General features: G+C 65.4%; 54 protein-coding genes and 1 pseudogene (2 of these 55 only partly in view). 21 read left to right on the top strand and 34 right to left on the bottom strand.

The annotated features are described in order from the left end of the window. A protein-coding gene (locus tag H7A76_RS21855) for a PqiB family protein (protein WP_185700421.1) crosses the window boundary here: on the top strand, positions 1–1446 show its 3' portion. The gene continues 885 nt to the left of window position 1, outside the view; the window shows 1446 of its 2331 coding nt (coding positions 886–2331); the start codon falls outside the window, past its left edge; it ends in the stop codon at positions 1444–1446. 64 nt (positions 1447–1510) lie between these two features. Here H7A76_RS21855 and mksF read toward each other — a convergent pair whose 3' ends face one another. From mksF to mksB, 3 genes are read right to left on the bottom strand one after another with little or no spacing between them, the layout of a single operon-like run. Then, positions 1511–4360 (bottom strand): Mks condensin complex protein MksF, encoded by a 2850-nt coding sequence (gene mksF, locus H7A76_RS21850; protein WP_185700420.1) that lies wholly within the window; start codon positions 4358–4360, stop codon positions 1511–1513. After that, positions 4357–5064, bottom strand: coding sequence for an Mks condensin complex protein MksE (gene mksE, locus H7A76_RS21845; protein WP_053132143.1), 708 nt, complete (start codon positions 5062–5064; stop codon positions 4357–4359). The genes mksF and mksE overlap by 4 nt, the downstream gene beginning before the upstream one ends. Further along, entirely contained in the window at positions 5054–6331 is a 1278-nt protein-coding gene (gene mksB, locus H7A76_RS21840) for an Mks condensin complex protein MksB (RefSeq protein ID WP_053132175.1), read from the bottom strand. Before mksB ends, mksE begins: the two co-directional genes overlap by 11 nt. A 219-nt stretch (positions 6332–6550) precedes the next feature. Here mksB and H7A76_RS21835 point away from each other — a divergent pair, with 219 nt between their 5' ends. Together H7A76_RS21835 and rimI are read left to right on the top strand one after the other, a co-directional pair. Further along, the gene (locus tag H7A76_RS21835) at positions 6551–7297 is read left to right on the top strand and encodes an energy transducer TonB (protein WP_185700428.1); all 747 of its coding nucleotides are present in this window, start codon (positions 6551–6553) and stop codon (positions 7295–7297) included. 8 nt (positions 7298–7305) lie between these two features. Next, on the top strand, positions 7306–7758 hold the full coding sequence (rimI, locus tag H7A76_RS21830) for a ribosomal protein S18-alanine N-acetyltransferase (RefSeq protein WP_185700419.1): 453 nt from the start codon (positions 7306–7308) through the stop codon (positions 7756–7758). 23 nt (positions 7759–7781) lie between these two features. Here the strand turns inward: rimI and H7A76_RS21825 are convergent, their stop codons facing one another. Beyond that, positions 7782–8114, bottom strand: a complete 333-nt coding sequence (locus tag H7A76_RS21825; RefSeq protein WP_185700418.1) for a serine kinase/phosphatase — start codon at positions 8112–8114, stop codon at positions 7782–7784. Between the two features lie 153 nt (positions 8115–8267). On the opposite strand from H7A76_RS21825, the gene can reads away from it, so the two are divergent. Then, entirely contained in the window at positions 8268–8912 is a 645-nt protein-coding gene (gene can, locus H7A76_RS21820; protein ID WP_185700417.1) for a carbonate dehydratase, read from the top strand. A gap of 51 nt (positions 8913–8963) precedes the next feature. Here the strand turns inward: can and H7A76_RS21815 are convergent, their stop codons facing one another. The 5 genes from H7A76_RS21815 to H7A76_RS21795 all read right to left on the bottom strand — a co-directional run bounded on the left by H7A76_RS21815 (position 8964) and on the right by H7A76_RS21795 (position 17071). After that, a complete protein-coding gene (locus H7A76_RS21815; RefSeq protein WP_185700416.1) occupies positions 8964–10136 on the bottom strand; it encodes a hypothetical protein in 1173 nt (390 codons plus the stop codon). Between the two features lie 117 nt (positions 10137–10253). Beyond that, positions 10254–11849, bottom strand: a complete 1596-nt coding sequence (locus H7A76_RS21810) for a J domain-containing protein (RefSeq protein WP_185700415.1) — start codon at positions 11847–11849, stop codon at positions 10254–10256. Positions 11850–11859: 10 nt separating this feature from the next. Further along, positions 11860–13557, bottom strand: a complete 1698-nt coding sequence (locus H7A76_RS21805) for a molecular chaperone HscC (RefSeq protein WP_185700414.1) — start codon at positions 13555–13557, stop codon at positions 11860–11862. Positions 13558–13764: 207 nt separating this feature from the next. Continuing rightward, positions 13765–15465 (bottom strand): acid phosphatase, encoded by a 1701-nt coding sequence (acpA, locus tag H7A76_RS21800; protein ID WP_185700413.1) that lies wholly within the window; start codon positions 15463–15465, stop codon positions 13765–13767. A gap of 187 nt (positions 15466–15652) precedes the next feature. Further along, on the bottom strand, positions 15653–17071 hold the full coding sequence (locus H7A76_RS21795) for a short-chain fatty acid transporter (RefSeq protein WP_185700412.1): 1419 nt from the start codon (positions 17069–17071) through the stop codon (positions 15653–15655). Positions 17072–17186: 115 nt separating this feature from the next. Between H7A76_RS21795 and H7A76_RS21790 the strand changes: the two genes are divergently transcribed. Beyond that, the gene (locus H7A76_RS21790) at positions 17187–17420 is read left to right on the top strand and encodes a helix-hairpin-helix domain-containing protein (protein WP_185700411.1); all 234 of its coding nucleotides are present in this window, start codon (positions 17187–17189) and stop codon (positions 17418–17420) included. Positions 17421–17508: 88 nt separating this feature from the next. Next, a complete protein-coding gene (locus tag H7A76_RS21785; RefSeq protein WP_185700410.1) occupies positions 17509–18825 on the top strand; it encodes an MFS transporter in 1317 nt (438 codons plus the stop codon). Positions 18826–18840: 15 nt separating this feature from the next. Here H7A76_RS21785 and H7A76_RS21780 read toward each other — a convergent pair whose 3' ends face one another. Further along, entirely contained in the window at positions 18841–19260 is a 420-nt protein-coding gene (locus H7A76_RS21780) for a lysozyme inhibitor LprI family protein (RefSeq protein ID WP_185700409.1), read from the bottom strand. A 208-nt stretch (positions 19261–19468) separates the two neighbouring features. On the opposite strand from H7A76_RS21780, the gene H7A76_RS21775 reads away from it, so the two are divergent. Further along, positions 19469–20365 (top strand): cation diffusion facilitator family transporter, encoded by an 897-nt coding sequence (locus H7A76_RS21775; protein ID WP_185700408.1) that lies wholly within the window; start codon positions 19469–19471, stop codon positions 20363–20365. A 9-nt stretch (positions 20366–20374) separates the two neighbouring features. Here the strand turns inward: H7A76_RS21775 and H7A76_RS21770 are convergent, their stop codons facing one another. Beyond that, positions 20375–21049 carry a heavy metal response regulator transcription factor gene (locus H7A76_RS21770; protein ID WP_053132105.1) on the bottom strand — a complete coding sequence of 225 codons (675 nt, stop codon included), beginning with the start codon at positions 21047–21049 and terminating at the stop codon, positions 20375–20377. A gap of 382 nt (positions 21050–21431) precedes the next feature. Here H7A76_RS21770 and H7A76_RS21765 point away from each other — a divergent pair, with 382 nt between their 5' ends. The 3 genes from H7A76_RS21765 to H7A76_RS21755 all read left to right on the top strand — a co-directional run bounded on the left by H7A76_RS21765 (position 21432) and on the right by H7A76_RS21755 (position 27276). Then, complete coding sequence (locus H7A76_RS21765) at positions 21432–22700, top strand: TolC family protein (RefSeq protein ID WP_185700407.1); 1269 nt, start codon at positions 21432–21434, stop codon at positions 22698–22700. Positions 22701–22899: 199 nt separating this feature from the next. Continuing rightward, entirely contained in the window at positions 22900–24114 is a 1215-nt protein-coding gene (locus tag H7A76_RS21760; RefSeq protein WP_185700406.1) for an efflux RND transporter periplasmic adaptor subunit, read from the top strand. A 27-nt stretch (positions 24115–24141) separates the two neighbouring features. Then, positions 24142–27276: a CusA/CzcA family heavy metal efflux RND transporter gene (locus H7A76_RS21755; protein WP_185700405.1), complete on the top strand. Its 3135-nt coding sequence runs from the start codon at positions 24142–24144 to the stop codon at positions 27274–27276. 306 nt (positions 27277–27582) lie between these two features. On the opposite strand, the gene H7A76_RS21750 is transcribed toward H7A76_RS21755, so the two are convergent. Next, positions 27583–27789, bottom strand: a complete 207-nt coding sequence (locus tag H7A76_RS21750; RefSeq protein WP_185700404.1) for a hypothetical protein — start codon at positions 27787–27789, stop codon at positions 27583–27585. Between the two features lie 175 nt (positions 27790–27964). Continuing rightward, a complete protein-coding gene (locus tag H7A76_RS21745) occupies positions 27965–29293 on the bottom strand; it encodes an OprD family porin (protein ID WP_185700403.1) in 1329 nt (442 codons plus the stop codon). Positions 29294–29621: 328 nt separating this feature from the next. Here H7A76_RS21745 and H7A76_RS21740 point away from each other — a divergent pair, with 328 nt between their 5' ends. After that, positions 29622–29954 carry a DUF2790 domain-containing protein gene (locus tag H7A76_RS21740; protein WP_185700402.1) on the top strand — a complete coding sequence of 111 codons (333 nt, stop codon included), beginning with the start codon at positions 29622–29624 and terminating at the stop codon, positions 29952–29954. Between the two features lie 75 nt (positions 29955–30029). Here the strand turns inward: H7A76_RS21740 and H7A76_RS21735 are convergent, their stop codons facing one another. Further along, on the bottom strand, positions 30030–30524 hold the full coding sequence (locus H7A76_RS21735; protein WP_185700401.1) for a RidA family protein: 495 nt from the start codon (positions 30522–30524) through the stop codon (positions 30030–30032). Positions 30525–30691: 167 nt separating this feature from the next. Here H7A76_RS21735 and H7A76_RS32865 point away from each other — a divergent pair. Both H7A76_RS32865 and H7A76_RS32860 read left to right on the top strand, forming a co-directional pair. After that, positions 30692–31462, top strand: a pseudogene (locus H7A76_RS32865) (PAS domain-containing protein); the annotation flags it as partial. Continuing rightward, on the top strand, positions 31451–32056 hold the full coding sequence (locus H7A76_RS32860; RefSeq protein WP_409519201.1) for a methyl-accepting chemotaxis protein: 606 nt from the start codon (positions 31451–31453) through the stop codon (positions 32054–32056). The pseudogene H7A76_RS32865 and the gene H7A76_RS32860, both read left to right, overlap by 12 nt. A 48-nt stretch (positions 32057–32104) precedes the next feature. On the opposite strand, the gene H7A76_RS21725 is transcribed toward H7A76_RS32860, so the two are convergent. The 3 genes from H7A76_RS21725 to H7A76_RS21715 form a co-directional block, all read right to left on the bottom strand. After that, positions 32105–32632, bottom strand: a complete 528-nt coding sequence (locus H7A76_RS21725) for a GNAT family N-acetyltransferase (RefSeq protein ID WP_185700399.1) — start codon at positions 32630–32632, stop codon at positions 32105–32107. Positions 32633–32702: 70 nt separating this feature from the next. Further along, a complete protein-coding gene (locus H7A76_RS21720) occupies positions 32703–33608 on the bottom strand; it encodes a LysR family transcriptional regulator (RefSeq protein ID WP_185700398.1) in 906 nt (301 codons plus the stop codon). A 90-nt stretch (positions 33609–33698) separates the two neighbouring features. Continuing rightward, positions 33699–34472: an SDR family oxidoreductase gene (locus tag H7A76_RS21715; protein ID WP_185700397.1), complete on the bottom strand. Its 774-nt coding sequence runs from the start codon at positions 34470–34472 to the stop codon at positions 33699–33701. 162 nt (positions 34473–34634) lie between these two features. Here H7A76_RS21715 and H7A76_RS21710 point away from each other — a divergent pair, with 162 nt between their 5' ends. Continuing rightward, a complete protein-coding gene (locus H7A76_RS21710; protein WP_185700396.1) occupies positions 34635–35240 on the top strand; it encodes a flavin reductase family protein in 606 nt (201 codons plus the stop codon). 12 nt (positions 35241–35252) lie between these two features. Then, positions 35253–35747: a YbaK/prolyl-tRNA synthetase associated domain-containing protein gene (locus H7A76_RS21705; protein ID WP_185700395.1), complete on the top strand. Its 495-nt coding sequence runs from the start codon at positions 35253–35255 to the stop codon at positions 35745–35747. 6 nt (positions 35748–35753) lie between these two features. On the opposite strand, the gene H7A76_RS21700 is transcribed toward H7A76_RS21705, so the two are convergent. Next, positions 35754–36638 carry a LysR family transcriptional regulator gene (locus H7A76_RS21700; RefSeq protein ID WP_185700394.1) on the bottom strand — a complete coding sequence of 295 codons (885 nt, stop codon included), beginning with the start codon at positions 36636–36638 and terminating at the stop codon, positions 35754–35756. A gap of 95 nt (positions 36639–36733) precedes the next feature. Here H7A76_RS21700 and H7A76_RS21695 point away from each other — a divergent pair, with 95 nt between their 5' ends. Beyond that, positions 36734–38140: an MFS transporter gene (locus H7A76_RS21695; protein ID WP_185700393.1), complete on the top strand. Its 1407-nt coding sequence runs from the start codon at positions 36734–36736 to the stop codon at positions 38138–38140. A gap of 5 nt (positions 38141–38145) precedes the next feature. Here H7A76_RS21695 and H7A76_RS21690 read toward each other — a convergent pair whose 3' ends face one another. Then, entirely contained in the window at positions 38146–39075 is a 930-nt protein-coding gene (locus H7A76_RS21690; protein ID WP_185700392.1) for a DMT family transporter, read from the bottom strand. A gap of 102 nt (positions 39076–39177) precedes the next feature. Between H7A76_RS21690 and H7A76_RS21685 the strand changes: the two genes are divergently transcribed. Beyond that, positions 39178–40077 (top strand): LysR substrate-binding domain-containing protein, encoded by a 900-nt coding sequence (locus tag H7A76_RS21685; RefSeq protein ID WP_185700391.1) that lies wholly within the window; start codon positions 39178–39180, stop codon positions 40075–40077. Between the two features lie 3 nt (positions 40078–40080). Here the strand turns inward: H7A76_RS21685 and H7A76_RS21680 are convergent, their stop codons facing one another. The 5 genes from H7A76_RS21680 to H7A76_RS21660 form a co-directional block, all read right to left on the bottom strand. After that, complete coding sequence (locus H7A76_RS21680) at positions 40081–42315, bottom strand: ATP-binding protein (protein WP_185700390.1); 2235 nt, start codon at positions 42313–42315, stop codon at positions 40081–40083. Further along, on the bottom strand, positions 42312–42926 hold the full coding sequence (locus tag H7A76_RS21675; RefSeq protein ID WP_185700389.1) for a biliverdin-producing heme oxygenase: 615 nt from the start codon (positions 42924–42926) through the stop codon (positions 42312–42314). Before H7A76_RS21675 ends, H7A76_RS21680 begins: the two co-directional genes overlap by 4 nt. A 251-nt stretch (positions 42927–43177) precedes the next feature. Then, a complete protein-coding gene (locus H7A76_RS21670; protein WP_185700388.1) occupies positions 43178–43573 on the bottom strand; it encodes a cupin domain-containing protein in 396 nt (131 codons plus the stop codon). Between the two features lie 79 nt (positions 43574–43652). Next, positions 43653–44459 carry an AraC family transcriptional regulator gene (locus tag H7A76_RS21665; RefSeq protein WP_185700387.1) on the bottom strand — a complete coding sequence of 269 codons (807 nt, stop codon included), beginning with the start codon at positions 44457–44459 and terminating at the stop codon, positions 43653–43655. A 73-nt stretch (positions 44460–44532) separates the two neighbouring features. Then, entirely contained in the window at positions 44533–44868 is a 336-nt protein-coding gene (locus tag H7A76_RS21660; RefSeq protein ID WP_185700386.1) for a DUF190 domain-containing protein, read from the bottom strand. A gap of 179 nt (positions 44869–45047) precedes the next feature. Here H7A76_RS21660 and H7A76_RS21655 point away from each other — a divergent pair, with 179 nt between their 5' ends. Genes H7A76_RS21655 through H7A76_RS21645 form a run of 3 tightly spaced genes read left to right on the top strand, consistent with a single transcriptional unit; the run spans position 45048 to position 47033 of the window. Continuing rightward, positions 45048–45527: a GNAT family N-acetyltransferase gene (locus H7A76_RS21655; RefSeq protein WP_185700385.1), complete on the top strand. Its 480-nt coding sequence runs from the start codon at positions 45048–45050 to the stop codon at positions 45525–45527. Positions 45528–45561: 34 nt separating this feature from the next. Beyond that, a complete protein-coding gene (ddlA, locus tag H7A76_RS21650; RefSeq protein ID WP_185700384.1) occupies positions 45562–46656 on the top strand; it encodes a D-alanine--D-alanine ligase in 1095 nt (364 codons plus the stop codon). Positions 46657–46688: 32 nt separating this feature from the next. Continuing rightward, on the top strand, positions 46689–47033 hold the full coding sequence (locus tag H7A76_RS21645; RefSeq protein ID WP_185700383.1) for a gamma-glutamylcyclotransferase family protein: 345 nt from the start codon (positions 46689–46691) through the stop codon (positions 47031–47033). Between the two features lie 2 nt (positions 47034–47035). Here the strand turns inward: H7A76_RS21645 and H7A76_RS21640 are convergent, their stop codons facing one another. The 8 genes from H7A76_RS21640 to ggt form a co-directional block, all read right to left on the bottom strand. Continuing rightward, positions 47036–47617, bottom strand: a complete 582-nt coding sequence (locus H7A76_RS21640) for a hypothetical protein (protein ID WP_185700382.1) — start codon at positions 47615–47617, stop codon at positions 47036–47038. 79 nt (positions 47618–47696) lie between these two features. Further along, on the bottom strand, positions 47697–48422 hold the full coding sequence (locus H7A76_RS21635; RefSeq protein WP_185700381.1) for a polyphenol oxidase family protein: 726 nt from the start codon (positions 48420–48422) through the stop codon (positions 47697–47699). A gap of 121 nt (positions 48423–48543) precedes the next feature. Next, the gene (locus tag H7A76_RS21630; RefSeq protein ID WP_185700380.1) at positions 48544–49356 is read right to left on the bottom strand and encodes a MerR family transcriptional regulator; all 813 of its coding nucleotides are present in this window, start codon (positions 49354–49356) and stop codon (positions 48544–48546) included. Positions 49357–49434: 78 nt separating this feature from the next. Further along, positions 49435–49806 (bottom strand): type II toxin-antitoxin system HigA family antitoxin, encoded by a 372-nt coding sequence (locus H7A76_RS21625; protein ID WP_185700379.1) that lies wholly within the window; start codon positions 49804–49806, stop codon positions 49435–49437. A 5-nt stretch (positions 49807–49811) separates the two neighbouring features. Next, on the bottom strand, positions 49812–50114 hold the full coding sequence (locus H7A76_RS21620) for a type II toxin-antitoxin system HigB family toxin (protein WP_185700378.1): 303 nt from the start codon (positions 50112–50114) through the stop codon (positions 49812–49814). 77 nt (positions 50115–50191) lie between these two features. Next, the gene (locus H7A76_RS21615; RefSeq protein ID WP_260498042.1) at positions 50192–50515 is read right to left on the bottom strand and encodes a DUF3077 domain-containing protein; all 324 of its coding nucleotides are present in this window, start codon (positions 50513–50515) and stop codon (positions 50192–50194) included. Then, positions 50427–50927: a GNAT family N-acetyltransferase gene (locus H7A76_RS21610; RefSeq protein WP_185700377.1), complete on the bottom strand. Its 501-nt coding sequence runs from the start codon at positions 50925–50927 to the stop codon at positions 50427–50429. Before H7A76_RS21610 ends, H7A76_RS21615 begins: the two co-directional genes overlap by 89 nt. Before the next feature lie 140 nt (positions 50928–51067). After that, positions 51068–52903, bottom strand: coding sequence for a gamma-glutamyltransferase (gene ggt, locus H7A76_RS21605; RefSeq protein WP_185700376.1), 1836 nt, complete (start codon positions 52901–52903; stop codon positions 51068–51070). 189 nt (positions 52904–53092) lie between these two features. Between ggt and H7A76_RS21600 the strand changes: the two genes are divergently transcribed. Then, positions 53093–54085: a cytochrome-c peroxidase gene (locus H7A76_RS21600; RefSeq protein ID WP_185700375.1), complete on the top strand. Its 993-nt coding sequence runs from the start codon at positions 53093–53095 to the stop codon at positions 54083–54085. A 64-nt stretch (positions 54086–54149) separates the two neighbouring features. On the opposite strand, the gene rimJ is transcribed toward H7A76_RS21600, so the two are convergent. Continuing rightward, on the bottom strand, positions 54150–54716 hold the full coding sequence (rimJ, locus tag H7A76_RS21595) for a ribosomal protein S5-alanine N-acetyltransferase (RefSeq protein WP_185700374.1): 567 nt from the start codon (positions 54714–54716) through the stop codon (positions 54150–54152). Between the two features lie 70 nt (positions 54717–54786). Then, positions 54787–55103 carry the 3' end of a 5'-nucleotidase, lipoprotein e(P4) family gene (locus H7A76_RS21590; protein WP_185700373.1) on the bottom strand. 532 nt of this gene lie beyond the right edge of the window, so 317 of the gene's 849 nt are visible here — the last part of the coding sequence; the start codon falls outside the window, past its right edge; the stop codon is at positions 54787–54789.

Genomic DNA, 55103 nt, shown 5'->3' with positions numbered 1-55103 from the left:
GCCGGACACACGCCAGTGATGTACAAGGGCATCCAGGTTGGCAGCCTGAAAGCCCTGAAAGTCGATGCCGACCTGACCAGTGCCACCGCCGAACTGACCCTCGACCCGCTGGCCGAAGACTACCTGGTGCAGGGCACCCAGTTCTGGACCGTCAAGCCATCCATCACCCTGGCGGGCATCACCGGCCTGGAGGCCCTGCTCAAGGGCAACTACATCGCCGTCCGCCCGGGCGACAAAGGCGCGGCGCCGCAGCGTGAATTCGAGGCACGGGCCAAGGCACCACCGCTGGACTTGCGCACACCGGGCCTGCATATGGTGCTGTTCACCGACAATCTCGGTTCCCTGGAGGTCGGCAGCCCCATCCTCTACAAACAGGTCAAGGTCGGAGCCGTGCAGAGCTACCAGTTCTCCCATACCCGTAAGCAGCTGGTGATCGGCGTTCACATCGAGAAGGAGTACGAGAAACTGGTCAACGGTTCGACCCGCTTCTGGAACGTCAGCGGCATCACCCTTACCGGAGGGCTGACCGGCGGTATCCAGATCAAGAGCGAATCGTTGCAAAGCTTGATGGCCGGCGGCATCGCCTTCGATACGCCAATACCCGACGTGCCGCTGAAAAAGCGCATCCCGCGGTTCCGCCTGTTCGCCAACCAGGAAGAGGCAGCGCAGCGCGGCATCGTGGTGCAGATCAAGGTCGATCGCGCCGATGGCCTGCGCGCCGGCACTCCGGTGCGCTTCAAGGGCCTGGATGTGGGCAAGCTCGAGCAAGTCACCCTCAGCCCCGATATGCAGTCTGTGATGCTCAAGGCGCGGATCACCGAGGTGCCCGAGCGTATCGCGCGGGTTGGCAGCCAGTTCTGGGTGGTCAAGCCCGAGTTGGGTTTGATGAAGACCTCGAACCTGGAGACCCTGGTCACCGGCCAGTACATCGAGGTCCAGCCGCCCGAGAAAAACCTCGGCGCGCAAACCAGCTTCGTGGCCCTGCCGCAGCCGCCACACGCCAGTGTCCAGGAGCCCGGCTTGAGCCTGGTGCTGAGCGCTGCCCGGCGTGGATCGCTGAAGATCGGCGTGCCAGTGACCTACCGCGAGATAACGGTGGGCAAGGTCACCGGCTACGAGCTGGGGCAAACGGCTGATCGAGTCCTGATTCATATCCTCATCGAGCCCAAGTACGCGCCATTAGTACGCGGTGGCACGCGCTTCTGGAACAGCAGCGGCTTTGGCGTGGATTTCGGCTTGTTCAAGGGCGCAACCGTGCGTACTGAATCCCTCGAGACCCTGATCCAGGGCGGCATCGCCTTCGCCACCCCGGAGGGCGAGCGCATGGGTAACCCGGCGCGACCCGAGCAGACTTTTCCGCTGTTCGACCAGTTCGAAGACGAATGGCTGACCTGGGCGCCGAAGATTCCCCTAGGCAAGCAACCCGCGGTCCCGGTGACGCGCTAGCGCCGAACCAACAAAAAAGGCCGCCCTCGCAAGAGGGCGGCCTTTGTGTTTCAGCGCAGGGAAATCAGGCTTCGTCCAATGCCGCCTGGGCTTCATCCAGGGCTTGTTCGTTCATCACCGCCTTGACCTGGTCGTGGCGCCGGATGAACTTCCAGTCCGCTTCATCGATATAGATGCCGTTCGGGCCGCTACCGCCTTCCAGGTCGATGGCCACCTGGGCCGAAACCTGCGGCTTGACACTGGCCAGGATCGGCACGAAGCCCAGTTGCAGGCTGGTCTCGAGCAGCGCCGCCTGGTTGCGCTCGTCGATGTCCGCCGCCTCGTCGAGGTAGTAGGGCAGGCGAATACGCCCGGCCTGGTCGCGGTCCATCAAGTGCAGCAACAGGTACATGTTGGTCAGCGCCTTGATGGTCATGGTGGTGCCGTTGGACGCCGCGCCATCGATGTCGGTATGGATCACCGGCTGGCCGTTGACCTTGGTGATTTCGAACGCCAGCTCGAACAGGTCCTTCAGGCCCAGCTGGTTGTGGTTGGCCGCCACCAGCCGCGCCAGGTACTCCTTGGCCTCTTCGTTCTTGTTGTCCTGCTCGGCGCTCTGGCTCAGGTCGAACACCGACAGGGTCTCGCCTTCCTCGTACTGGCCGGCGCTGTGGATGATCTGGTCGATGTGCTTGAGCGCTTCCTTGTTCGGCGCCAGGACGATGCGGAAGCTCTGCAGGTTGGAAACCTGGCGCTTGTTGATCTCGCGGTTGAACAGCGCCAGCTGGTGTTCCAGGCTGTCGTAGTCGCTGCGGATGTTGCGCAGGGTCCGGGCGATGTCGGTGACCGCCGCCCGGCGGGCCTTGCCCAGGGTCAGGGCTTCTTCGGTGCGGTGCGAATAGGCGTTGATCAGCAGTTGCAGGCGACGCTCGACATCATCCTCGCTGTCGAACTTGGCCACGCCCTTGAGGCGCACCTGGGCATACAGTGCTTCGATCTGGCCATCGACCCGCTGCAGGCCCTGCCAGCTGTCCTGATAGTCGTTGAGCAACGGCAGCAGGTTGTCCATGGAGTCGTCCACCGGGTCCATGAACGGTGTACCGAACGGCAGGTCCGCCGGCAGCAGCTGGCGACGGCGCAGGGCGTCGTCGAGGGTGCGCTGCTTGGCTTCCATGTCGCTGATCTGGCGACCCACCAGTTGCAGCTTGGCCGACAGTTGCTGGACGCGCTCGGTGAAGGCATCGCTGGAGCGCTTGAGTTCGTCCTGGGCAGCTTCCATCTGTGCCAGCTGCTCCAGCTTCTCGCCTTCCTCGGCGCTCAGGGTCTGGGTCCGGCGGAAGTCTTCCAGGGCTTTCTGCGCATCCAGTACCTGCTGGTACAGGGCTTCGGTCTGGGTCTTGCTCGCGGCGCGGTCGGCAGCCACGGCGGCCTGGGTCTTGAGCTGCTTGAGCTCCTTCTCCAGGCGCTCCTTCTGGTCGCGCAGGGCCGCGCGGTCGGCCAGGGCCTGCAGCGCCGGTGGTTCGATATGGGAGATGTCGATGGACAGCCCCGGCACTTCGAAACGCTCGCCCTTGAAGCCATCGAGGATCAGCTCCACGGACTTCACCCAGTCGCCATTGTCGTCCAGGGCGATGCCGTGCTCGCCCAGGGGCAGGCTGAACAGCGCGCTGTTGAACAGGCGCATCAGGCGTTCCACATCTTGCTGGGAGAACTCCTCGCGCAGGCGGGCGTAGCTGTTGTTATCGGCGTGGTCGAGCTGCTGCTTCACCGACTTCAGGCGTTTTTCCAGGTCGCGCAGGCGCTCTTCCAGGTCTTCGGCGGAGAACTGCCGGGACTGGGCCAAGGCGCCGGCCAGTTCGTCGTGGGCATCCTTGGCCGCCAGCAGTTGCTGCTCCAGGACCTTGACGTCATCCACCAGGGCGAAGCGGTGCTTGAGCACCGACAGCTCGCCCAGCCAGCGCTGGGTGCCGGTGATTTCCCGCTCCAGGCGCATCATTTCCTGGGTGCTGTTGCGCTGGTCGTTCTGCAGGGCGTCCTGCTCGTTGCGGTAGTGCTCGGCCTGGATGGTCAGCTCTTCCTTGCGCGCACTGGCGTAGTCCGACCAGGTGCCCAGCAGCGAGTCCAGCAGCGGCGACAGGCGATGCAGCTTGCCGCGCAGGATGTCCCGTTGCTTCACGCCGCTGGCCAGGGCCTCGACCAGCGGGCCGGCGGCCACCAGCGAGTTGTAGTCCTGCTCCATGCGCCGCACATCGCGGAACGCCTCGTCGCAGGCGGCGATGTAGTCGACACTGCCCGAGCGCAGGCTGTGCTCGAAGGCATCGAGGAACAGCTGCTTGAGCTTGGCCGCGGTGATCTCGCGCATGTGCAGCAGGTTGATGAACAGCGCGCGGAAGGTCTTCAGGCTCTGCTCGCTGGTGGAGCGCAGCGGGATCAGCGTCAGGTCCAGCGGGATCGAGGTGTGGCCACCGACCAGCAGGCGCCGCAGTTCATCGGGCTTGAGCTCGTAGGCCTTCAGGCCATGGCGCTCCAGGTTGGTGAACAGCTCTTTTTGCCGCAGGCAGGTGTCGTCCTTCTGGTAGTGGGCCAGGTCCAGTTGCCCGGCGTAGGCGAAGAACTGGTGGCCGAAGCCACCACCCGGGCCGCGTCCCGACACGCCGATGACGTGGGGGCCGTGGGGCAGCGAGACTTCCACCAGGATATAGCTGGTGTCGGAGGCGAAGTAGAAGCGCCGCGACTGCTCCAGGCTGTACTTGCCGAAGCTCATGTCCGACATGCGCGCCAGGATCGGGAATTGCAGGGCGTTGATCGACGCCGACTTGCCCAGGTTGTTCGCGCCGTAGACCGACAGCGGCTCTTCCAGGGGGAACAGGCCCAGGCTGTAGCCAGCGGTGTTCAAAAGGGCAAAGCGGCGGATGCCGTAGCGTTCCTTGCTCATGCGTCGAGCTCCTGTTCTTCGGCGATGGCCCGGGCCAGCGCGTCTTCTTCACTTTCCTCGGACTCGTCGAATTCGCTCAGGTCCAGCGGGTCATCGGTTTGCAGCAGTTTCTCGTCGCTGTCCTCGTCCACCAGCACCGGGGTCGGCAATGGCAGCACGCTGTGCAGGCTGGCCGCCAGGTCGCGGTCTTGCTGTACCGACAGGCAGACGTCGAGGAAGCGGTGCATCGGCGGCAGGAAGCGGTAGATCCCCGGTTCCTCCAGGGCGAAGCCCAGTTGGGTCATGCGGCGCATGATCTTCTCTTCCAGTTCTTCCTGGGTCTGGACCTCGGCCTGGATGAACAGGTCGCGGTACTTGTCCAGCAGCGAGGGCAGCTCGTCGCGGCCCAGGCTGCCGCCGTCGAGCACGGCGATCGGGTCGCGGCCCTGGTCGGCCAGGTGCTCCACCAGGATGAAGGTGAACAGCGCCAGGCGTTGGGCGGTCTTGTTCACCTGCGCCGCGGCGTTTTCCGGCACGAAGTAATAGAAGCCGCGGGTATCGCACACCAGCTCGAAGCCCAGGGCCTTGAACAGGGTGCGGTACTGGTCCTGGAAGTTCGACAGTTGCGCGTACAGCTCCGGATCGCGGCGGCTGACGTGGTAGCCCTTGAACAGCTCGCGGAAGATCGGCGCCAGCTGGGACAGTTCGGAAAGATCAAGATGCATTGGCATTACTCGCAGTTTGCTCGGGCTGGTCGTCGCGAGCCGAGAGCAGGGCGAAGGAGCGCAGGCTGACCTGGTGCTCCTGGGTGTGGTATTCGCGGCGTTCGAGACGCTCGCGCTTGAAGCGTTTTTCCCGGGACAGGCGGGAGAACCAGTACAGCAGCTCGTCGGTGGCGCCGTCCGGTTCCTGGTCCAGCAGCCAGCTCATCAGGTCCGGCATCGGCAGGGCGTTCTCGCAACGCTCAAGCATTTCCCGGACCGTGCGCGGCGCCTTTGGGGCCAGGCCCTTGTGGGTCTTGTGGGCCTTGGGGAAGCGCGCCGGCTTGGGCTCGAAGCGGGCCAGGGCGTAGACATAGGCCTCCACCTGGCCGGAGCTGCCGAGGAAGGTACTCTGCGGGCGGGTGAACATCGGCATCGCCGCCTGGGGCACCGCATCGATGCCCTTGCGGCGGATGACCGACAGGGCCAGGGCCGCGCCACGGGTCACGGCGTTGTGCCGGCGGGCCTCCTCGCGCAGCGGCAGCAGCAGTTCCCGGGCATGGCGCAGGGTCAGCTGGGCGCTGGTCTGCATCTCCAGGATCCGCGCGTGGGTGCGCAGCAGCATGTCGTCGTCCACCAGGTGGCCCAGGCGCTGCTGTTCGGTGAGCATGCGCAGCAGCACGTTCTCCACCTTGCGCACGCCCTGCTCGAAGGCGCCGTCGGCGTTCACCAGCTGGATCATCGGCTCGACGTATTCGTCCCAGGTGGCCAGCACCTCGGCGTAGCGCTGGCGCAGGGGGATCTGCCGGTCGCTGGTCTTGGCCCGTTCGGCCACCGCCACCAGGGCCTGTTCGTCGTTGGCGAGTTTCTTCAGGACATCGCGTACGCGCATGTCCAGCAGGCGCAGCTGGCGCGCCAGGTCGTGGCCGTCGCGGATCTCGAAGGCATCCTGGATGTAGCCTGCCAGGCGCTCCAGGTGGCGCAGGTAGGCTTCGATCTCCAGGCACAGGCCCAGGCGGTGTTCACGCCGCAGGTAGGCGAGGAAGTCGTGGATCTGCGCGTTGAGCTCGAAGCGGTTCGGGCTTTTCGCCACCGGGACCAGGATGTCCAGGCGTATCCATACGTCCAGCAGGTTGGTGATGTCCTGGGGCGTACTGTCCAGTTGCTGGGTGGCCAGTTGTGAACGCAGTTCGGCAAGACTCAGGGTGCCTTGGTCGAAGTGCTCGCACAGTGGCTCCAGAAGTGCCCAGTGTTCGGCGAGGGCGCGCAACACGCGCTTGGGTTCGATCATCGGAATGGCCGGCTGGTTGGCAAATGAAAAGCGGCGATTGTACTGCATCAGGGGGCTGGCGATTCACCCTGCATCCAGTTAAGGAGACGGACTGTCGCTTTTGCGCTGCATCAACTGCGGGCGATCTTCGGCGAAGGACGGTAGAATCCCCCACCTCAGTTATCCACAAGTGGCCGACCCTTGCTTATCGAGTCCCGTCGTCGCGCTTATCTGTCCGCCATGCAGGTGGTCAGCTGGTTGCCGCGCAGCGAATTGCCCTTTGCCGCCCCCTCGCGCCCCGAACTGCTGGTTTTGCCGGAGCCGGTGGTGGAGGCGCCGCCTGCGCCCGTCGTCGAGGCCCAAGTCGCGGCGGCCCCGGTGACGCGCAGTGTCGAACGGCCGAAAATCGAAGTGCCGCGCCCGGCTGCGGCCTCTGCCCGCCCGGCCGCCAAGCCTGTGGTCGAGGATGAGGAAGCCGCCCCCGTGGTCAAGGCGCCGGTGGTCCCACCGCCGCGCTTCGCCCTGCAACTGCTGCGGGCCGGCTGTTGCCTGTTGCTGGTGGAGCTGCCCACCGGCGAGGCGTTCCAGAGCCGCGACCCGGCCTACCTGTTGCTCAAGGACATGCTGCGCGCCGCCGGCCTGCCGGACAGCCCGCAGATCCTCGCCGAGCCGGTGCGCTGGCCGCGCCTGACCCGTGGCAACCTGGACCAGGGACCCGAGGCCGCACGGGATTTCGTCCAGGCCTTCGTCGGCATGCGGGTCGAAGAACAACCCTGTGCCTGCCTGTGGCTGGTGGGCCTGCCGGCCATACGTTTTGCCGGCGAGGCCGATGCCGAGGCCTACAATCGCGAACTGGAGGTCGAAGGCCTGGGTTCGGCCTGGGCCTTGCCCGGGCTGGAGTTGTTGATGGAAGAGCCACAGCGCAAGGCCGATGTCTGGCAAGCCATGCGCCGGTTGATGGCGCGCTGGAAAAGCAATGATGAGTAAGAGTAGCGATGAGTGACGCGTTGACCTTCCGCCTGGCCACCGAGGCGGACCTGGATGCCATCCTGAAGATCGAATATGCCGCGTTCAGCCACCCCTGGACCCGCGGCATCTTCATGGACGCTTTCAAATCCTATGAAGTCTGGCTGATGTTCGAAGGCAGCCAGCAAGTGGGGCACGGGGTGATCCAGGTGATCATCGACGAGGCCCACCTGTTGAACATCACGGTCAAGCCGGAAAACCAGGGCCGCGGTTTGGGCCTGCAGTTGCTGGAGGCGTTGATGAAACGCGCTTACCAGAAGGACGCCCGGGAATGCTTCCTGGAAGTGCGCTCCAGCAACCAGACCGCTTATCGGTTGTACGAGCGCTACGGCTTCAACGAGGTCGGGCGCCGCCGCGACTACTACCCGGCGGTGGGCGGGCGCGAAGACGCGCTGGTCATGGCCTGTACCCTGGTGGATTGAGCCGCGCCAGGCCAGCGCTTTCCTCAGCGCTGGCGATCCAGTGGCTTGCGCCTGGCCAACTCGGCTTCATCCTGGCCCGAGCCACCACCGATCTGAGCATCGTCGACGATGCTCAGGTCCCAATCGGCGGGGCGGCTGGCCCCTTTCTCCCGGACGGAGCGGGCGCCATCCTCCGGCGTCAGGATCTCCGGGCTCAAGTCGTTAGCAGTGGACCCGTCCTCGGTGGCCGGGCCGTCGCTGCCAGCCACCGGGGCCTGGTCATCGAAATGCAGTTCCTCCATGGAGCCCATGCGATCCTGGTCGTCGTCGATGGGCTCGGGTTGGGGCTCGTTGTAGGGGCGTCGTGGTTCAGTCATGGAAGGTCCTCGAACTTCAGGGGCTTGTAGGGGTGGACCGGCACCCTTGGCGAAGATTCCCCCGCATGGGATGACCGGTATCTGCCGCATCGGGCGTGACCCCGGCCGGAGGTCGTCTGTCAAACCTGCGCATCATTCCTGAGGCTTCACAGCATGAACGAACTACAAGACCTGATTGATAACAACGAGCGTTGGGCCGAAGCGATCAAGCAGCAGGATCCGGAGTTCTTCTCCAAGCTGGCCCGCCAGCAGACCCCGGAGTACCTGTGGATCGGCTGTTCGGATGCACGGGTGCCGGCCAACGAGATTGTCGGCATGTTGCCGGGCGACCTGTTCGTCCACCGTAACGTGGCCAATGTGGTGCTGCACACCGACCTCAACTGCCTGTCGGTGATCCAGTACGCGGTGGACGTACTCAAGGTCAAGCACATCCTGGTCACCGGCCACTATGGCTGCGGCGGTGTGCGGGCCTCGATGCAGGACCGCCAGCTGGGCTTGATCGACGGTTGGCTGCGTTCGATCCGCGACCTCTACTACGAGCACCGTGACGCGCTGGGGGCCCTGGCCACGGAAGAGGAACGGGTCGACCGCCTGTGCGAACTCAACGTGATCCAGCAAGTGGCCAACGTCGGTCACACCAGCATCGTGCAGAACGCCTGGCATCGCGGGCAGAGCCTGTCGATCCACGGCTGCATCTACGGGATCAAGGACGGCCGCTGGAAGAGCCTGAATACCACCATCAGCGGCCCCGAGCAGTTGCCGCCGCAGTACCGCCTGCGCCCGGTGGGCTCGCCCTGAGGCACCTCAAGCGCGAGCGCCGGCCCGGTTCGGGCCGACGCCGGCGCGACCTCACAGGTGTGGCACTTCGGTGCTGGGCGCCGGTGCGGGGGACTGGAGCTGCAGCAACTGGCTCTTGACCGCCGCGCTGGCGCACTTGGCCGCCGCCTGCTGCTGGTCCAGCTTGCGGATCGAGGTGTAGAACAGCTCGCAGGTCTTGGACTTTTGCGTCACCTGCCAGGTCTGGGTGCAACTGTTCAACTGCGCCTGCGCATCGCTACCCGGCTTGCTGCCCATTCCCGCCTGCCAGCAGGCCGCGCTCAAATCCTGCCCCATCACCTTCAAGCCCGCGGCATCGGCCTTGGTTTCATCGTCGTCGTAGTTGGCCGGGTCCGCCGCATACCAGATGTAGCTCGGGTGGTTGGAGCCCAGCACCGGCACCTTGAGCCCGGCACTGGGGCTGATCTGCGCCAGGCCCAGCACATTCACCGTCACCCCGTACTGCTGCTTGAGCCAGCTGCGCACCGGCGCGCCGAAGGCCACCATCGGCAAGGCGGCGCCGCTGCTGCCCCGGCTGACCTGCCTGACCATGGTGGTCTGGTAGTTGTTGAAGTAGCCGTAGACGCCTTCCAGGTCCTTGCCGGCATTGGACGGCGCGGCGATCGGCGCGATGTCGACGATGGTCTGGTAGGCCGGGGTCTGCGCGGCGGCGATGCCGTTGGCGGTGAGCAGGGTGGCCCAGCGATCGGTGGTAGCCGATTCGAGGTAGTCCTGGGCCTGGGTCAGGGAGTAGTCCGGCGGGAAGTGCAGGAGCTCGACGCTCTTGCGGTTTTCCAGGGCCATGCCCAACGGCAGGAACAGGTACCAGCTGTAGGCCCACTTGCCGTCGCTGTTGAGTTGGCTGGCGCCCTTGTAGGCCAGGTCGCCGGCATCCAGCAAGGCGCCCAGGGGCTTGCCGTAGCCCGCCGGAACCCCGCTGAACGAGGCCAGGACCTTGTCGCCAGCGGTCTTGACGCTGACCTTGGCGTTGGCATACCCATCGCGCTGCACGCTCTGGGTCAGGTAGTGCGCCACCGTCTGTTCCAGGGTCCAGTCGCGATAGCAGATGACGTTGCAGTTGTTGGGAAAGGCGAACAGCCGGGTTACCCGTTGCGGGCTGCCCAGGTCGACCTCGACATCGGCCATGGTGGTGGAGCTCAGCGTAATGGCGGCCAGCGCGAGGCTCAGTCCTGCGAGTTTCAACATGCTCAGATCCTTTTCAGCGTGAACCCCGTCAAGGGGGGCAATACATACTGGTACAGCGCCGGGCACAGCGACAGCCGGCGCTGAAAAAATACCTGCCATCCAGCCGGTCGTCGGCACCTAGCCCGGGATCAGGCGGGTCAGGGGAAAGCCCAGGCCATGGACCTGGCAGGCGCGCACGAGCACCACCATGAGCAGCAGGTACACCGGCTGCCATGGGCTGAAGTGATTCCAATGCAGCGCCCCCAGCCACGGATGCCGGGCATGGAACCGCGGGTTCGCCTGGCCGATGCGTCCCGAGTGCAGCCAGCCGATCAGGGTGAAGCCCAGGTAGCCGAGCATTCCGAGCAGACCGAGCCAGAAGCCGAACAGCGCCAGCATCACCAACTGCGGCACACCGTGGCGCAGGATGAGCCAGTAGCACCTTGGATTCAGGCGCTTGGGCACCAGGCGCTCGGTCAACCACAGGTCCGGTAATAGCAAATGGCCAATCAATTGCTGCCAATTGCTGAGCAGGAGGATCCCCAGGACCCCCAGCATGGCACTGCAGACAAGGCCCAGCATCAGCGCCAGCTCAGGGCTGTAGCCCGGCTTGGGCATGAAGTACAGGCCCAGGGCCAGGCCGCTGCCGAGACTGCAACGAATCCAGTTGTCCACACTGAGCAATCGTGGAACCAGGCTTCTCCAGAACAACAGGTCGTGGTGGGGCAGGCGCTCCACCAGGGCCGGGAAGCGCGAGGCCAAGGTATGCGACAGTTCCAGGCAGGCCTGCCAGTGTTCGCTCTCGAAGTGACGGGCCAGGGCAACCTGGTGGCGCCGGGACGGCGGGGTCAGGAACAGCCGCGCGGCTGCGGCCTGGGGCGTGGTGTCCGCGTTGTTGGCGGCGTCGGCCTCTAGCTTCTGGTAGAAGGCCTCCTGTTGGTAGCGCTCGGCCAGCGCTCGCCACATCCAGTCGGGTTCCGGGGTGACGCCGCGCTTTTCATCCCAGCCGAACAGCTGGCATACCCCTTCGAACACCGGCGCCTGCCAGGATTGCTGGTGCAACAGTTCCAGGACCTCGCCTTGCCAGGATTGGCGATGGTCGAAGATCTGCAACCAGGGCTGTGCGCAGTAGCCGCCCAGGCGTTCCAGGAACGGCCGTTCCCGGCCGGCGACCAGCAGTTCTTCCAGCACTCGGCGATATTGCTGCAACAGGCCTTGTACCAGTACCCCTTCCTGCAAGGCCGTCATGGACGGGCGCTGCCAGGGCGTCAGCCAGTCCAGGTTGGCCACGGCCCATTCGATCAGCGCCAGGTGTCGTCCGGGAGCGTCGCAACAGATTGCCAGCAGGTGCTTGAGGAAAGGTTCGGTGCAGTCCTGCTCTTGGGCCTGGCGCCAGCGCTGCGGCAGGTTGTCGGCATCCAGGCCGTACTGCAACGACCGCAGCACCGGCGCCAGCACGGGCATCGGCTCGTGGCTGGGCAGTGGCGAGGGGGCCAGCTCCACCAGGTCCGACCATTGCCGCAGGTTGTCGGCTGCTGGCTGCTGCACCTCGCCGACCGCCTCGGTGGTTCGCCAGCGGGCCAGCTGCAGGGCCCGTTCGTAGGCCTCGCGCAAGCGCTGGAAAGCCTCCGCGTCGGCGTCGGGCCGCACGCGCTTCAACTGCCGGGCGTAGCTGCGCTTGATCTCTCGTTCATCGGCATCTTGTGGCGCTCCCAGCACCGACCAGCAATCCATGGGGCGGCTCCTAGTGCCAGTGGCCGTTTTCCAGGCGCTGCAGTTGCTCGTTGAGCTGGCTGCGCAGTTCGCGGATCCGGCGCTCGTCCTGGGTGTCCAGCACCTGCTGGAACTGTCCGGCCCAGTAGCCAACCTGCTCGCGCAGTTCCCCCAGGCTCTCCTGGTAGAGACGCTCCAGGCGAGCGCTGAGCAGGGTATTGGCCTGCTGGTCGCGGGGGTGGACCTTCAGTTGTGCCAGGGCCCGCAGGCGTTCCTGGATTTCTTCCGGGGTCAGTACGCCCGGGTTGTTCTCGATCACCAGCGAGTGGCAGTCCCCGGTCAGGGGAATGGTCACCTGGGCCTCCAGCAGGCCGTTGATGTCATAGGTGAAGCGCACATCCAGCGAGACTTCCCCGGCCGGGCGCTTGGGCACCTTGATTTCCAGCTGGCCCAGGGCGACGTTGTCGCGCACCAGGCGGCTCTCGCCCTGGAAGATCTTCAGCAGCACATGGTCCTGGTTGTCGTGCAGGGTCTGCACGGACTTGACCCGGCTCACCGGCACCACGCTGTTGCGCTCGATGATCGGCAAGTAGTGCCCGCTTTCGAACTGCTTGCCGTGCTGCTGGGTGGTCTCGATACCCAGGGTGTAGGAGCAGACGTCGGTCAGCACCACTTCTTCCAGGGCCTGGCTGCGCGCCTTGAGCGCGGCCTGCACCGCGGCGCCCTGGGCCACCACCTGGTCCGGATCGAGGGTGATCGAGGGAAACCGACCGAACAGCCCGGCTGCCAGCTTGCGCACCAGGGGCATGCGGCTGGCGCCACCGACCAGGAGGATTTCATCCAGGTCGCTGACCCGGATCCGCGCGTCGCGCAGGGCCCGCTCGATGGGCAGGCGCAGGCGCTCCAGCAGGGGCGCGCAGAGCGTTGCCAATTGGGCCTGGGTGATGGTGTGGGTCCACTGCCGGCCGTCCACCCGCAAGCAGAATTCGGCGCTGCTGTCCTGGCCCAGGGCCCGCCGCACTCGCTCGGCCTCGCGGCGCAAGGCCTGGAGCACGCTCTGGCGCTCGGGGAAGTCCGGGGCCTGGGCCTGTTGTGCGAGAAAGTGCTCCAGCAACAGGCTGTCGAAGTCCTCGCCACCGAGGAAGTTGTCGCCGGCGCTGGCGCGGACTTCCATGACCCCGTCGAACAGTTCCAGGATCGACACGTCGAAGGTGCCGCCGCCCAGGTCGAAGACCAGGAACGAGGTTTCCTTGTCACGCTGGTGCAGGCCGTAGGCCAGGGCGGCAGCAGTGGGTTCGTTGACCAGCTTCTCGACCTTGAGCCCGGCCAGCTCGCCAGCGATCCGCGTGGCCTTGCGCTGGGCATCGCTGAAGTAGGCCGGCACGCTGATCACGGCTTCGACCACCGGCTCGCCATAGGAGCGTTCGACGTCCTCCTTGAGGCTCTTGAGCACCAGCGCAGACAGTTCTTCCGGGCGCCAGGAGCGCTCGCCCAGGCGCACTTCGGTGGCGCTGCCCATGTAGCGCTTGAACAGCGCGGTGGTCAGGTGCGGATGGGTATGCAAGCGTTCCTTGGCGGCCTGGCCTACCAGGACCCGGCCTTCGTCGTCCAGGCCCACCACGCTGGGCGTCAGGAGTTGCCCCAGGGCGTTGGGCACCAGCTCGCTGGATGTTTCGCGCCAGACCGCGACCAGGCTGTTGGTGGTTCCCAGGTCGATGCCTACGATCATGACGACGAACTCCTTGGCGGGGGGAAACGGCTGAAACGAACAAGAGGCGCGCAGGATATTACCCGGCGGGGGAATGGGTAAAGAAAATGATGTCACTTGGCTATTATCTGGCGCGCCAACCATTGCCGCCCCTGGTTGGCGGCAATGGTGCTCCGGGGGCCAGTCCAACTGAGTCGGCGCTCCCGGGCGGAGCGCCGGTGGAGCGGGTCAGGCCTTGAAGTGCAGGGCGTTAGTCAGGTCGCCCATGGGCTTCTGGCCACGGGCGATCATGGCGTCGTCGCGTTCCTTGATGCCATCCAGGGTTTCCAGTTGGAAGACCCGGGTGATCAGCCGCAGGATCGAGGCGGTGTCGTAGACCGTATGGTCCACCGTGCCCTTGCGGGCGAACGGCGATACCACCAGCGCTGGAATCCGTGTACCCGGGCCCCAACGATCGCCCTGGGGCGGAGCCACGTGGTCCCACCAGCCGCCGTTCTCGTCGACGGTGACGATCACCACCATGTTTTTCCACTGCGGGCTCTCGCGCAGCACTTTCAGCGCCCGGTCGATATGCCGGTCGCCGGCGGCGACATCGGCATAACCGGCGTGCAGGTTGAGGTTGCCCTGGGGTTTGTAGAAGGTCACCGCCGGCAGTTTGCCGGCCTCGGCGTCGGCGAAGAACTTGTTGCTGCTCGCCTCATCGCCCAAGCCACCGTCACGCAGGCGCTTGGCCCGTTCGCCGGGGTTCTCCGGCCCCTGGCGCAGGAAGTAGTTGAACGGTTGGTGGTGGTACTGGAAGTTGGGGATCTTGGGAATCCCGCTGGAGTCCTTGAACTGGTCGATGGTGGCCTGCCAGGCACCGCCATACCAGGCCCAGTCGACATTCTTCTTCGATAGCTTGTCGCCGATATGCTCGTGGGTCTGGGGCACCAGCACGCTGGGCAGGTCGGGCTTGGCGTAGTCCGGGCGGTCCGGGTCGCGGATCCAGGTCGGCCAGTAGGGCGGGGCCATGGTATTGACCGCGTAGCCATCCGGAGTGAGTGCACTGGGTCCGAATTGCGGCGCACCGTCCATGGCACTGGCCGGGGATTTTTCCAGAGGCTTGAGGCGGGTGCCCTTGGGGTCGTCGCCCTGCAAGGTGGCGATTTGCGACTTGGCCACCGAGTTGGCGGCGTCCGGGTAGAACGGCACCTTGGCGCTGATCAGGTACTGGTGGTTGAGGAACGAGCCGCCGAAGGCGCCCTGGAAGAAGTTGTCGCAGAGCACGAACTCCCGGGCCACGTCCCACAGGCGCAGGGAATAGCGGGTCTGGGCGTAGTGGCCCATGGTCAGGGCCCCGGAGTCGGCCCAGGCGACGAAGCCATCATTCTTGCCGCCGTTGATCTGCATCTGGTTCTGGTAGAACACGTGCCACAGGTCGCGAGTCACCAGGCCCAGGGGCAGGTCTTCGCCATCGGGGCCCTTGAGGGCGAACGGCGCGTTGGGCAGGTTTTCCTGGAACTGGGTTTCCACCGGGTAGGTGACGCCATCCAGTGTTTGCGGACCCACCTGCAAGATACCGCCCCAGATCGGCGGCAGTTTGCTCAGCAGGCTGCCATCACGGTCACGTTGCTGGTAGGCCTCGGGCTTGAGCGCCGACAGCGGTTGTTCCACACCCGGGAAGTTGGCGAACAGGTTATTGAAGCTGCGGTTCTCGGCGAAGATCACCACCACGTTCTTCACTTGCTCGCGCAGGGCCTTGTCCAGCTCGGTGGGCGACAGGGGGCGATCATCGGGCTGGCACTGGGTATCCCCGGCCTTGCCGCAAGCCGCCAGGGTGGCACCGACGCCCAGCACCGCGGCCCCGCCCAAGAAGCGCCGACGGCTGGTACCTGTGGGGGGCTGGGCAGCGTTCTCTTGGGTGTCGCGCGGGTCGGTATCGTCGCTCATGGCGGCTCCTTGCTCGTCTGTTCGAGTAATCGTTACAAAGTATTTCGCAGGCACGGTAACAACCGATTATGACAAAAAAGCTACCGCGCTGCGGCGTCGATAGGCTGCGGTGGAACCGCTCAAGCCCGGGCTGTTTCGGGAGTTATCCACAAGCCGCGCAGGGCGGCTTGTGGAGGCTGGGCGATGCTCAGGGGGTCATGGGGGGCAGGTAGGCCAGGGTCGTGCCCAGGGCCCAGAGCAGGATCAGCACCAAGGGCGTGTGCACCAGCAACTGGACGAAGGAAAAGCCGATCAGGTCTCGCGCCTTCAGGCCCAGCACGCCCAGCAGCGGCAACATGTAGAAGGGGTTGATCAGGTTCGGCAGGGCCTCGGCGGCGTTGTAGATCTGCACCGCCCAGCCCAGGTGGTACTGCAGGTCGTTGGCCACCTGCATCACGTAGGGCGCCTCGATGATCCACTTGCCGCCGCCCGAGGGAATGAAGAAGCCCAGTACCGCCGAGTACAGGCCCATCAGCAGGGCGTAGGTATCGTGGGAGGCGATCTGCACGAAGAAGGTCGAGATGTGATGGGCCAGGGTCTGGCCGTCCACGCCCTTGACCCCTGTCATCAGTGCGGCGATGGAGCCGTACAGCGGGAATTGGATCAGCACCCCGGTGGTGGTCGGCACGGCCCGGGCCACGGCATCGAGGAAGCTGCGCGGGCGCCAGTGCAACAGGGCCCCGGTCATCAGGAACAGGAAGTTGTAAGTGTTGAGCCCGGAGATGGCCGTGATCGCTGGCTTGGTGGCGAACTCGTGATACAGCCAGCCGGCGGCCAGCAGGGCCAGGAGGATGATCAGCAGCGGGCTGTGTTCCAGCCATTCGCCTGGGCGGGTGCGTGGTGGCGCCTTGGGCAGGCTGAAGCTGGGATCGACCCCGCAGGCCTGGGCGTCACGGGCGCTGCCGGGGCCCGGGGCGGTGGCGTAGGCGATCACCAGCGACACCACCACCAGCGCCAGCAACAGTACGCCCGACTGCCAGAGGAAGATGGTCTGGGTGAAGGGGATCACTCCGGTGATGGCCAGGATCGAAGGCGGCAGGCTGCCGGGGTTGGCCTGCAATTGCGCCGCCGAGGATGACAGCCCCAGGGCCCAGACCGCCCCCAGGCCCAGGTAGGCCGCGGCACCGGCGGCGCGGTAGTCCATGCGCAGTTCGGTACGCCGGGCCAGGGCCCGTACCAGCAGGCCGCCGAACACCAGGGACAGGCCCCAGTTGAGCAACGAGGCGAGCATGGAAATCAGCGCTACCCAGGCCACCGCGGAACGGCCGTTGTTCGGGATGCGTGCCAGTTTGTCGATCAGTTTCACCGCTGGCGGCGAGCTGGCCACCACATAACCACCGATGACCACGAAGGCCATCTGCATGGTGAAGGGGATCAGGCTCCAGAAGCCGTCGCCAAAGGCCATGGCGGCGTCGGTGGGCTTGGCGCCCATGGCCAGGGTGGCCAGGGCGACGATGATCACCGCCAGCGCGGCGAACACCCAGGAGTCGGGAAACCAGCGCTCGGCCCAGTTCGAACAGCGCAGGGCGAAGCGGGCGGAGCGGCTATCTTGAATATCGGCGGCCACGTGGATACCTCGTGTTTTCTTATGTTTGTAAGGAGGTCGGCCGCCCCGGGCTGAGGCGGTCGAGAACTGTGCAAGAATGCGGCAATTGCCACGTACTGCAAAGGATTGGACGCACATGACATTTTCTCCCGAAGAACGCGCCGCGTTGCTCAAGGTCAAGGGGGTGGGGCCCACGGTGGTGGGACGCCTGGAACAGCTGGGCATCGCCTCCCTGGCCGAGCTCGCTGGCGCCGACGCCCTGGATATCGTGACCCGGGCCTCCTCCCTGGTGGGTTCCAGTTGCTGGAAGAACAGCCCCCAGGCCCGCGCGGCGATCCAGGCCGCCATCGCCCTGGCCAAGGGCAACTGAATCGGCGCCCGCTGCGGGGAACGGCTTGTTCCCCGGGACTTTTGCGTAGACCATGGCGCCCTTGTCTTGTGCCACCCGAGTTGCCCTCATGACCCTTGCCAGCGAATCGACGGCGCGTTTTTCCCGCGCTGACTACAGGACCCTGGGCCTGGCCGCCCTGGGCGGGGCCCTGGAAATCTACGACTTCATCATCTTCGTATTCTTCGCCCTGACCCTCAGCCAGCTGTTCTTCCCACCGGAAATGCCCGAGTGGCTGCGGCTGTTGCAGAGCTTCGGGATCTTTGTCACCGGTTACCTGGCCAGGCCCCTGGGCGGCATCCTCATGGCCCACTTCGCCGACCGCCTGGGGCGCAAGAAGGTCTTCAGCCTGAGCATCCTGATGATGGCGCTGCCATGCCTGCTGATCGGCAGCATGCCCACCTATGCCCAGATCGGTTATTTCGCCCCGTTGCTGCTGCTGGCGCTGCGGGTCCTGCAAGGCGCCGCGGTAGGGGGGGAGGTGCCCAGTGCGTGGGTGTTCGTCGCCGAGCATGCTCCCCGGGCCCATCGCGGTTATGCCTTGGGTTTTCTCCAGGCCGGGCTGACCTTCGGCTATCTGCTGGGGGCGTTGACCGCGACCCTCCTGGCCCAGGTCTTCAGCCCCGAGGAAATCCTCGACCACGCCTGGCGCTATCCCTTCCTGCTCGGCGGGGTATTCGGCGTGATCGGCGTCTGGTTGCGTCGCTGGCTGGGCGAGACCCCGGTGTTCATGGCCCTGCAGCAACAACGCGAGAACGCCAGCGAACTGCCCCTGCGCACGGTGCTGCGCGAACACCGCCTGGCGATCCTGCCGGCGCTGATCCTCACTTGCGTGCTGACCTCGGCGGTGGTGGTGTTCGTGGTCATCACCCCGACCATGATGCAGAAGAGCTTCGGCATGAGCGCCAGCCACACCTTCGCCCTGAGCAGCCTGGGCATCGTCTGCCTCAACCTCGGCTGTGTCCTGGCGGGCCTGCTCGTCGACCGCCTGGGGGCCTGGCGCACGGTAATGTTCTACAGCCTGCTGCTGCCCCTGGGGATCGCCGTGCTCTACGGCTGCCTGATCAACGGTGGCGCCTGGATCGGCCTGGCCTATGCCATCGCCGGCCTGGGGTGTGGCGTGGTGGGGGCGGTGCCGTCGGTGATGGTCGGGCTGTTCCCGGCACGGATCCGCGTCTCGGGAATTTCCTTCACCTACAACATCGCCTATGCCCTGTGGGCCAGCGTCACTCCGTTGCTGCTGATCGCCCTGATGCCCTGGAGCCCTTGGGTCTGCGTGATCTTCTGTGCGGTGATGGGGGCGATCGGGGCGGCCAGTGCCGGGTATTTCGGCACCCGGGTCGGCGAGGCCCGCGGGGCCCGGGTCCAAGAAGCCGGCTGCTGTTGAGCTGGCGGCCTGGCCTCAGTCGACCAGCAACCGGTCCAGGTAGTGGCTGCGCTCGTTGCTCAGGCGGGTCACACAGCGGTTGATCAAGGTGGTGTGGGCCGGTTTGCCCGGCTCCACGTCGACTGCCTCCAGCACGCAGGTGCTGTCGCGGTACTTGATCCAGGCGCGCTGGGCGTTCTTCAGCTTGCCCAGGTACTCCTGCTCCTGGAGCAGGTTGCCGGGATAGTGCTGGTGGACCCGCTCCAGCAGTGCCTGGTAGCTCTGGTTGAGGGCGCTGTCGGCCCGCTCCTTGTCTTGCTGGGCACAGCGATCGACCTGCTGGTCGTGTTCGATGCGCGCGCAGTCCAGCGCTGCGGCCGGTGCTGGTAGCCAAGCGCCGCCGGCGCCGAGCAGCAGGGCGGTGGCCAGAGCGAAAATCCGGGGCTGGCGAAGCATGGCGATCCCTTGGGCGAAGAATGAAGCGCGCATTCTACAGGGCCGCGGCCGGCACAAAAGCGACATGAACGCGCGGGCCGCAAGGGGCCCTGGGTGCGCGGGATAACCGGCGGATAACAGCCCGATGACAATTCGCCCGGCCGAGCCTGCCCGGCGCTCGACCGGACTATCATCAGGCTGACGTTTCCACCACACCGCAGGAGGCTCCATGGGCGCAGGACACAGTCACGGACAGGTACGGGCCGGGCACGAACGCAAATTGTGGATGGCCCTGGGGCTGACCGGCAGCTTCATGATCGCCGAGGTCATCGGCGCTTTCGTCACCGGTAGCCTGGCGCTGCTGTCAGACGCTGCGCACATGCTCACCGATACCCTGGCGCTGGGGATTTCCCTGGTGGCGATCCAGGTCGCCAAACGCCCGGCGGACCGCAAGCGCACCTTCGGCTACGCGCGCTTCGAAATCCTCGCCGCGGCCTTCAACGCCCTGCTGCTGTTCGTGGTGGCCTTCTACATCCTGTTCGAGGCCTGGCAACGCTTGCAGGCACCGCCCCAGATCCAGTCCACGGCAATGCTGGTGATCGCGCTGCTGGGGCTGATCGTCAACCTGGTCTCCATGAGCCTGCTGGCCTCCGGCAGCAGCCAGAGCCTCAACGTCAAGGGCGCCTATCTGGAGGTCTGGAGCGACATGCTCGGCTCGCTGGGGGTGATCGTCGCCGCACTGGTGATCATGTACACCGGCTGGGGCTGGGTCGATTCGCTGGTGGCCGCGGCCATCGGCCTGTGGGTGCTGCCACGGACCTGGACCCTGCTCCGGGAAAGTACCAACGTGCTGCTGCAGGGTGTGCCCGAAGGCATCGATATCGATCAGGTGGAGCAGGGCATTCGCGCGGTGCCCGGGGTCGGCGATGTGCACGACCTGCATATCTGGGCCCTGACCAGCGGCAAGAATGTGCTCAGCGCGCATCTGGTGGCCCAGTTGGACAGCCGTGACGAGCAGGCGATCCTGGCCGAGGTCAGCGAGCTGGTGCAGGAGCGCTTCGAGATCGCCCACGTCACCTTGCAGGTGGAGCAGTCAGGCTTTCACGAACAGGCGCACCAGCACTGAGGGTGCCCTTCAGTCGCGCTCCTCGAGCACATAGCCGACACCGCGCAAGGTATGGATCAGCTTGCGCTCGAAGGGATCGTCGATCTTGGCCCGCAAGCGGCGGATCGAGACCTCCACCACATTGGTGTCGCAGTCGAAGTTCATGTCCCAGACGAAGGAGATGATCTGGGTCCGCGACAGCACCACGCCGCTCTGGCGCATCAGCAGGTGCAACAGGGCGAACTCCTTGGTGGTCAGGTCGATGCGCTGCTTGCCGCGAAAGGCCCGGTGTCGGCCCTGGTCCAGCTCCAGGTCGGCGACCCGCAGTACATCCGGTACAGGCGACTGTTCGCTGCGGCGCATCAGGGTACGGACCCTGGCCAGCAGTTCGGGAAAGGCGAATGGCTTGACCAGGTAGTCATCGGCGCCCAGGTCCAGGCCACGGATCTTGTCCGCCAGCCGGCCCTGGGCGCTGAGCATCATGACCCGGGTGTTGCTGAACTGGCGGATCTGGTCCAGCACGCCCCAGCCGTCGATCTGCGGCAGATTGACGTCCAGGATCACCAGGTCGTAGGCGTGCTGGCGAGTCAGGTACAGGCCATCGGCGCCGCTGTTGGCGCAGTCCACGATATAACCACTTTCCGTCAATCCCTGTTGCAGGTAATCGGCAGTCTTGAGTTCGTCTTCGATAACCAGGATACGCATGTTGAGGGAATTCTCTGCAAGTGAGGTTGGTAGTCGACAAACACTGGAAAGTTATTATTCAAGTTATGGACAAGTTGTCGTTCGTAAGTTTTTAAGTTGCTTGTTGAACTTCTCTTCTTGAGCTTAAAAGCGCCGTGGGCCTTGGCTTTTTTGACGGGATCTTAATACAGAAGCCCGGGCCGGAAACCTTGATTACAGATTTGTAATTTTTGCGCCACCCTGCTGATAAGGACCGAAAGTTAAAGTTGGCCGATCTTGAATATTTCCCTGTCGCCAAGTACAGCGGTGTAGTTCATATCGGTCGAATAACCCTTTTATATGTACCGGTATATACCGCCGTGCCCGCGCCAGGACTTCGTTTCTGCAAGGGTCGGAACCTGTTATGCCGAATTTCCCGAGAATCTGCGCCCGGGCCGCAAGGGGCTGGCGCATGGCTTTATTACTGGTCCTGGCGGGGCAAGCCGCGAATGCCGCCGGGCAACCGGTGTTGAGCCTGGACAGCGCCCTGGCCAAGGCTTTTGCCCACAATCCGGAACTGGCCGCTGCGAGCTGGGAGATCGATATCGCCCAGGGCGCCCGCCAGCAGGCCGGGCTGATTCCCAACCCGGTGCTATCCACGGATATCGAGAACACCAAGCGCGGACAGGGCACCACCTCGGTCAAGCTCACCCAGACCCTGGAACTGGGCGGCAAGCGCGGCGCGCGGGTGGAGGTGGCCAGCCAGGGCCAGAGGCTCGCGGACCTGGAACTGGATCGGCGGCGCAACCAGTTGCGCGCCGATGTACTGGATGCCTATTACGCAGCGCTGCGGGCCCAGGAGCGCACGCAACTGGCCGCGCGCTCCCTGGCCCTGGCCGAGCGTGGCCTGGCGGTGGCCCAGGGGCGGGTCGGTGCCGGCAAGGCATCGCCGGTGGAGGCCACCCGGGCCCAGGTGCAACTGGCGGAGATCCGCCTGGAACTCAACCGTGGCCAGTTGGAGCAGGACAACGCCTACCGGCAGCTGGCCAGGGTCACCGGGAGCGGCAGTGCGGACTTTTCCGCGGTGCAGGAGCCGTCCGGGGCCGTCGCCGCGCCGCCGGCGCCAGCGCAGCTGCTGAACCGCTTGCCCCAGACCGCGGAGCTGCGCCTGGCGGAGCAGGAGATCGCCCAGCGCGAGGCGTCCCTGGACCTGGAAAAGGCCCAGCGCATTCCCGACCTGGACATCAGCATCGGCAGCCAGTACGACGCCAGCAAGAACGAAGACGGCGGCAAGAACGAACGGATCAACCTGGTCGGCCTGTCGATGCCGTTGCCGTTGTTCAACCGTAACCAGGGCAACGTGCTCTCCGCCGCGCGCCGTGCCGACCAGGCCCGGGACCTGCGCAACGCCACTGAACTGCGCTTGCGTACCGAGACTCGCCAGGCCCTGGAGCAATGGGAAACCGCCCGGCGCGAAGTGCAGTCGTTCAACCAGACCATCCTGCCCGCCGCGCAGAGCGCGGTGGACAGTGCCACCCGTGGCTTCGAGATGGGCAAGTTCAGCTTTCTCGAGGTACTCGATGCCCAGCGCACATTGATCGGCGCCCGTAACCAGTACCTGGTGGCGGTGGCGCAAAGCACGGATGCCTGGGTGCGGATCGAACGTATCTACGGCGACCTCAGCCGCTGGTGAAACCCTGGCTGCGGGGCCTCGCGTACTTCGCCCTGTTGCTGCTCAGCGACTGCGGCCGGGTGCCCCCGGCCAGCAGCGACGAGCCCCCCCGGCACTGGTGCGTGCACGAACTGCACCGGGCCCTGGGGAAGTTTTTCTTTCCCTCTACTTCGTAAGGCCGCGCCCGCGCCGCCGACCCTCGACATTTTCAGGAGCATCCATGGACAAAAAACGCAGCCTTGTTGTGGCCATAGCGGCGGTGGCCGGCCTGGGGCTGGCGGCTTCGTTGTTGCCTGGCCTGTTCAACCGACAGCCCCCGGCCACGGGCCAGCCTCCAGCGACCACGACACCCGCCGGGCATACCGAGCCAGGACACGGCGAAGAGGGCCATGGGGAAGAGGGGCACGAAGGCCTGGTGGAGCTCAATGCCCAGCAGATCACCGCAGCCGGGATCGAGCTGGCCGAGGCCGGCCCGCGGCGCCTGGATCGCCTGCTCAGCCTGCCGGGGGAGATCCGTTTCGACGAGGACCGCACCTCGCATGTCGTGCCGCGCGCGGCCGGAGTGGTGGAGTCGGTACAGGCCAACCTCGGCCAGTCGGTCAAGCGTGGCGACCTGCTGGCGGTGATTGCCAGCCAGCAGGTTTCCGACCAGCGCAGCGAACTGGCGGCGGCCGGCCGGCGGGTGGAACTGGCCCGTACCACCTTCGAGCGTGAGCGTCAGCTGTGGGTCGACCAGATCTCCGCCGAGCAGGACTACCTGTTGGCGCGGCAGGCGCTGCAAGAGGCCGAGATCGCCCTGGGCAACGCCCGGCAGAAGATGGCGGCGCTCAGCGGCAGTGCCCAGTTGGCGGGGGGCAACCGTTATGAAATGCGTGCGCCGTTCGATGGCGTGGTGGTGGAGAAGCACCTCAGCGTCGGCGAAGTGGTGGGCGAGACCACGGCGGCCTTCACCCTGTCCGACCTGTCCCGGGTCTGGGCGACCTTCGGCGTATTTCCCAAGGACCTGGACAAGGTCCGGGTCGGCCAGTCGGTGAATGTCATCTCCAGCGAACTGAACACCCAGGTCCGCGGGCAGGTGGCCTATGTCGGCAACCTGCTGGGAGAGCAGACCCGCACCGCCACGGTCCGGGTGACCCTGGCCAACCCCAGTGAGACCTGGCGTCCGGGCTTGTTCGTGGCGGTCGAGGTGGCCACCACGGCCGTCGAGGTGCCGGTCAGCGTGCCCCAGGAGGCGATCCAGACCGTGGAAGACCGGCCTTCGGTGTTCGTGCGCGTGGCCGAGGGTTTCCAGGCGACGCCCGTGGTGCTCGGGGCCAGCCAGGATGGCTTCGTGGAAGTCCGCGAAGGCCTGGCCGCCGGCGTCCAGGTCGCCACGCGCGGCAGCTTCACCCTCAAGTCCGAACTGGGCAAGGGTTCGGCCGAGCACAGCCACTGAACAGGCCCCAGCGGAGAGTGACTATCCATGTTTGAACGCATCATTCAATTCGCCATCGAGCAGCGCATCATCGTCCTGCTGGGGGTACTGCTGATGGCCGGTATCGGTATCGCCAGCTACCAGAAACTGCCGATCGACGCCGTCCCCGACATCACCAACGTCCAGGTGCAGATCAACTCCGCGGCGCCGGGCTTCTCGCCGCTGGAGACCGAGCAGCGCATCACCTTTCCCATCGAGACTGCCATGGCCGGCTTGCCCGGCTTGCAGCAGACCCGCTCGCTGTCGCGTTCGGGCCTGTCCCAGGTGACGGTGATCTTCAAGGACGGCACCGATATCTTCTTCGCCCGGCAACTGGTCAACGAGCGTTTGCAGGTGGCTCGCGAGCAACTGCCCGAAGGGGTGGAAGCGCAGATGGGGCCGATTTCCACCGGGCTGGGAGAAATCTTCCTGTGGACCGTGGAGACCGAGGAAGGTGCACGCAAGGAAGACGGCACGCCCTACACCCCCACCGACCTGCGGGTGATCCAGGACTGGATCATCAAGCCACAACTGCGCAACGTTCCCGGGGTGGCCGAGATCAACACCATCGGCGGCTTCGCCAAGGAGTACCAGATCGCTCCGGACCCCAAGCGCCTGGCGGCCCATCGCCTGACCCTCACCGACCTGGTGACAGCCCTGGAGCGCAACAATGCCAACGTCGGCGCGGGCTACATCGAGCGCAGCGGCGAACAGTTGCTGATCCGTGCCCCGGGGCAACTGGCCTCCATCGACGACATCGCCAACATCGTCATCAGCAGCAGCGACGGCACGCCGATCCGCGTGCGCAACGTGGCCCAGGTGGAAATCGGCCGTGAGCTGCGCACTGGCGCGGCCACCGAAAATGGCCGTGAGGTGGTGCTGGGCACGGTGTTCATGCTGATCGGCGAAAACAGCCGCGCGGTGTCCCAGGCGGTGGCCAAGCGGCTCGAGGACATCAACCGCACACTGCCCGAGGGCGTGGTGGCGGTCACCGTGTACGACCGCACCAACCTGGTGGAGAAAGCCATCGCCACGGTGAAGAAGAACCTCTTCGAGGGCGCACTGCTGGTGATCGTCATACTGTTCCTGTTTCTGGGCAACATCCGCGCGGCGTTGATCACCGCCCTGGTGATCCCGCTGTCGATGCTGTTCACCTTCACCGGCATGTTCAGCAACAAGGTCAGCGCCAACCTGATGAGCCTCGGCGCCCTGGACTTCGGGATCATCGTCGACGGGGCGGTGGTGATCGTCGAAAACGCCATCCGCCGGCTGGCCCATGCCCAGCAGCACCACGGGCGCATGCTGACCCGCTCGGAGCGCCTGCACGAAGTCTTTGCCGCAGCCAAGGAGGCCCGGCGCCCACTGATCTACGGCCAGCTGATCATCATGGTGGTGTACCTGCCGATCTTCGCCCTCACTGGCGTGTCGGGGAAGATGTTCCACCCCATGGCGTTCACGGTGGTCATGGCCCTCCTGGGGGCGATGATCCTCTCGGTGACGTTCGTCCCGGCGGCCATTGCGCTGTTCGTCACCGGCAAGGTCCAGGAGAAGGAGAACCTGGTGATGCGCAACGCCAAGCGTGGTTATGCACCGGTGCTGGACTGGGTGATGCAGCGGCGCGGGCTGACCTTCGCCCTGGCCGGTGCGGTCCTGGTGGGCAGCGGCTTGCTGGCCAGCCGCATGGGCAGCGAGTTCGTCCCCAGCCTCAGCGAAGGCGACCTGGCCCTGCAGGCCCTGCGGGTGCCGGGTACCAGCCTTTCGCAATCGGTGGACATGCAGCAGCGCCTGGAGAAGACCCTGCTGGCCCAGGTGCCGGAAGTGCAGCGGGTGTTCGCCCGCACCGGCACCGCGGAGATCGCCTCGGACCCGATGCCGCCGAACATTTCCGACAGCTATGTGATGCTCAAGCCCAAGGCCCAGTGGCCGGACCCGGGCAAGTCCCGGGAAGCGCTGATCGCCGATATCCAGCGCGCCAGCGCCCTGGTGCCGGGCAATGCCTATGAGTTGTCGCAGCCGATCCAGTTGCGTTTCAACGAACTGATTTCCGGGGTGCGCAGCGATGTGGCGGTCAAGGTCTTCGGCGACGACATGGCGGTGCTGAACAAGACCGCCAACGAGATCGCCAGCGCCTTGCAGGGCCTGGCGGGCGCCTCGGAGGTCAAGGTGGAACAGACTACCGGGCTGCCGGTGCTGACCATCAATATCGACCGTGACAAAGCCGCGCGCTATGGCCTTAACGTCGGTGATGTGCAAGACACCATCGCGGTGGCCGTGGGCGGGCGCCAAGCCGGGATCCTGTATGAGGGCGATCGGCGCTTCGACATGGTGGTGCGCCTGTCCGACCGGTTGCGTACCGATATCGAGGGCTTGTCACGGCTGCTGATCCCGATCCCGGCGACGGCCGGCAGCGTCAACGGGCAGATCGGCTTCATCGCCCTGTCCGAGGTGGCCAGCCTCGACCTGGTCCTGGGGCCCAACCAGGTCAGTCGGGAAAACGGCAAGCGCCTGGTGATCGTCAGCGCCAACGTGCGCGGTCGGGATATCGGCTCCTTCGTCGAGGAGGCCACGACCCTGATCGCCGACAAGGTGAAGGTCCCGGCGGGCTACTGGACCACCTGGGGCGGTCAGTTCGAACAGTTGCAGGAGGCGTCCCAGCGCCTGCGGGTGGTGGTGCCGGTGGCCCTGCTGCTGGTGTTCGGCCTGCTGTTCATGATGTTCAACAACCTCAAGGATGGGCTGCTGGTGTTCACCGGTATCCCGTTCGCCTTGACGGGCGGGATCATGGCCTTGTGGCTGCGGGATATCCCGTTGTCGATCTCGGCGGGGGTCGGTTTCATCGCCCTGTCGGGGGTGGCGGTGCTCAACGGGCTGGTGATGATTGCCTTCATCCGCAACCTGCGGGAGGAGGGGCGGTCGCTGCCCATGGCCATCCGCGAGGGCGCCCTGACCCGCTTGCGCCCGGTACTGATGACGGCGCTGGTGGCGTCCCTGGGCTTCGTGCCCATGGCCCTGGCCACCGGCACCGGCGCCGAGGTGCAACGACCCCTGGCCACGGTGGTGATCGGCGGCATCCTGTCCTCCACCATCCTCACCCTGCTGGTACTGCCCGCGCTGTACCAGTGGGCCCACCGCCGGGAAGAGTGATGCCTGTGTGATCGCTCCCGGGAGTGGCTTCGTTTAGCCGCTGCCGCAGGCTGCGCATGGACGCGCAGCGGCCGCAACATAAGGTTGCCCGGTCGATCGCCGAAGGCCCTGCGAGCCTTGTCGCAGCCTTGCGTTGCTCGGCAGCGACTACAGGTTTGCGGGGCTCGCGATCGATGGTGTCGCCATGAAGGCAGGGTGAGAGGAAGGCAAAAAAAGCGCCCCGAGGGGCGCTGAAGATTCATCTCTTTCCAAAGGAGCATCATGAAAACGCTTCAAGAGATGAATGTGCTCTGTGGACCAACGCCGTCAAATATCTTCGCCAGCCTTGCTGGGCGTGGAAGGGGCGTCGGTGGTGGCGGTCTCCGTTTCCCGACCGGATTTGCCGTGTATCTGTTCCTGGCTGGCCAGGAAGGCTGTGCGGGCTTGTTGTGAGCGTTCGCTGCCATCGGCGGCCCACGTGGTGGAGCAGGTGGCGGCCAGAAGACCGGTCAGTAATAGCTGGGTTGGGCGCATGCTCTCTCTCCTGGCAGGCCGGTCGCTGGTAGGAACACAGCGGATCCAAGTATGTCCGGGAGTATATGGAGGCCAACCTAACGAGAAGGTGAGGCCGATATTACAGTTCTGAAAGCCAAGCGTCTGTGAAGAAGTTTTAACACCGGGCAGGCTGCGACCTGCCCGGCCAGGGCCATCAGAGCAGTGCCAGGGGGTATTCGACGATCAGCCGGAATTCCTCCAGGTCCGACTCGAACCGGCTGGAGCGGACGGTAGCCTGGCGGATACGCAGCGACAGATCCTTGAGCTGCCCGCTCTGGAACACATACTTGGCTTCGATGTCGCGTTCCCAGCGACGCTGGCCGGTCAGTGGAGCGCCTGCCGAGTCGCGTTGCATGTACTGCGCGTTGGCCTGGCTATAGTCGGCGCCCCGGCCGCGTCCATAGCGGGCCATGAAGCTCAGGCCGGGGACGCCCAGGGTCTGCATGTCCAGGTCATAGCGCACCATCCACGAGCGTTCCTTGGGCGCGTTGAAGTCGCTGTACTGGATCGAGTGGTCGAGGACGATCGAGTCCGACTGGCGCAGGTAGTCGAAGGGGTTGTTGCCGTTGTTGCGTTGGTGGGACAAGGCCAGGGTGTGGGCACCGAAGGTGGCGCCGACCTTGGCGCTCCAGATGTTGTTGTTCAGCTCGCCCAGCTCCTTGCGGCCTTCGTCCACCACGTTGTAGTAGTTGAAGGCGCCCAGCAACGTGAGGTCCCGGGACAGCGGGTACTTGCCCGAGAGGCCTAAGTAGCGCTGGTCCCAGACTTCCTTGAGGCGGCTGCCGTAGAGGCTGATACCGAGGTTGGGATTGACCTGGTAGTCGCCACCGAAGTAGCCGACCCAGGGAGAGTCCACCTTGCCCTTGTAGAAAGTGACGAACCCCTCGCGCAGGCTGCTCTGGTTGGTAGAGCCCACGCCATGCATGCGCCCGGCCTGCAGTTTCAGGTCGTCGAGGCTGGTGTTTTCCAGGGTGAAGCCACGAAAGCTCTGGGGCAGTGCCCGGGAGTCGCCGTATTGCAACACCGGGGTTGCCGGGAACACGTCGCCGACCTTGACCACGGTGTCCAGGGCCCGCAGTTTCACGGCCCCCCCCGCCTTGCCATAGCTGTCGGCCGGTTCGTTCCGGCCGTTCACCGGCAACATGCCGAACGATCCCTTGCCACCACTGCGTCCTGTTCCGGAGTCGAGCTTGAAAGCGTGCATGACGAAGGCATCGAGACCGAAACCCACGGTGCCCTGGGTGAAGCCCGATTCGAACTTGCCGATCAGGCTTTGGGTCCAGGCTTCGGAATAGCCATTGCCGGTGGGGCTGGACTGGCCCTTGCGGTCATCACGATTGAAATAGAAGTTGCGCAGCAGCAGGTTGAGCTGGCTGCCTTCGATAAAGCCTTCGGGACGTTCCTCGGCAGCTACCGCCGCCATAGGACCGAGCCCCAGTGCCGCCGTGAGTGCGGACAGGGACAGAAGAGGGTTGATACGCATGGGAGGGCGCTCCTGAGTATGCAGCTATCGGTTTTTATATCGCCGCAGGCGTTCTTATTGGTTTGGCCGCCGGGGCATCGTCGTGCCCGGAGCCGTTGTCGATAGTTGCAAACCGCAGATAACGACGGGGTGACCCGACCATTACAATTGCGCAAGAAAGGAGGGAGCGAGAGATCGCCCGGATGAGCTGTAGCCCTGCTGGGCCGAGCGTTGCCTGAGACTCGCCGGAGGCCGGAGAGGCGCCTTACAGATAAGTAATGCACACGCGATCATTCTGACAGGGTCGGTTTTTTATCCTCGTAGCTGTCAACCGAACGAGGAGATTGTCATGAAACCACTCAACTTGAGCATCGCCGCGATGCTGTTCGCCATCTCTTCCCTGGCGTTGGCCGAAGGTGGCGGCGATCGCACTTTTGCCCGGGCCATGGAGCAAAACGAGAAGGCCATGGCGAGCTACGCGACGAAGCAGGGCAAGGCCGCGCCAGTGGTACAGAGCTATCGCTATGGCATGAAGCTGGACATCGCCAAGGTGGTCAGCATCACCCCGCCGATCAAGTCCTGCGAGGTGGTGCCTTCGCGCATGACCTATGAGGACTCCACGGGCCAGCTCATGACCATCGAGTACCAGATCATGGGCCAGTGCCGTAATAATGGCAGTTGATCCATGGATGGCCACTGCCCGCCTGCCGCTGCGCTGGTCGGGTCCGAAGTGGTTGCCCGGCCAGCGTGCTGCCCTTCAGTCCTGGTGCGATCCGGGATGCAGGGCGACGATCATGTCGATCTCCACCGCAGCGTTCTTCGGCAACTGGTAGACCCCCACCGAAGTCCTGGTGTGCACGCCGGCCTCGGCGAATACCGAATAGAGAATGTCCGAAGCGCCGTCCGCCACTTCGCTTTGCTGGGTGAAGTCCGCCGCGCTCTGGACGTAGACGTTGAGCCGCAGGATGCGCTTGATCCGCCCAAGGTCGCCGAGCATCTGCTCGAGGATGGCCAGGGCCCGCAAGGTACAGATCCGCGCGGCGTGCTGGCCCTGCTCCAGTGAGGTTTCGGCGCCGACCCGGCCTACCACCATCACCCTGTTGTCGACCCGTGGGATCTGCCCGCTGACATAGACTTCGTCGCCGTTCTGTACCGCCGGCACGTAGTTGCCGCCAATGCGCATCTCGCCTTCGAAACTGTGGCCGACCCGTTCGGCCGCCTGGAGGAAAAGAGCCTTGCGTGATGCATCCATGATCCAACTCCGTTGATCGCCAGTGAATTTCGCGAGATCGCACTATACCCGTTGCCGGGGGACGCACAATCCCCGGCTAAAGCCCCGTTTTATGGGGCCCGGGCGCCCATTGAATTATTTTTGTCGGACAACTTCAGGCGGCTATTAAGAAATGTATTTCAGGGCCGATGTTAGGCTCAACGCAGCCTATTTTTCAGTCCCCCCGGTGCATCCCCATGTTCAATAAACGCTTTAAGCAAGAGTTGGCGACTCTTCGAGAAGAACTGTCGAGCCTTCAGCAAGTGAAGGAAAGCCTTGAAAGCGAGATGCTCGTGATCACCTTGGACGCCGATGGACGGATTCAATCGGTCAATCACAACTTCGCCCAGGAGATGCTCTACAAGAGCGGCGACCTGGTGGGACGTCCTCTGGAAGACATCGTCCCGGCCCACGTCAAGCAGGATGAATTCCATCTGCGCTTCAAGAACACCCTGACCCGGGGCGAACACTTTGCCGGAGCCGTGCGCCTGCTGCGCGGCAATGGCCAGGAAGCCTGGTTGCGTTCTATCTCCCAGCCAGTGCGCGATTCCGAGGGACGGATCAAGTACTTCGCGATTTTCTCCAGCGACCTGACCCGCACCATCGAGGCATCCCGCGAGCACGAGAACCTGATCGGCGCCCTGGTGCGTTCCACCGCAGTGATCGAGTTCGACCTCAACGGCAACGTCCTGAGCGCCAACGAGCGTTTCCTGTCGAGCATGGGCTACAGCCTGGCGCAGATCCAGGGCAAGCATCACCGCATCTTCTGCGAGCCCGAGGAGTACAACAGCCCGGCCTACCAGGAGTTCTGGCGGCGCTTGAACTCCGGTGAGTTCATCGCCGAGCGCTTCAAGCGAGTCGACGCCCATGGCCGGGTGGTCTGGCTGGAGGCCTCCTACAACCCGGTGATGGACGCCAACAACAAACTCTACAAGGTGGTGAAGTTCGCCACCGTGATCACCGACCAGGTGAACCAGGAACTGGCGGTGGCCGAGGCAGCGAGCATCGCCTACAACACCTCGTTGCAAACCGACAGCAGCGCCCAGCGCGGCACCGCGGTGGTCACCGAGGCGGTGACGGTGATGCAGGAGCTGGCCAAGCACATGCAGGATGCCGGTAACGGTATCGAGGCCCTGAGCGAGCAATCCCTGGTGATCGCCAGCATCGTCAAGACCATCAGCGGCATCGCCGAGCAGACCAACCTGCTGGCGCTCAACGCCGCCATCGAGGCGGCGCGGGCCGGTGAGCAGGGCCGAGGGTTCGCGGTGGTGGCCGACGAAGTCCGGCAGCTGGCTTCGCGCACCAGCAACGCTACCGACGAGATCGTCGGCGTGGTGCGCCAGAACCAGGACATGGCCCGTGCCGCGGTGGAGCTGATGGTCGAGGGCAAGCAACGGGCCGAGCAGGGCCTGGCCCTGGCGGCGGAAGCGGGCACGGTGATCGTCGAGATCCAGGACGGTGCCCAGAAGGTGGTCAGCGCGGTGGGGCAGTTCGCCAACCAGTTGTCGACCTGAGTCGCCTTTCGCCAGGGGCGCTCGTCCGTGTGGCGGGCGCTTGCCAGGTCAGCCCAGCTGCGGAGAGTGACATTCGTAGTGCAAGCGATCGAACCACTGCCCGTGCAACTGGAAGCTGCGGCGTGAATGGCCGTAGCGGGAAAAGCCGGACGCTTCGAGTACGCGTACCGAACCGATGTTCTCTGGCCGGGCGTTGGCCTCGAGGCGGCTCAGGCCCAGCTCGCCGAACGCCCGTTGCAGTACCTGGGCGACCGCCGCCCTGGCGATCCCGCGCCCGATGAAGCGTTCACCCACCCGATAACCCAGCTCGGCGCAATTGAAGTAGGGCCGCTGCACCCGGTGCAAGTTGACCCGCCCCACCAGCAAGCCGTCCTGGCGAATCAGGAACTGGTAGCCACGGTCCGCCTCGGCTTCTTGCCGCGCCTGGACGATCGCCTCGGCGACGCCCTCGCGGCAGTAGTAGCCGGGCGGCCTGGCGTTGATCGAGGCTTCGAAGAACGCGCGGTTCTGCTCTTCGAAGGCCAGCAGGTCGTCCAGGTCGTCGAGCTGTGGAGCAGCGATCCGCAGGTGTGCCATGGTCCGGGTACCTCCTTCCTCTGGGGGCGCTTTCATCTCATGATTCGCCGCCCTCGGGCAAGCCTGGCGCTCATGGCTCCAGGTGCGGGCGAATCAGCTCGGCGAACCATTCGATGAACACATTGAGGCGGCGCGAGCGATGGCGCCGGTCGGGATACAGCGCGCAGATATCCATCGGTGCCACTGGTAGCCCGTGCAGCACTTGCACCAGCTCGCCACGGTCCAGCAGGTGCTGTACATCGAAGCGCGGTACCTGGATCAGGCCCAGCCCCTGGCGGCAGCAGGCGATGTAGTTTTCCACGTTGTTGACGATCACCCGGCTGGGCAGGCTCATCAGGTGCTCGCGGCCTTCGAGCAGGTATTCCCAGGGTTGCTCGCGACCGGTGTCCGGTGAGGCATAACCGATCATCCACTGGCCGTGCTGCAGGTCCTGGGGGCCGTGGGGTTCACCATGGGCGGCGAGGTAGGCGGGGCTGGCGCAGTTGATCAACCCCAGCTGGCCCAGGGGACGGGCGACCAGGCTGCTGTCGGCCAGGCTGCCGACGCGGATCGCGCAATCGACGCCTTCCTGCACCAGGTCGATGCTGCGATCGCAAGCGCCCAGGGCCAGTTGCAAGCCGGGGTATTGAGCCAGCCACTGCGGCAGGGCGGGCACGATCAGGCGCCGGGCGATGCGGCTGGGCACATCGATGTTCAGGCGACCGCTGACATCCACCTGGCGATGCTGGAACAGCTGGTTGAGCTCCGCCGCGTCGGCCAGCAGGCGCCGTGCCCGCTCTAGCAGGATGGCGCCGTCGGCGGTCAGTTGCACCTGGCGGGTGGTACGGTGCAGCAGCCTTGTGCCGAGGCCGGTCTCCAACTGCTGCACCGCCGAGGACACCGTGGCCCTGGGCAACTCCAGGACATGGGCGGCCTTGATGAAGCTGCCCATGTCGGCCACCTGGATGAACACCCGGTACTGCTCAAGTTTATCCATCGTCGCAACTGTCCTGGTTCGCGGGCATGCCTGGGGGGAATGGACCGTGGCGCCGGTCCGGCAGGCCAATGTACCCCTTGGACGCGAGGATTACTTGGTGGTGTAGCCGCCGTTGATCAGTAAGGTCTGGCCGGTGATCCACCAGCCCTCGGTCACCAGGTGGCGGATGAAGGGCACCACGTCCTCGATGTCGGTCAGGCCGGTCTTGCTCGACGGCGACAGCGCCGCGGCGCTCTTGTGATAGGCAACGGCATCGGCGCCTTCGGCCGGGTAGAAGAACGGCGTGTCCATCGGCCCCGGACCCACGGCAGTGACCGATATGCCCCGGGCGCCGAACTCCTTGGCCGCCGCCCGGGTGAAGTGCTCCACCGGCGCCTTGGCGCCGCCATAGGCGGCATAGAACGGCGTGAACGCACCCAGCAACGAAGTCACCAGGGTCACCAATTTGCCATTGTCCTCCAGGTGCTTGCCGGCCTCCTTGATGAAGAAGAATGCGCTCTTGGCATTGACCGCGAACATCTGGTCGTACTCCTCTTCACTGATCTCGACGATGGGTTTCTTCAGCACCTTGCCCACGGTGTTGATGGCGATATCGATCTTGCCGAAGCGTGCCTTGACCTCGTCGAACAGGCGCTCCACGGCACCGGCGCGGGTCAGGTCGGCCTGCCAGGCCTGGGCCTCGACTCCCAGCTCCTGGAGGGCGGCCAGGGTCGTCCGGGCATCGGCGGCGCTGGCATCGCTGTTGTAGTGCACGGCCACGGCCCGGGCGCCGTGGCGGGCGAGGTCACGAGCGATCAGGCCGCCGAGGTTCTTCACGCCGCCGGCGATCAGCACGACTTTGTCGTTCAGGGAATGGTCAGCCATGGTGCGCATCCTTCAAGTAGTGAAATGAAGGATGAGTCTAGTCTCCGGGGCATTGTGGATAAGCCGCCGAGCGCTGGACGGATAATCCAGGAAATCCTTCCAATCGACCCATCTGCACCGCCAGGGAGTGGCGCTACAATCGCTTTTTTTCAGGAGCCTGCCATGCCCGCATTTCGTCGTTCGGTCCCCCTGGACAAGGCCTATCGTCTGCTCAATCACGGTCCCACCGTGCTGGTCAGCGCCGCCCATGAAGGGCAGCGCAACCTCATGGCCGCCGCCTGGGCCATGCCCCTGGATTTCCAACCGCCGAAGGTCGCGGTGGTGCTCGACAAGACCACCTGGACCCGGCAACTGCTGGAGGCCTCCGGCAGCTTCGTGCTCAACGTGCCCTGCGTGGAGCAGGTCGACATCACCCAGAGCCTGGGCAACAGCTCCGGGCTGGAACTGCACCAGGGCGGTCGCGACAAATTCAGCGCCTACGGCCTGGCCACCTTCGCCGGCCAGGCCCTTGCCGCGCCGTTGCTGGAAGGTTGCGTGGCCTGGCTGGAGTGCCGGTTGCTGCCCGAGCCCCACAACCACCAGCAATACGATTTGTTCCTCGGCGAAGTGATTGCCGCCCAGGCCGACTCGCGGGTGTTCAGCGAGGGGCGTTGGCATTTCGACGGCCATGACCGGCTGCGCACCTTGCACCATGTGGCCGGTGGGCATTTCCTGACCATTGGCCAGGGTATCGACGGGCGCCAGTTGCCCTTGGCCGGCGAGGCCTGAACAGGAGGTTGCATGCACGAGGTGTTCCAACGCCTGGTGGCGCTGTTGGACAGTCGCCAGGCCCGTTACCGGGTGATCGAGCATCCGGCCGAAGGGCAGTCGGCGCGGGTCGCCGAGATTCGCGACACCGAGCCGGGCCAGGGGGCCAAGGCCATGCTGTGCGGCCTCAAGGGCGGTGGCGATGCCTACGCCCTGGTGATCCTGTCCGGGGACCAGAAACTGGACATGAAGAAAGTCGGCGCGGCCCTGGGAGGCAAGAAAGCCCAGCTCGTGGCGCCGGAGTTGGCCCGGGAACTGACGGGCTGCGTGATCGGAGCCATTCCACCGCTGAGCTTCGATCCACGGATCGCGTTGATCGTCGATCCGCAGCTGACCTCGCGCTATGAACAAATCGCCTTCAATGCCGGGCGCCTGGATGCGTCCATGGTGCTGGCCACCGAGGACTACCTGCGGATCGCCCAGCCGCGCTTGCTCAGTGTGACCCAGGATGCGCCGGGTGAGGGCTGACGTGCCTTACCAGCTCACCTGGCCCAGGGCCGCGGCGAACGTGGTGAGTTTTGCCGAGCACTGGCGCGAGGGCGGGTAGACCAGCGACAGCTCGCGGCTGCGCCCGTCGTATGCCTGGAGAATGGGCCGCAGGCGCCCGTCGTCCAGGGCCTTGCGCACGGCGAACTCCATCAGTTGGGCGATGCCGAAACCACCCAGCACGGCGTCCACCAGGGCGTCGCCGATATCGAAGATCAAACGTCCCGTGACCGCCAGGTCCAGGGGCTTGCCCTGGTCCATGAATTGCCATTCAACCAGCCGGCCGCTGCGCAGGTTGCGCACGGTCAGGCAGTTGTGACGCTGCAACTCGGCCAGGTCCCGAGGCGTGCCGTGGCGTTCCAGGTAGGCCGGCGCCGCCACCGTGACCCAGCGCAGCGGCGCCAGGGGGCGGGCGATCAGGCGCTGGTCCTGGATGGTTCCGGTGCGCAGCACGGCATCGAAGCCTTCGTCGACGATATCCACGATCCGGTCGGTCATCACCGCCTCGATGCTCAAGGCCGGATAACGCTCGGTCAGGCCGCCGATCACCGGCATCACCACTTTGCGTCCGAACAGTGAGGGTGTGCTGATCTTCAGCACGCCGGTGGGTGAGTCGCGGCGTTCCAACAGCAGGCTCTCGGTCTGGACCAGTTCCGCCAGCAGCGGCCCGGCACGCTCTACCAGCATCTGGCCGTCCGGGGTCAGGCTGACGCTGCGGGTGTTGCGTTGCAGCAGGCGCACGCCCAACTGTTGCTCCAGGCGCGAGATGGCCCGGGACAGGCCGGACTGGGTCAGCCCCAGGTCCCCGGCGGCGCGGGTGAAGCTGCGGGTTTCGGCCACTCGGACCAGCAGGCGCAGGGCGTTCAGATCCATGATTAAAGTCATTACTGAAAGAAAGAATGGCTTGTTTATCATTTAAAACGCATCGATGAAACTGGCCGCCGCCATTTCATCCGAGGAGTCCCGCGATGTCCGCGAACCCACTAGCCAAGCCGTCGAGCTGGATGCTGCCGTTGCTGGCCACGGCCCAACTGATCATTGCCCTGGACGCCACCATCGTCTTCGTTGCCTTGCCGGAGATCGGCCAGCGCCTGGGCTTTTCCGCCCAGCAACTGCAATGGGTGGTCAGTGCCTACAGCGTGACCTTCGGCGGCTTCCTGCTGCTGGGCGGCCGGGCGGCGGACCTGTTGGGCAAGCGGCGTTTCTACATCGTCGGCCAGGGGCTCTATGCCCTGGCGTCCCTGGCCGGGGGCCTGGGGGGCAGCGCCTTGTTGCTGGTGCTGGCGCGAGCGGTGCAGGGCGTGGGGGGCGCGATGCTGTTCCCCGCGACCCTGGCCTTGATCAATACCTACTACGCCGAAGGCCCGGCGCGTAACCGTGCCTTCGCGGTGTGGAGTGCGGCGTCGGCGGCGGGGTTGGCCCTGGGGGCGCTGCTGGGGGGCGTGCTGACCCAGTACTGGGGCTGGGCGGCGGTGTTCCTGGTCAACGTGCCCTTGGCCGGTGCGTGTGCATGGCTGGCCCGGCGCTGGATTCCCGCCGATCCGCCACGCCAGCGCGGGCGCCAGTTCGACCTGCCGGGCGCCTTGAGCGTGACCCTGGGGGGCAGCTTGCTGGTGTTCGCCATCGTCCAGGGGCCGGAGTGGGGCTGGGCCGCGCCGGCGACCCTGGCCTGCCTGCTGCTGGCGCTGGCCTTGCTCGGGTGGTTCCTGCGCATCGAGCACCTCGGGCGCGACCCGTTGATGCCCCTGCGCCTGCTGGGTTATCCACAACTGCGCATGGCGATGCTGATCACCGCGTTGTTCATGAGCAGCTTCGGCGTGCAGTACTACTTCCTCAGCCTGTACTTCCAGCAGGTCTACCAGTTCAGTGTGTTGCACTGCGGCCTGGCCTTCCTGCCCTCGACGGTGCTCTGCACCCTGGGCATCTGGCTGGGCGAGCGGGCGCTGCGGCGCGCCAGCCTGCGGGCGGTCCTGGTCTGCGGCTTGCTGGCCGGGGCCCTGGGCATCGGCATGATCTACCTGGCGCTACCGGGCAGCAGCGGTTTTGTCGGCCTGTTACCGGGGATCGTGATCATGAGCATCGGCCAGGGCATGACCTGGAACACCATGTGGATCTCGGCGGGGCAGGGCATTGCCGCGACCGAGCAGGGCGTGGCGGCGGGCGTGGCCTCCACCAGCCAGCAGATCGGCGGCGCCCTGGGCCTGGCCTTGCTGGTGTCCCTGGCCAACACCCTGGGCCCGGTGGGCAATCAGGCCCAGGGCATTGAGCTGGCCACCGCCGCCAGTGCCCTGTTGGCGTTATTGGGCGCCTTGCTGGCCCTGCGCCTGCCCCGCTCCCCGGTGGCGCTGCCGGGTTGTTCTGCGGCCTCGGGCTGAGGCCCTTAGTGAGCCTGGGGCAGGTGCCGGCGCACCGCCCAGAGCACGCCGGCCAGCAACGACAACGCCGCGCTGGCTTGCAACAAGCTCGGCAGGTGCTGCAGGCAGATGAAGCCGTAGAGCAGGGCGAACAGGGTCTCGAACACGATCAACTGGCCGCTCAGGGTCAGTGGCAGGCGCCGGGTCGAGGCATTCCACATGCGATTGCCGAACCACGAGCCGAGCACCGCGCTGCACAGGCTCAGGCCCCAGAACAGCATCCAGCGCTGGTCGCTGGCGTCGCTCCGCGTGCCCGGCCACTCCAGGCCCTGGGCCAGCAGCCAGACCAAGGCGCTCATCAGGCCGGTGGTGATGCCCCACAGGCTCGACCACTGGCCGCTGTCGAAGCGGCTGCGCTTGAGATAGCGAGCGTTGTCCTTGGCGAACCAGGTCCAGCACAGCAGCGCACCGAAGGCACACAGCAGGCCCAGGGCCCGCTGGCCCAGCTCCGGCGAATCGCCCTGGGCGGTGAGCAGGGTGTCGAGGTTGATGCAGCAGATCCCGCCGAACACCAGCAACAGCGGCCAGCGCAGGCGCCGCAACGGCACCGCGTCGGCATCCCCGCGCCCGGCCAGGGTGATGGTCAGGGGCAAGAGGCCGACGATCAGCGCGGTACTGGCCACCCCGGCCCACTGGATGGCGCTGGCCAGCAGCATGAAATAGATCAGGTTGCCGGTCAGTGCCAGCTTCACCAGCAGCAGTGCGTCGTTCCAGGTCAAGCGCTGCAGCAGCTCGCGTGCCTGGGGCGCAGCCAGGATCAGGGAGAATGCGCCATACAGGGTGAAGCGGGCACAGCTGAGCATCAGCGGGCTGAACTCCGGCAACAGGCTGGGCACCACAATGGCCAGACCCCAGACCGAACCGGCCAGGACCGCATAAGCAACTCCGCGTTTCATGCACACACTCGCAACGATTCATCAAGGTGCGCAGGCTAGTCATTGCTGACCGGATGGACAAAGGATATATAGGCACCTACCTATTCTCCTGGGGAATACCTGATGAGTCGCTTCGCCCGGCACTTGCCGCCACTGGAAACCCTGGTGACCTTCGAAGCGGTGGGCCGCAACGCCAGCTTCACCCGGGCCGCCACCGAGCTGTGCCTGACCCAGAGCGCGGTGAGCAAGCAGATCCGCAGCCTGGAGCTGTCGCTCAAGACCGAGCTGTTCGAGCGCCAGGCCCGGGGGGTGAAGCTCACCGCCAGCGGCGCGGCGCTGTTCGCCCAGGTCAGCACCCAGCTCGAAGCCTTGCTGCGCAGCGTCACGCGCCTGCGGGCCGGACGCGATGCCAACACCATCACCGTGCAATGCACCCATGCGGTGGCGCAGTTCTGGCTGTTCCCGCGCTTGCTGGCATTCAACAAGCAGCATCCGGGGATCACCGTGAGCATCCACGCCAACAACGACATGGACGAGTCCAGCGTGGCCGAGCATGACTTCGGCATTCTCTACGGGCCGGGGCACTGGTCGTCCCTGGCGGCCACGCCGCTGTTCGCCGAGATCGTCTATCCCATCGCCAGCCGGCGCCTGGAGTTGCCGCTGGTCAGCGAGCTTGGACAATTGGCGGCCTTGCCGCTGATCCAGCTGGACGCCTCGGCCTGGAACTGCATCGACTGGCGGGACTGGTTCCGTCACTTCGGCCTGGACTACAGCGCGCCGCCGGGGGCCTTGGGCTTCAATCAGCTGACCTTGATGTTCAGCGCCGTGCAGCAGGGGCTGGGGGTGGGCCTGGGCTGGGATTTCATGGCCCGCGACGGGGTGGCCCAGGGCGAGTTGCTGCGGGTGGGCGACTGGGCCTTCCATACCGGCCAGGCGGATTTCCTGGTGCACCTGCGTAACCGGCGCCTGTCGGCCAGTGGCCAGCTGTTCCATGACTGGCTGGTGGCCCACGGCGCCGAATGAGGGTCAGGCCCGGGGCACGCTGAAACGGAACTCGCTGCCCTTGCCCACCTCGCTGTAGGCCCGGATCGTGCCGCCGTGGGCCTGGACGATACCCTGGGTGATGTACAGCCCCAGGCCGGTGCCATTGGGGTTGCCTTCCTTCATGGTCCAGTAGCGGTCGAAGATGAACGGCAGCTGGTCGGCGGGGATGCCTTCCCCCGAGTCGCGGACGCTGAATACGATCTGCTCGCCGTCGGACATCGCCACCACCCCGACTTTGCCTTGCTTGGGGGTGAACTTGATGGCGTTGCCCACCAGGTTCGACAGCACCTGGAACAGCCGCTCGGGGTCGGCGTGGATGGTCAGGTCCGGTTCGGCGTGGAAACTGATATCGATGGACTTGTCCAGGGCCAGGGGCGCCAGCAGCGAATAGGCTTCTTCGAAGATCTGCGCGACATCCAGCGGCTGGGGAGCGATGCGGTAGCGCCCGGCCTCGATCTTCGAGGTGTCCAGCAGGTCCTCCAGCAGGATGTTCATGCGGCTGGCGGCCTGTTGCATGGTGTCGATGGCCGAGGAGATGCGCCGCGAGGTGTGCGGGCCGTCGGAGCTGAAGGCCTTCTGCATCATGCCGCAGAGCATGGAGATCACGGTCATGGGGTTGCGCAGGTCGTGGGACACCACCGCCACCAGCTCGTCCCGGGCGCGCACTGCCTGTTGTTCGCGTAGCACCTGGCGCGCCAGGTCGTGCTCCAGGGCCGAGCGGCGCAGGTCGTTGGCGGCGAAGCGGTCGCCGTGGCTCCACTTGTTGGAGATCCCGGCCATTTCCACCTTCCAGATCTCGAACGAAGTGCGCGGTCGCAGGCGCAGGCCGGCGTCGGAGTTCTCCAGGTCCAGGGGCTTTTGCGGATTGCCGCTCCAGTTGATGTTTTCCTTCACCTCGGGCCGGAACCACAGCACGCCGTTATCCACAGGCTTGGGCAGGCTCATGGCCAGGACACCGCTGGCCACCTGTTGATAACTGGCCGCCGGCGGGTAGACGCTGGCCAGGTGGTGAGTGGCGAATACCGGCTGCCCGGATTCTTGCAACCAGTGGTGCAGGGCGCGGATTTCGGCTTCCCCCGGGCAGTTGCCGAAGCAGTGCAACTGGCGATCCTCGATGATCGCCACGCCGCTGGCCCGGGTCAGTTCCAGCAATTGCCCGGGCTCCTGGGCCAGGCCCTCGAACACGCTGCCGCATGCGAGTGCCATGGCCTGGTTGAGGCTGGCCAGGGTGGCGAGCTTTTCCTCGCGCTGGCGGCTGGCCTCCAGGGCTTCCATGGCGCTGATTTGCAATGACAGTACCTGGCCGATGGTCTGGCAGGCGATGCGCAACTCGTGGGGGACCAGCAGTGGCTGGCGGTTGCCGCAACTGATCAGGCCCCAGAGCTGATCGTCCTTGAGCAAGGAGATGCTCATGGACGACAGCACGCCCATGTTCTTCATGTACTGGCAGTGGATCGGCGACACGCTGCGCAGGGTGGCGAAGCTCAGGTCCAGGGCCTGGCCGTTGTCCGGGCGCAAGGTCGGCACCAGCGGCACCGGTTGGTAGTCGGCATCGGGGATGATCCGCAGCCAGTTGCTGCGGTACAGCTCGCGGGCCTGTTGGGGAATGTCCGAGGCGGGGAAGAACAGGCCGTTGAACACTTCCATGGTCGGCCGCGTGGCCTCGGCGATCACCTGGCCATGGCCCTCTTCTTCGAAGCGATAGATCAGCACCCGGTCGTAGCCGGTCATGGCCTGGATCTCGCTGACGCTGATGGCGTACAGCTCCTGCAGGGTCTTGGCGGTCTGCAGGCGGCGCAGCAGGCGCCCGAGGGTGTCGGTGCGCGGCTTGAGTTCCGGGGGCTGGGGCTGGTCGAGCTGCAGTTCCAGTTCCAGGATCAGTACGCCCTGGTGCCGGTGCAGCAAGGCTTCGAAGCGCCTGCCATGGAGCTCCAGGTACAGCGGCGGGGCATCGAGCAAGCGCTCCAGTTGCAGCAGCTGGCCAAGGCTCTGGGTGTGTTCGGTGCCCAGGAGGCTGTCCAGTGGCTGTTCGAGGACCTGCTCGGCGCGCTGGCCCAGCAGGGTCTCGACGTTGGCGCTGACCTGGCGGATGCGCAGCCCTGGCTCGTCCAGGGTCAGCAGGACGCCATGGGGCTGGATCGCGCCCGGGGAGCGGATGGGTTCGTTGGCGCAATTGGCCAGCAACTGCTCGAAGGCCTGGGAATCCTGGGGGGTCATAGCAGCACCTCGCGGTTGTCGAGCCAGTGCTCGAAACAGGCAAATGTGGATTGCGCGGCGCCGACCACTTGCCGGCGGGCGCTGGTGTGGCTGGGCATGCGGCCCAGGTAGCCGAGGAAATCCTTCCAGCGCCGGCCGGTGAGGGCGCCGTAGACGTCGAGGAAGGCCCCGCCGTTGCCGGCATCCAGCGCCAGGCGCCGGGCCATTTCGCGGCGCAGGATCTGCCCGCCCAGGGTCGCGCCTTCCAGCACGTAGAGCGTGCCCACGCAGGCACCCGGAGTGTCCAGTCGGGGCAGCGCCGGGCAGCGTGGCAGGTGGTCGATCTCGGCCTGGCTCAGGCCCAGGGCCAGCAAGTCGCCGTGCAGCGCTGGAGTCTTGCGCCGCAGTTGCGGCTCATAACCGGCCGGAATCAGCCCGCCTTGCTCCAGGGCCGCCTCCAGGGGCCGGTAGAACCCGTAGTAGGCCTGGATCAGGCGTTGGTACCAGGCTGCATCTAGTTGTTCGGAGAAAAAGGGCAAGCGTTGTTCCAGGGCCAGGTGCAGGGTCGCGGTGCCGGCGCGCAGGTCCTGGAGCAGGGGGGGAACGGCAGTGTCTTGATGCGGTTGGGGCATTCAGGGGTCCGGGAGGCGCTGCGGTAGGTGGATGCGCCATGGGCGTCATCGAGCACCGGGACCAGGTTGCGGTCCCTGCAATCGCGCCATCGCACGGAAAAGAACAGGAACGTCACTTTACCTGTGGTTTGAGGAGCGGCGCAGGTTTTTCGTCGCTCCGGCAAACGTTCAAGGCTAGTCGATCGCCGGCCTACCGCAGCTCTGACTCCGACAGCACGGCATTGATTCCCCTGGCCGGCTGTCGGGCTGGGTCAGATCCAGACGTCGTTCAAGGCGGTGCGTGCGCCGCCCTGGTCACCGGTATTGAGTACGCCACGGGGTTCGATCAGCAGCAGCTTGACCTCCTGTTCCGACCAGGGCTTGTGCTCCACGCCCCGGGGCACGACGAACATCTCGCCGCTGGCGATGGACACCCGGCCGTCACGGAAGTCGATGTGCAGCAGGCCGTCGAGGACGATGAAGGTTTCGTCGGTCTCGGCGTGGGAGTGCCAGACGAATTCGCCTTGCAGCCTGGAGATCTTGAACTGGTAGTCGTTCATCTCGGCGATCACCTTGGGGGTCCACTGTTCGCTGAACAGGCCGAGCTTCTGGGCGAAGTTGATGCTCTGGTAGGGGCGTTGCGCGGTGCTGCCGGCGGGATTGTCCATGGGGACTCCATATCGTTGGTGAATGAGCGCCCAGGGTAGGCGACCACCGGCTGTGGATTCTTGAACGATTGTGCGTGGCTCAGCGACCGAGCATCTTCAGCCAGCGTGCCGGCGGCAGGCCATAGGCCTGGCGGAACTGGCGGGTCATGTGGCTCTGGTCGGCGAAGCCGGCAGCCAGCGCCGCGCTGGCCAGGGGCTGGCCCTGCACCAGCAGCGCCCGTACCAGGTCCAGGCGACGCATGCTCAGGTAACGATAGGGGCTGGTGCCGAACAGCAGGCGAAAATCCCGGGACAGGCTCCAGCGATCGCGCTGGCTGTGGGTGGCCAGCTCGTCGAGGGTCAGGGGGCGGTCCAGGGCACTGTGGATGTATTCCCGGGCGCGTTCGGCGGCCTGGTAGTCGAAGCGCTGCCGGGGCGCCGCGACCCCGGATACCCGGTTGAGCGCATGGGCCAGGTCGAACAGGGCGTCTTGTTGCTCCAGTGGGTCCAGGGGGCTCTGGACATTGCGCAGCAGTGCCTGGGGGGCGGCGAACAGGCGTGGGTCGGCGGACAGGCCGCCTGCGATGAAGGGCAGGGGCTGGCCGCCGAGGATCTGCTGGATCAACGCCGGCTCGATGTACAGCATGCGGTAGTGAAAGCCATCCTGGGTCCCGGCCTCGCCATCGTGGGCTTCGTCGGGGTGCAGGACCATGGTTCCGCCCGGCAGGCTATGGCGCCAGCCGCCGCGGTACTGGAAGCTCTGTACCCCGTGCAGGGTGCGGCCGATGGCGTAGGTGTCGTGGCGATGCATGTCGTAGCCATGGCCAGCGAAGTAGGCCTCGATGCGCTCCAGGCCCTGGGCGGGCGGTGCGCGGTGAACCCAGTCGGTGATGATCGGTCCGGCCATGGGGCAATCCAGGAGCAGGTAGCTGAAGCCGGCACGTTAACCCGAGGCCGTACCGGCTGTCTTGCCCGGTCCATCACGCGCTGTCGAGTAATGCCTGCAGGCCCAGGTGGCCGAACTCGATGGGGACCTTGGTGTAGAACAGCGCGAAGTCTTCCCGGGCCAGGCGTTCGAACAGTTGCCGGGCCTCTGCTTCGCCGATGGCCAGGCGGATTTCCAGGGGCTGGTCGGCCAGGTCGAAAAAATGCACCGAATGCAGTTGCCGGGAATGGCCGAATCCTTCGACGGCGCTGGAAAGGGTGGCGCCCTGCAAGCCCATTTCACGGGCCAGGTCGATGATCCAGTCGCCGAGCATCCGGCCGTGGTAACGCCGGTTCTGCTGGGTGAAGAAGGTCACCAGGTAGCCTTGCATGATTGCCCTCCCACGACGTGGCAGCCCGTTAATTGAGCATAGCTGGCGGCCCGCTCGGTGGTTGCCTGGGCGCAATGAGTGGAGTAGTTTCCACCTCCTCGCTACAGGCTCATGCGGCAGCGTTTGGGCCCCATGACGCGAACCTCGACCAGGACGCTACGTCCCGCAGGAGACCGAACATGGCAGTGACCTTCCGCCCGGCAGTGGACGCCGATATCCCGCGTATCTGCAGCTTTGTGCGCAATGCCCAGGAGCTGTTCTTCTTTTTTCCCGCCGCCACCTGGCCCTTGACCCCTGAACAGTTGCGCGACGCCATCGCCCGGCGCAGCGACTCCACGGTGATCGAGCGTGAGGGGCGGGTAGTGGGGTTCGCCAATTTCTATCGCTGGGAGCAGGGTGGCCCCTGCTCCATCGGCAACGTGATCGTCGATCCGGATGTGCGCGGCGTCGGGCTGGGTGCGCAATTGATCGGGCAGATGATCTATCTGGCCCGCAGCCGGCACCAGGCCAGCGATGTGACCCTGTCCTGCTTCAACAGCAATGTGGCAGGGTTGTTGTTCTATCCGAAGCTGGGGTTCGTGCCCTACGCCATCGAGGAACGCAGGGACAAGCAACAGGAGCGGGTGGCGCTGATCCACCTGCGCTACAGCCCGAGCTGAGGCCGGGAATCTTCTTTCAAGACGGAAGCCATTCATGAGCAAGCTGCGGGTCGGGATTATCTTTGGTGGCCGTTCGGCCGAGCATGAAGTGTCGCTGCAATCGGCACGCAACATCGTCGATGCCCTGGACCGCTCGCGTTTCGAACCGGTGCTGATCGGTATCGACAAGCAGGGCCACTGGCACCTCAACGACACCTCGAACTTCCTGATCAACCAGGAGAACCCGGCGCTGATCGCCCTCAACCAGTCCAACCGCGAGCTGGCGGTGGTGCCGGGCAAGGCCAGCGGGCAACTGGTGGAGACCTCCGGCCGGGAGCTGTTGGGACATGTCGATGTGATCTTCCCCATCGTCCACGGCACCCTGGGCGAAGACGGTTGCCTGCAGGGCCTGTTGCGCATGGCCGACTTGCCCTTCGTCGGCTCCGACGTGCTGGGCTCGGCGGTGTGCATGGACAAGGACATCAGCAAGCGCCTGTTGCGCGATGCCGGCCTTGCGGTGACGCCCTTCGTCACCCTGACCCGTGCCAACCGGGGGCGCCATGACTTTGCCCAGGTCCGGGCGGCGCTTGGCCTGCCGTTGTTCGTCAAGCCGGCCAACCAGGGCTCGTCGGTGGGGGTGAGCAAGGTCGAGGACGAGGCCCAGTACCAGGCCGCGGTAGAGCTGGCCCTGGGGTTCGACCACAAGGTGCTGGTGGAGTCGGCGGTGCGTGGCCGGGAGATCGAGTGCGCGGTACTGGGCAACGACCAGCCCATCGCCAGTGGCTGTGGCGAGATCGTGGTCGGCAGCGGTTTCTACTCCTATGACAGCAAGTACATCGACGAGCAGGCGGCCCAGGTGGTGGTGCCGGCGGCCATCGGCCATGAAGCCAGCGAGCGGATTCGCGCCCTGGCCATCGAGGCCTTCCAGGTGTTGGGTTGTTCCGGGCTGGCGCGGGTCGATGTGTTTCTCACCGACAGTGGCCAGGTGTTGATCAACGAGATCAACTCCTTGCCGGGGTTCACGCGCATCAGCATGTATCCCAAGCTGTGGCAGGCCGCGGGCATGAGCTACAGCGAACTGGTCAGCCGGCTGATCGAGCTGGCCTTGCAACGGCACGGCGAGCGGCAGGCGTTGAAAATCACCCGCTGAAGCGGATCACAACCTTGATCGGGACACTACGGATGAGTCCAGCATCGGTTTATCTTTTTTCCTACGGCACCCTGCAGGACAAGGCCGTGCAACTGGCCAACTTCGGCCGCGAACTGGAGGGTCGCCATGACGCCATGCTCGGTTACGACCAGCACTGGGTGGAAATCACCGACCCGCAAGTGCTGGCCAGTAGCGGCAAGACCCATCACCCGATCCTGCGTCCGGGGACAGCGGACAGCGCACCGATCCCCGGCATGGTGTTTCGCATCACTGCCGAGGAACTGGCGGCCGCCGACCGCTATGAAGTCTCGGACTACAAGCGAGTCAGCGTGACCCTGTCTTCCGGCATCCAGGCCTGGGTCTACGTCAGCGCCTGAGTTCAGCGGGCCATGACCACCATCCCCAGGCAGACCACCACCAGCAGCGCCGTCCCGAGCACCATGAACAGGTAGTTGATCGGTGTGAAGCGGGCGTTGCTCTGGCCATGCAGGTCGCCAGCCGCAGCGTTCAAGCCGCGCTGGCCCAGCCAGGTGATCCAGGCCAGCACGGGCAGCATCAGCAGGTTGGCGATATCCACCTGCGGAAAACCGACGTTGTTGCGCGCCAGGCTGTCCAGGACGTTGCGGACAATCGATGCCACCACGAACAACGTTGCCAGTTCACCCGGTTCCCACTTGAAAGCCAGGCCATTGTGCTTGAGCCGGGCATCGGCCTCGCGGTACAGCGCGTGGGTGAAGAAGATGGCAAAGATCGCCCGGGCCACCGGCCACAACTCCTCGCCGCTCTCCTGCTTGAACTGCTTCCAGTTCTTGTAGGCCCAATACACTCGGTAGAGACCGAAGGTGAGGATGAACAGGGTGAGGAACTTGCCCCGGGATACCACGTAGAACGGCGGCTGTTTCGCTTCCGGCAGGGTGGTGGCCAGGTCCGCCTGGGGCGGGGCGTAGAGGTTGTCAGACACGGGCACTCCTTGGGTTGGGCCTGAAAAAGGCGGCCACGTTACCCCAGCTTGCAGGACAAGCCCATCTCGATGTTGGTGCTCAGCGCGTGGCCGTGCGGCCGATCCAGGAATACTGGAAGGTCTTTTCCTCGCCCCGATGGCCTCGGCGCCGGTAGCTGGCCAGGCTCGGGGTGGAGCAATAAGTGCAGAGCGGGCTGATCTCGATCTGCTCGTCCGCCACGCCAGCGGCATGCAGCAGATGCACGGCGTAGCGGCTCAGGTCGAACCACAGGGAGCCTTGCTGGCTGGCCGAAGGCGGAGTGATCTGCGATGGCAGCAGCGGTGCCGGCTGTTCATGGCTCCAGGGGGGCTGGCTGGCAGGCCAGGGGCGCTGCGGGTCCGCCGAGAACGGGGCGACGAAGTCGGCGCTGACCTCGTAGCAGCAAGGCTTGATCGAGGGGCCGATGGCGACCCGCACCTGGTGTGCTTCAACCCCCTTGGCTGCCAGGTGTTGCAGCACATTGGCGATGATCCCGCCGTGCAGGCCCTTCCAGCCGCCATGCACCGCCGCAACCCAGGAGCCGTCATTGCTGCTGATCAGGATCGGCAGGCAGTCGGCGGTGACCACGGCGATTGGCCGGTTGGAGCGGGTCAGCACCGCGTCGCCACGGATGATCCCGCTGGGCAACGTCGTGCTGGCCTCGATGACATCGCCGCTGTGCACCTGGGAGCAGAAGAACAGGCTGGCCGGTAATGTCGCGCCGATGGTGGAGAACTCATGGCGGATACCTGTGATCTGCTTCAACACGTTTGCCTGGAAACTCATCGGTCCTGCGCTCGGTTACCTCGGGGAATGGGGCAGAGCATAGCGGTATCCGATGCATTTTTGCTGACCGGCAAGCCGTGGGGCGAAGGGGGTGACCAGCGGTCGCCCCGATGCCAGGGCCTCAGGCGCCGAGCGGGATATACAACTCCACCACGCTGTCGGGGTGCATCGGCCCCAGGAAGCGTTCACCGCTGTACTCGAACTCCACCGCGTCCACAGGCAGCAGCCCGGCGGCGGGCAGCCATTCGCTGTAGGCGGCGCGGAAGGTTTCCGGCAGGGTTTGCACGGTGCCGTGGTGCTCTACCCGGGCGTAGTGGCCGGCGGGGATTTGCAATTCCACCATGCCCGGCACCAGGGGCGCGTCGGCGGCCACCGGCAGGCCGGCTATGTAGCGCCATTGATTGTCGTCCAGGGGCTGGCAGATGCCATAGGTGCCCGTTGGCTCGGCCAGGCGCTGGATCTCCTGCTCGCGGGGTTCGAAGCGTTGCCACAACTCGGGGATGGAGCCCGCGTCGCCCTGCTGCCAGGCCATGCCGATGATCCGTTGCGCGCGGAGAAAGACCCGTTCCGGCACCTGGGCCTTGGGCAACTGGCGTGGGGGTTGGGCCAGGTAGCGTTGCAGGTGGCCCAGCACCTTCTGGCCGCGAGCGATCTCGCTTTCCAATTGCCGCGCCTGCTCTTGCAGCGCCTGCTCCATGGCCGGCGGGCTGTCCAGGCCGCCCTGGTCGGCCAGGCTACGGATGTCCTCCAGGGACATGCCCAACTGGCGCAGCCAGACGATCCGGCCGAGGGTGGCGATCTGCTGCGGGCTGTAGTAGCGATAGCCGTTGTCGCGCCCGGTGAGTGTGGGGGCGAACAGGCCGATGCTGTCGTAGTGGCGCAGGGTCTTGGTGGTGAGGCCGTGGCAGCGGGCCATTTGTCCGATGGTGAGCATGGAGCGTCCTGGGTGGTGTTGGGCTTGCCGGCATGTTGGGCCTTTACCTAAGGGCAAGCTCAAGCCCGGCCGTGGTGCTCAGGATGACTTTATGGGCTTGATCAGGCTCTGGGCGGGAATGCCGAACAATTGGTGCAGTTTCCAGATCATGGGCAAGGTGAGCGCGCGCTTGCCGTTGAGCACTTCATAGACGCGGTTGGTACGGCCGATGGCGGGGACCAGGTCGGCGGCTGACAGCCCGGATTGTTCCATGCGGAACTTGATCGCCTCGATCGGGTTGGGCAGGTCGATGGGGAACTGCCTGGCTTCGTACGCTTCGATCAGGGTGATCATCACGTCGAAGTAATCGCCTTCAGGGGTTCCCGGTTGTGGTTCGTTGTCGAACAGCGGCGAGACGCTTTTCAGCGCTGCGCGATAGTCCCGGTCGGTGTGGATGGGGCGGATGTTCATGCGGGTTACTCCCTGTCTACGCTGTCAGCGTCGATGGCAGCGTACTGTCGGCGTGTACCTACGAACTCGATGTAGAGCGCGCCGAAACGATAGGCCACGGCAACGATCAGTCGATACTCGTTGCCCTTGATGTTGAAGACCACCCTGCGGCTTTTGAGAATGCTGGCGTTGCGATATTGGTCCTTGATCTGCGCAGGGTTGGACCACTGCGCATTCCTTGCTTCATCGAGCCAGGCCAGCAGGGGTTGTTCTGCGTCCGGGTAGCGTTCCCAGAAGGTCTTCAACTGGCTGACTGCAATAATTCTCATGGCGCGATCCTAGTCCCGTCCTGGGACTTGAACAAGTCGCTGAGTGCGTCAGGTGATGTACGGGCAAATCGTTGGATCTACCCGTACAGGCCGCCGGCTTGAGTGACGATCAGGTCATGCAGAGAGCGTGGCGTGCACGTCGTCCATCGGTGCCTTGCCCATCTCCGCCAGGAAAGTGTGCCGCCCAAGCATAGCGCCATGGCCGCCTCCAGGGCGTCGCTGATCCCTACATCGGCCTTCACGCGAAACAGCGGATGCAGGTGTTCGCCGCACAGGGACAAGCGGATTTCACCTAGGGTGGTCAGGGCGTGGTTACGCGAAGGGTTGCAGGGGCTTGGCCATTTCGCTGGTGGCGGCCCAGCCCAGGCCCTGGTAGAGGGGTTGGCCGGAGCGAGTGGCATGCAGGATGGCGAAACCCAGGCCGCGTTGCTGGAACTCGGCGTCCGCCAGTTGCATCAGCGCCGTGGCCAGGCCCCGGCGGCGGTGGCTGGGCTCGACGTAGACATTGAGCACGTAGCCGCGTTGATCCTGGGTAGGGTGAGCCGGGTGGGGCGGCCAGTCGATGTTCATCAGGCCGATGCTGGCCACGGGCTGCTCGGCTTCCAGCAGCACGAAACCGTAGTAACGACCGTCTACCAGGCGTTGATGCAGCCAGGGACGAAAGTGTTCGGTCATGACCTGCAAGGTGGCAGGCGGGTGGCCGGCGTCGAGGAACATCGCCTGGCGGTGGGCGCACACCAGTTCCAGGTCCTGAAGGCCCAGGCGATGCACACTCAGGCCTGGGATGGTGATATCGGCGGGGATCGGCTGCATCGTCTGTTCCTCAGTTGGCAAGCGCTGATGCTAGGGCAGAACTTCCTGCCCGATCAGATACAGAGCGCTGCAAAAAACAGCATACAGGTCCACAAAAAAGGCCAGCCTCACGGCCAGCCCTCGGGCGCAGCGCAGAACCTTCAGTCCCCCAGCGCCTCGCCTTCACGCCGTGGGTCGGCGCCACCGGCCCAGGACGCCTTGCCCTTCGCATCGCGCACGCGAACGATGGCCTGGGTGCCGCTGGTCATGTCGATTTCATTCACCTGGTGACCCTGGGCCTGCAACGCCTGTTTCAGCGCCGGGCTGAACTGGCCCTGCTCCAGCTCGGTGGGGCCGTTGCGGCTGCCGAAGTTGGGCAGGCCGACGGCGGCTTGCGGGTCGAGGTTCCAGTCGAGCATGCCGATCACCGACTTGGCCACGTACTCGATGATCTGCGAGCCGCCGGGAGAGCCGACGCTGGCCAGCAGCTCGCCGCTGGCGCGATCGAAGACCAGGGTCGGCGCCATGGACGAACGCGGGCGCTTGCCCGGCTGCACGCGGTTGGCCACCGGCTGGCCGTTCTCCTCGGGAATGAAGGAGAAATCGGTCAGCTGGTTGTTGAGCATGAAGCCCTGGACCATCAGGTGCGAGCCGAACGCCGCTTCCACCGTGGTGGTCATGGACACCGCGCCGCCCTGGTCATCCACCGCCACGACCTGGGAAGTGGAGATGCGCATCGGCGAACGGTCCGGCGCATAGGCCACCTGGATGCCCCGCGGTTTGCCGGGCTCGGCCTGGCCCATGCTGCGCTCGCCGATCAGGGCGGCACGACTGGCCAGGTAGTCCGGGGCGATCAGGCCGGCCACCGGCACCGGCACGAAGTCGCTGTCGGCCACGTACAGGCCGCGGTCGGCATAGGCCAGGCGCTCGGCCTCGGCGATCAGGTGGACCGCCTGTGGCGCCGGTTCCAGGCCCGCCGGCTGTTGGGTTTTCTGCGGCTTGAGGTTGGCCAGGGCGTAGCGTGGATCACGCTGCTCAAGGGCTTGCAGGGTGCCGAGGATCTGCGCCACCGCCACGCCCCCGGAGGAGGGCGGCGGCATGCCGCAGACCTGCCAGCGCTTGTAGTCGCTGCACAGTGGCGCGCGTTCCTTGGCGCGGTAGTTCTGCAGGTCGGTGAGCGACAGGCTGCCGGGGTTGGCGTGGCCCTGGACCTTGGCCACGATCTGGGCGGCGATCGGCCCCTTGTACAGCGCGTCCGGGCCTTCCTGGGCGATGCGCTTGAGCACCGCGGCCAGCTGCGGGTTCTTCAGCAGGGTGCCGACGGCCTTGGGCGTGCCGTCGGCATTGAGGAAGTAGGCGGCCATGTCCGGCGAGCGCGGCAGGGCGCTGTCGCTGCTGATCATGGTGTGCAGCCGTGGCGAGATGGCGAAGCCTTGCTCGGCCAGGCGGATCGCCGGGTCGAACAGTTGCGCCCAGGGCAGGCGTCCGTGTTGCTTGTGGGCCATCTCCAGGGCACGCAAGACCCCGGGAGTGCCCACCGAGCGTCCGCCGATCTGCGCCTGGGGGAAGGGCATGGGCTTGCCGTCGGCCTGCAGGAACAGCTTCTCGGTGGCGCCCGCCGGGGCGGTTTCGCGGCCGTCATAGGTGCGCACGGCCTTGCCATCCCAAAGCACGATCATCGCCCCGCCGCCGATCCCCGAGGATTGCGGTTCCACCAGGGTCAGTACGGCCTGCATGGCGATCGCCGCATCGATGGCCGAGCCACCCTTGCGCAGCATTTCGCGCCCGGCCTCGGCAGCCAGCGGGTTGGCGGCAGCGGCCATGTGCTTGGTGGCGTGCCGGGTCTGCATGTCGGTGCGGTAGCCCGAGGCGACTTCCGGGGCGGGCGGCAGGGCGCTGGATGCCGGCGGGTTGTGGCAGGCGGCAAGGCCCAGGGCGGCGGCGACCAGGCCGATGCCGGCCAGCTGGCGATAGCGGGAGGGGAGGGTCGAGAACACGTGTTGAGCTCCGTTCGCAGGGGAATCGAGGTGTCGTCCGTGGGGGCAATGTACAGCAGCAGGAAGCGTCGTTGGGCTTTACCGGCCGGCTGGGCGCTTCAACCTGCACCGATTGACCTGAATCAGGGCACCTGGCAGCCGTTGGGCACATGGTTGGTGGCAAACCATAAAGCCTGATGAGAGGACGCCATGTACACGAGTAAGTGGTTGCTTGTTTTCGGATTGCTGTGGGGGAGCCAGGCGTGGGGGACGACGCCCAGCGAACCGATCCAGCCGGTGCAGCCGGCGAAGATCACGGATGTCGACAAGGTGGAGCTGGGCAAGCAATTGTTCTTCGATCCACGCTTGTCCAAGTCCGGGTTCATTTCCTGCAACTCCTGCCACAACCTGAGCATGGGTGGCAGCGACAACCTGCCGACCTCCATCGGCCACAACTGGCACCAGGGGCCGATCAATTCGCCCACGGTGCTCAACTCGGGCCTGAGCATCGCCCAGTTCTGGGACGGCCGCGCCGCCACGCTCCAGGAGCAGGCCGGCGGCCCCATCGCCAACCCGGGAGAGATGGGCTTCACCCACGACCTGGCGGTGGATGTGCTGCGCTCCATCCCGCAATACCGGGCCTCGTTCAAGCGGGTCTATGGTGACGATGGCATCCAGTTCGATGACGTGACCAACGCCATCGCGGCCTTCGAAGACACCCTGGTGACCCCAAACGCGCCCTTCGACCGCTGGCTGCAGGGCGACCAGGCGGCCATCAGTCCCACCGCGCTCAAGGGCTACCAGTTGTTCAAGTCCATCGGCTGCGTGGCCTGCCACAACGGCGAGGCGGTGGGCGGCAGCTCGTTCCAGAAGATGGGCATGATCGAGCCCTACGTGACCAAGAACCCGGCCCAGGGCGTCGCCGGGCTGACCGGCAAGGACGCCGACCGGATGCGTTTCAAGGTCCCGACCCTGCGCAACGTGGCGCTGACCTATCCCTACTTCCACGACGGCGCCTACTGGAGCCTGGACGAGGCGGTGGACGTCATGGCCCGCTTGCAGTTGGGACGCAAGCTGGACACCTCGCAGGTCGGCCAGATCGTCGCATTTCTGGAGACCCTGACCGGTGACCAGCCGGACTTCAAGCTGCCAATGCTGCCGCCATCCTCGGCGCAGACCCCGCGTCCGCAACCGTTCAACTGACCCTGAGAAAACCGCAGCTCGCTGCGGTTTTTTTGCGTTGCGGTGCTGTTGATGGATGGCCGACTTACATCGGTCGAGGGTTGATCAACGCGGTCAGCACATGGTCGGCCCATTCACCGTTGATCTTCAGGTAGGCGCGGGCCCGGCCTTCTTGTTCGAAGCCCAGGCGCGCAAGCAGTTGGGCGCTGCGCAGGTTCTCGGGGCGGTGGTTGGCCATGATCCGATGCAGTTGCAGTTCATCGAAGGCATGGCCAATGGCCGCTTGCAGGGCTTCGTGCATCAGGCCTCGGCCCTGGGCGTGTCGAGCCAGGGCAAAACCCAGGTGGCAGGCCTGGAACGCACCTCGCACGATGTTGGTGAAGTTGCAGGCCCCCAGTACGTGCTGCTCGTCGCGATCGAACAGCAACCAGTGCCGGGCCTCTTGCGTGGCGACTTTGCCTGCCATGTCCCCTAGCCGCTGGGCCACCGCCGCAAGCTGGAAGTACTCCTCGTCGCGCAGCGGCTCCCAGGGCGCGAGGTGCTCGCGGTTATCCAGGAGGTAACGCTGCAGGGCCGGGGCTTGGTCTTGATCGGCACTGCGCAGGACCAAGCGTTGGGTATGCAGGGGCGTCGGGGTTTCGGAAGCGTTCATATCTACCGCCTGCGGGATTGGGGAAGGGCGCAACCATGGCCCGGTAAAGGCCATGGTGGAGGGTGGGAGCCTAAGGCTTGGCGGCCTTTTCCTGCCAGGCATTCGCTCCGGCGGCCGCCTTGAACTTGGTGCGGTTCTCCGGGGTGGCCGGTGGTTCGGAGTCGCCGAAGATCGCCTTCAGCCAATGGCCGTCAGTGGGGTTGGGGAAGAGGATGAACTTGCGCCCGAACTGCTCGCGGTCTTCGTTCATCAGTTGGCTGCGCTGCTGGACGTCGGCCACGTAGTACTTGCGTTTGAAGTCGTTGAGGTTGTCGCCGAGCATCACCACCACGTTGTGGTCCTTGGCGATTTCCTGCTGGCGCGGTTCCTTGTTGGAGCTGTCGCGAT

Origin of the sequence: Pseudomonas sp. MSSRFD41, assembly GCF_014230245.1 — a bacterium.
Classification (GTDB): domain Bacteria; phylum Pseudomonadota; class Gammaproteobacteria; order Pseudomonadales; family Pseudomonadaceae; genus Aquipseudomonas; species Aquipseudomonas piscis.
Note: the sequence above shows the minus strand (reverse complement) of the source record. Positions and strands in the feature narration are given on the sequence as shown.

Coding starts and splice junctions, on each gene's coding strand:
- mksF (WP_185700420.1), bottom strand. CDS start 4,360: ATGAGCAAGGAACGCTACGGCATCCGCCGCTTTGCCCTTTTGAACACC.
- mksE (WP_053132143.1), bottom strand. CDS start 5,064: ATGCATCTTGATCTTTCCGAACTGTCCCAGCTGGCGCCGATCTTCCGC.
- mksB (WP_053132175.1), bottom strand. CDS start 6,331: ATGATCGAACCCAAGCGCGTGTTGCGCGCCCTCGCCGAACACTGGGCA.
- H7A76_RS21835 (WP_185700428.1), top strand. CDS start 6,551: ATGCAGGTGGTCAGCTGGTTGCCGCGCAGCGAATTGCCCTTTGCCGCC.
- rimI (WP_185700419.1), top strand. CDS start 7,306: ATGAGTGACGCGTTGACCTTCCGCCTGGCCACCGAGGCGGACCTGGAT.
- H7A76_RS21825 (WP_185700418.1), bottom strand. CDS start 8,114: ATGACTGAACCACGACGCCCCTACAACGAGCCCCAACCCGAGCCCATC.
- can (WP_185700417.1), top strand. CDS start 8,268: ATGAACGAACTACAAGACCTGATTGATAACAACGAGCGTTGGGCCGAA.
- H7A76_RS21815 (WP_185700416.1), bottom strand. CDS start 10,136: ATGTTGAAACTCGCAGGACTGAGCCTCGCGCTGGCCGCCATTACGCTG.
- H7A76_RS21810 (WP_185700415.1), bottom strand. CDS start 11,849: ATGGATTGCTGGTCGGTGCTGGGAGCGCCACAAGATGCCGATGAACGA.
- H7A76_RS21805 (WP_185700414.1), bottom strand. CDS start 13,557: ATGATCGTAGGCATCGACCTGGGAACCACCAACAGCCTGGTCGCGGTC.
- acpA (WP_185700413.1), bottom strand. CDS start 15,465: ATGAGCGACGATACCGACCCGCGCGACACCCAAGAGAACGCTGCCCAG.
- H7A76_RS21790 (WP_185700411.1), top strand. CDS start 17,187: ATGACATTTTCTCCCGAAGAACGCGCCGCGTTGCTCAAGGTCAAGGGG.
- H7A76_RS21785 (WP_185700410.1), top strand. CDS start 17,509: ATGACCCTTGCCAGCGAATCGACGGCGCGTTTTTCCCGCGCTGACTAC.
- H7A76_RS21780 (WP_185700409.1), bottom strand. CDS start 19,260: ATGCTTCGCCAGCCCCGGATTTTCGCTCTGGCCACCGCCCTGCTGCTC.
- H7A76_RS21775 (WP_185700408.1), top strand. CDS start 19,469: ATGGGCGCAGGACACAGTCACGGACAGGTACGGGCCGGGCACGAACGC.
- H7A76_RS21770 (WP_053132105.1), bottom strand. CDS start 21,049: ATGCGTATCCTGGTTATCGAAGACGAACTCAAGACTGCCGATTACCTG.
- H7A76_RS21765 (WP_185700407.1), top strand. CDS start 21,432: ATGCCGAATTTCCCGAGAATCTGCGCCCGGGCCGCAAGGGGCTGGCGC.
- H7A76_RS21760 (WP_185700406.1), top strand. CDS start 22,900: ATGGACAAAAAACGCAGCCTTGTTGTGGCCATAGCGGCGGTGGCCGGC.
- H7A76_RS21755 (WP_185700405.1), top strand. CDS start 24,142: ATGTTTGAACGCATCATTCAATTCGCCATCGAGCAGCGCATCATCGTC.
- H7A76_RS21750 (WP_185700404.1), bottom strand. CDS start 27,789: ATGCGCCCAACCCAGCTATTACTGACCGGTCTTCTGGCCGCCACCTGC.
- H7A76_RS21745 (WP_185700403.1), bottom strand. CDS start 29,293: ATGCGTATCAACCCTCTTCTGTCCCTGTCCGCACTCACGGCGGCACTG.
- H7A76_RS21740 (WP_185700402.1), top strand. CDS start 29,622: ATGAAACCACTCAACTTGAGCATCGCCGCGATGCTGTTCGCCATCTCT.
- H7A76_RS21735 (WP_185700401.1), bottom strand. CDS start 30,524: ATGGATGCATCACGCAAGGCTCTTTTCCTCCAGGCGGCCGAACGGGTC.
- H7A76_RS32860 (WP_409519201.1), top strand. CDS start 31,451: ATGGACGCCAACAACAAACTCTACAAGGTGGTGAAGTTCGCCACCGTG.
- H7A76_RS21725 (WP_185700399.1), bottom strand. CDS start 32,632: ATGGCACACCTGCGGATCGCTGCTCCACAGCTCGACGACCTGGACGAC.
- H7A76_RS21720 (WP_185700398.1), bottom strand. CDS start 33,608: ATGGATAAACTTGAGCAGTACCGGGTGTTCATCCAGGTGGCCGACATG.
- H7A76_RS21715 (WP_185700397.1), bottom strand. CDS start 34,472: ATGGCTGACCATTCCCTGAACGACAAAGTCGTGCTGATCGCCGGCGGC.
- H7A76_RS21710 (WP_185700396.1), top strand. CDS start 34,635: ATGCCCGCATTTCGTCGTTCGGTCCCCCTGGACAAGGCCTATCGTCTG.
- H7A76_RS21705 (WP_185700395.1), top strand. CDS start 35,253: ATGCACGAGGTGTTCCAACGCCTGGTGGCGCTGTTGGACAGTCGCCAG.
- H7A76_RS21700 (WP_185700394.1), bottom strand. CDS start 36,638: ATGGATCTGAACGCCCTGCGCCTGCTGGTCCGAGTGGCCGAAACCCGC.
- H7A76_RS21695 (WP_185700393.1), top strand. CDS start 36,734: ATGTCCGCGAACCCACTAGCCAAGCCGTCGAGCTGGATGCTGCCGTTG.
- H7A76_RS21690 (WP_185700392.1), bottom strand. CDS start 39,075: ATGAAACGCGGAGTTGCTTATGCGGTCCTGGCCGGTTCGGTCTGGGGT.
- H7A76_RS21685 (WP_185700391.1), top strand. CDS start 39,178: ATGAGTCGCTTCGCCCGGCACTTGCCGCCACTGGAAACCCTGGTGACC.
- H7A76_RS21680 (WP_185700390.1), bottom strand. CDS start 42,315: ATGACCCCCCAGGATTCCCAGGCCTTCGAGCAGTTGCTGGCCAATTGC.
- H7A76_RS21675 (WP_185700389.1), bottom strand. CDS start 42,926: ATGCCCCAACCGCATCAAGACACTGCCGTTCCCCCCCTGCTCCAGGAC.
- H7A76_RS21670 (WP_185700388.1), bottom strand. CDS start 43,573: ATGGACAATCCCGCCGGCAGCACCGCGCAACGCCCCTACCAGAGCATC.
- H7A76_RS21665 (WP_185700387.1), bottom strand. CDS start 44,459: ATGGCCGGACCGATCATCACCGACTGGGTTCACCGCGCACCGCCCGCC.
- H7A76_RS21660 (WP_185700386.1), bottom strand. CDS start 44,868: ATGCAAGGCTACCTGGTGACCTTCTTCACCCAGCAGAACCGGCGTTAC.
- H7A76_RS21655 (WP_185700385.1), top strand. CDS start 45,048: ATGGCAGTGACCTTCCGCCCGGCAGTGGACGCCGATATCCCGCGTATC.
- ddlA (WP_185700384.1), top strand. CDS start 45,562: ATGAGCAAGCTGCGGGTCGGGATTATCTTTGGTGGCCGTTCGGCCGAG.
- H7A76_RS21645 (WP_185700383.1), top strand. CDS start 46,689: ATGAGTCCAGCATCGGTTTATCTTTTTTCCTACGGCACCCTGCAGGAC.
- H7A76_RS21635 (WP_185700381.1), bottom strand. CDS start 48,422: ATGAGTTTCCAGGCAAACGTGTTGAAGCAGATCACAGGTATCCGCCAT.
- H7A76_RS21630 (WP_185700380.1), bottom strand. CDS start 49,356: ATGCTCACCATCGGACAAATGGCCCGCTGCCACGGCCTCACCACCAAG.
- H7A76_RS21625 (WP_185700379.1), bottom strand. CDS start 49,806: ATGAACATCCGCCCCATCCACACCGACCGGGACTATCGCGCAGCGCTG.
- H7A76_RS21620 (WP_185700378.1), bottom strand. CDS start 50,114: ATGAGAATTATTGCAGTCAGCCAGTTGAAGACCTTCTGGGAACGCTAC.
- H7A76_RS21615 (WP_260498042.1), bottom strand. CDS start 50,515: ATGCCACTCGCTCCGGCCAACCCCTCTACCAGGGCCTGGGCTGGGCCG.
- H7A76_RS21610 (WP_185700377.1), bottom strand. CDS start 50,927: ATGCAGCCGATCCCCGCCGATATCACCATCCCAGGCCTGAGTGTGCAT.
- H7A76_RS21600 (WP_185700375.1), top strand. CDS start 53,093: ATGTACACGAGTAAGTGGTTGCTTGTTTTCGGATTGCTGTGGGGGAGC.
- rimJ (WP_185700374.1), bottom strand. CDS start 54,716: ATGAACGCTTCCGAAACCCCGACGCCCCTGCATACCCAACGCTTGGTC.